This window comes from Caproiciproducens galactitolivorans (assembly GCF_026672255.1).
Lineage (GTDB): Bacteria > Bacillota > Clostridia > Oscillospirales > Acutalibacteraceae > Caproiciproducens > Caproiciproducens galactitolivorans_A.
This window is the reverse complement of the sequence record NZ_JAPOHA010000007.1, coordinates 1-57,671: the sequence shown is the minus strand read 5'-3', so window position 1 is coordinate 57,671 and position 57,671 is coordinate 1. Positions and strand designations below refer to the sequence as shown.

General features: G+C 44.4%; 50 protein-coding genes and 1 tRNA gene (1 of these 51 running past the window's edge). 23 read left to right on the top strand and 28 right to left on the bottom strand.

Features of this window, described 5'->3' with window-relative positions; genetic code table 11:
- The 9 genes from rpoC to OUY18_RS07975 form a co-directional block, all read right to left on the bottom strand.
- A protein-coding gene (rpoC, locus tag OUY18_RS08015; protein WP_268058246.1) for a DNA-directed RNA polymerase subunit beta' crosses the window boundary here: on the bottom strand, positions 1-2,030 show its 5' portion. It extends 1,513 nt beyond the left edge of the window; 2,030 of the gene's 3,543 nt are visible here — the first part of the coding sequence; it begins with the start codon at positions 2,028-2,030; the stop codon falls past the left edge of the window.
- A gap of 18 nt (positions 2,031-2,048) precedes the next feature.
- The gene (rpoB, locus tag OUY18_RS08010; RefSeq protein ID WP_268058385.1) at positions 2,049-5,798 is read right to left on the bottom strand and encodes a DNA-directed RNA polymerase subunit beta; all 3,750 of its coding nucleotides are present in this window, start codon (positions 5,796-5,798) and stop codon (positions 2,049-2,051) included.
- 280 nt (positions 5,799-6,078) lie between these two features.
- Positions 6,079-6,489 carry an RrF2 family transcriptional regulator gene (locus tag OUY18_RS08005; protein ID WP_268058245.1) on the bottom strand — a complete coding sequence of 137 codons (411 nt, stop codon included), beginning with the start codon at positions 6,487-6,489 and terminating at the stop codon, positions 6,079-6,081.
- 12 nt (positions 6,490-6,501) lie between these two features.
- A complete protein-coding gene (gene rpoD / locus OUY18_RS08000) occupies positions 6,502-7,596 on the bottom strand; it encodes an RNA polymerase sigma factor RpoD (protein ID WP_268058244.1) in 1,095 nt (364 codons plus the stop codon).
- A gap of 11 nt (positions 7,597-7,607) precedes the next feature.
- Positions 7,608-9,353 carry a DNA primase gene (gene dnaG, locus OUY18_RS07995; RefSeq protein WP_268058243.1) on the bottom strand — a complete coding sequence of 582 codons (1,746 nt, stop codon included), beginning with the start codon at positions 9,351-9,353 and terminating at the stop codon, positions 7,608-7,610.
- Between the two features lie 45 nt (positions 9,354-9,398).
- A complete protein-coding gene (locus OUY18_RS07990) occupies positions 9,399-10,394 on the bottom strand; it encodes a deoxyguanosinetriphosphate triphosphohydrolase (protein ID WP_268058242.1) in 996 nt (331 codons plus the stop codon).
- Positions 10,395-10,461: 67 nt separating this feature from the next.
- Complete coding sequence (locus OUY18_RS07985; RefSeq protein WP_268058241.1) at positions 10,462-11,085, bottom strand: YigZ family protein; 624 nt, start codon at positions 11,083-11,085, stop codon at positions 10,462-10,464.
- A gap of 76 nt (positions 11,086-11,161) precedes the next feature.
- Positions 11,162-11,365: a 50S ribosomal protein L31 gene (gene rpmE, locus OUY18_RS07980; protein ID WP_268058240.1), complete on the bottom strand. Its 204-nt coding sequence runs from the start codon at positions 11,363-11,365 to the stop codon at positions 11,162-11,164.
- 103 nt (positions 11,366-11,468) lie between these two features.
- Positions 11,469-12,281 (bottom strand): M15 family metallopeptidase, encoded by an 813-nt coding sequence (locus tag OUY18_RS07975; protein WP_268058239.1) that lies wholly within the window; start codon positions 12,279-12,281, stop codon positions 11,469-11,471.
- 230 nt (positions 12,282-12,511) lie between these two features.
- Here OUY18_RS07975 and pyk point away from each other — a divergent pair, with 230 nt between their 5' ends.
- The gene (gene pyk, locus OUY18_RS07970) at positions 12,512-14,269 is read left to right on the top strand and encodes a pyruvate kinase (protein ID WP_268058238.1); all 1,758 of its coding nucleotides are present in this window, start codon (positions 12,512-12,514) and stop codon (positions 14,267-14,269) included.
- A 56-nt stretch (positions 14,270-14,325) separates the two neighbouring features.
- Here pyk and OUY18_RS07965 read toward each other — a convergent pair whose 3' ends face one another.
- The 7 genes from OUY18_RS07965 to OUY18_RS07935 are packed head-to-tail and all read right to left on the bottom strand — an operon-like array spanning position 14,326 to position 20,335.
- The gene (locus tag OUY18_RS07965; RefSeq protein ID WP_268058237.1) at positions 14,326-15,324 is read right to left on the bottom strand and encodes a hypothetical protein; all 999 of its coding nucleotides are present in this window, start codon (positions 15,322-15,324) and stop codon (positions 14,326-14,328) included.
- A gap of 55 nt (positions 15,325-15,379) precedes the next feature.
- Positions 15,380-16,789: an aminopeptidase gene (locus OUY18_RS07960; RefSeq protein ID WP_419196133.1), complete on the bottom strand. Its 1,410-nt coding sequence runs from the start codon at positions 16,787-16,789 to the stop codon at positions 15,380-15,382.
- Complete coding sequence (locus OUY18_RS07955) at positions 16,746-17,384, bottom strand: lytic transglycosylase domain-containing protein (protein WP_268058235.1); 639 nt, start codon at positions 17,382-17,384, stop codon at positions 16,746-16,748. Before OUY18_RS07955 ends, OUY18_RS07960 begins: the two co-directional genes overlap by 44 nt.
- Positions 17,381-17,983, bottom strand: a complete 603-nt coding sequence (coaE, locus tag OUY18_RS07950) for a dephospho-CoA kinase (protein WP_268058234.1) — start codon at positions 17,981-17,983, stop codon at positions 17,381-17,383. The genes OUY18_RS07955 and coaE overlap by 4 nt, the downstream gene beginning before the upstream one ends.
- Positions 17,976-18,998, bottom strand: a complete 1,023-nt coding sequence (locus OUY18_RS07945) for an L-threonylcarbamoyladenylate synthase (RefSeq protein ID WP_268058233.1) — start codon at positions 18,996-18,998, stop codon at positions 17,976-17,978. The genes coaE and OUY18_RS07945 overlap by 8 nt, the downstream gene beginning before the upstream one ends.
- 1 nt (position 18,999) lies before the next feature.
- The gene (prfA, locus tag OUY18_RS07940) at positions 19,000-20,097 is read right to left on the bottom strand and encodes a peptide chain release factor 1 (protein WP_268058232.1); all 1,098 of its coding nucleotides are present in this window, start codon (positions 20,095-20,097) and stop codon (positions 19,000-19,002) included.
- Positions 20,098-20,137: 40 nt separating this feature from the next.
- Positions 20,138-20,335 (bottom strand): DUF951 domain-containing protein, encoded by a 198-nt coding sequence (locus tag OUY18_RS07935; RefSeq protein WP_268058231.1) that lies wholly within the window; start codon positions 20,333-20,335, stop codon positions 20,138-20,140.
- Positions 20,336-20,498: 163 nt separating this feature from the next.
- Here OUY18_RS07935 and OUY18_RS07930 point away from each other — a divergent pair, with 163 nt between their 5' ends.
- Positions 20,499-21,476 (top strand): biotin--[acetyl-CoA-carboxylase] ligase, encoded by a 978-nt coding sequence (locus OUY18_RS07930; RefSeq protein ID WP_268058230.1) that lies wholly within the window; start codon positions 20,499-20,501, stop codon positions 21,474-21,476.
- Positions 21,477-21,524: 48 nt separating this feature from the next.
- On the opposite strand, the gene OUY18_RS07925 is transcribed toward OUY18_RS07930, so the two are convergent.
- From OUY18_RS07925 to OUY18_RS07910, 4 genes are all read right to left on the bottom strand, one after another.
- Positions 21,525-23,207, bottom strand: coding sequence for a glutamine--tRNA ligase/YqeY domain fusion protein (locus tag OUY18_RS07925; RefSeq protein ID WP_268058229.1), 1,683 nt, complete (start codon positions 23,205-23,207; stop codon positions 21,525-21,527).
- A gap of 12 nt (positions 23,208-23,219) precedes the next feature.
- Positions 23,220-24,686: a glutamate--tRNA ligase gene (gene gltX, locus OUY18_RS07920; protein ID WP_268058228.1), complete on the bottom strand. Its 1,467-nt coding sequence runs from the start codon at positions 24,684-24,686 to the stop codon at positions 23,220-23,222.
- Between the two features lie 164 nt (positions 24,687-24,850).
- On the bottom strand, positions 24,851-25,438 hold the full coding sequence (locus OUY18_RS07915; RefSeq protein WP_419196132.1) for a M15 family metallopeptidase: 588 nt from the start codon (positions 25,436-25,438) through the stop codon (positions 24,851-24,853).
- A 407-nt stretch (positions 25,439-25,845) separates the two neighbouring features.
- Positions 25,846-27,018 (bottom strand): AI-2E family transporter, encoded by a 1,173-nt coding sequence (locus OUY18_RS07910; RefSeq protein WP_268058226.1) that lies wholly within the window; start codon positions 27,016-27,018, stop codon positions 25,846-25,848.
- A gap of 546 nt (positions 27,019-27,564) precedes the next feature.
- Between OUY18_RS07910 and iorA the strand changes: the two genes are divergently transcribed.
- The 3 genes from iorA to OUY18_RS07895 are packed head-to-tail and all read left to right on the top strand — an operon-like array spanning position 27,565 to position 31,195.
- Entirely contained in the window at positions 27,565-29,340 is a 1,776-nt protein-coding gene (gene iorA, locus OUY18_RS07905) for an indolepyruvate ferredoxin oxidoreductase subunit alpha (RefSeq protein ID WP_268058225.1), read from the top strand.
- 1 nt (position 29,341) lies between these two features.
- Complete coding sequence (locus OUY18_RS07900) at positions 29,342-29,947, top strand: indolepyruvate oxidoreductase subunit beta (RefSeq protein WP_268058224.1); 606 nt, start codon at positions 29,342-29,344, stop codon at positions 29,945-29,947.
- Between the two features lie 15 nt (positions 29,948-29,962).
- Positions 29,963-31,195 carry a phenylacetate--CoA ligase family protein gene (locus tag OUY18_RS07895; RefSeq protein WP_268058223.1) on the top strand — a complete coding sequence of 411 codons (1,233 nt, stop codon included), beginning with the start codon at positions 29,963-29,965 and terminating at the stop codon, positions 31,193-31,195.
- Between the two features lie 162 nt (positions 31,196-31,357).
- Here the strand turns inward: OUY18_RS07895 and OUY18_RS07890 are convergent, their stop codons facing one another.
- Complete coding sequence (locus tag OUY18_RS07890; RefSeq protein WP_268058222.1) at positions 31,358-32,221, bottom strand: AraC family transcriptional regulator; 864 nt, start codon at positions 32,219-32,221, stop codon at positions 31,358-31,360.
- 467 nt (positions 32,222-32,688) lie between these two features.
- Between OUY18_RS07890 and OUY18_RS07885 the strand changes: the two genes are divergently transcribed.
- From OUY18_RS07885 to OUY18_RS07800, 18 genes are all read left to right on the top strand, one after another.
- Complete coding sequence (locus OUY18_RS07885) at positions 32,689-33,225, top strand: stage V sporulation T C-terminal domain-containing protein (protein WP_268058221.1); 537 nt, start codon at positions 32,689-32,691, stop codon at positions 33,223-33,225.
- 632 nt (positions 33,226-33,857) lie between these two features.
- Positions 33,858-34,535: a lipase family protein gene (locus OUY18_RS07880; RefSeq protein ID WP_268058220.1), complete on the top strand. Its 678-nt coding sequence runs from the start codon at positions 33,858-33,860 to the stop codon at positions 34,533-34,535.
- A gap of 509 nt (positions 34,536-35,044) precedes the next feature.
- The gene (locus tag OUY18_RS07875; protein ID WP_268058219.1) at positions 35,045-35,422 is read left to right on the top strand and encodes a S24 family peptidase; all 378 of its coding nucleotides are present in this window, start codon (positions 35,045-35,047) and stop codon (positions 35,420-35,422) included.
- A 415-nt stretch (positions 35,423-35,837) separates the two neighbouring features.
- The gene (locus tag OUY18_RS07870; protein WP_268058218.1) at positions 35,838-36,788 is read left to right on the top strand and encodes a tyrosine-type recombinase/integrase; all 951 of its coding nucleotides are present in this window, start codon (positions 35,838-35,840) and stop codon (positions 36,786-36,788) included.
- A gap of 1,127 nt (positions 36,789-37,915) precedes the next feature.
- Complete coding sequence (locus OUY18_RS07865; protein ID WP_268058217.1) at positions 37,916-38,131, top strand: hypothetical protein; 216 nt, start codon at positions 37,916-37,918, stop codon at positions 38,129-38,131.
- 128 nt (positions 38,132-38,259) lie between these two features.
- On the top strand, positions 38,260-38,604 hold the full coding sequence (locus OUY18_RS07860) for a hypothetical protein (protein WP_268058216.1): 345 nt from the start codon (positions 38,260-38,262) through the stop codon (positions 38,602-38,604).
- Between the two features lie 11 nt (positions 38,605-38,615).
- Positions 38,616-40,031 (top strand): Ig-like domain-containing protein, encoded by a 1,416-nt coding sequence (locus tag OUY18_RS07855; RefSeq protein WP_268058215.1) that lies wholly within the window; start codon positions 38,616-38,618, stop codon positions 40,029-40,031.
- Between the two features lie 789 nt (positions 40,032-40,820).
- Positions 40,821-41,084 (top strand): hypothetical protein, encoded by a 264-nt coding sequence (locus tag OUY18_RS07850; protein ID WP_268058214.1) that lies wholly within the window; start codon positions 40,821-40,823, stop codon positions 41,082-41,084.
- Between the two features lie 480 nt (positions 41,085-41,564).
- Positions 41,565-42,056: a hypothetical protein gene (locus OUY18_RS07845; protein ID WP_268058213.1), complete on the top strand. Its 492-nt coding sequence runs from the start codon at positions 41,565-41,567 to the stop codon at positions 42,054-42,056.
- 72 nt (positions 42,057-42,128) lie between these two features.
- The gene (locus tag OUY18_RS07840; RefSeq protein WP_268058212.1) at positions 42,129-42,965 is read left to right on the top strand and encodes a hypothetical protein; all 837 of its coding nucleotides are present in this window, start codon (positions 42,129-42,131) and stop codon (positions 42,963-42,965) included.
- A gap of 147 nt (positions 42,966-43,112) precedes the next feature.
- Complete coding sequence (locus OUY18_RS07835) at positions 43,113-43,349, top strand: helix-turn-helix domain-containing protein (protein WP_268058211.1); 237 nt, start codon at positions 43,113-43,115, stop codon at positions 43,347-43,349.
- A 140-nt stretch (positions 43,350-43,489) separates the two neighbouring features.
- Positions 43,490-44,266: a hypothetical protein gene (locus OUY18_RS07830; protein WP_268058210.1), complete on the top strand. Its 777-nt coding sequence runs from the start codon at positions 43,490-43,492 to the stop codon at positions 44,264-44,266.
- Positions 44,267-44,540: 274 nt separating this feature from the next.
- Positions 44,541-46,406: a hypothetical protein gene (locus tag OUY18_RS07825; protein ID WP_268058209.1), complete on the top strand. Its 1,866-nt coding sequence runs from the start codon at positions 44,541-44,543 to the stop codon at positions 46,404-46,406.
- 93 nt (positions 46,407-46,499) lie between these two features.
- Complete coding sequence (locus OUY18_RS07820; RefSeq protein ID WP_268058208.1) at positions 46,500-46,664, top strand: hypothetical protein; 165 nt, start codon at positions 46,500-46,502, stop codon at positions 46,662-46,664.
- Complete coding sequence (locus tag OUY18_RS07815) at positions 46,664-47,128, top strand: hypothetical protein (RefSeq protein ID WP_268058207.1); 465 nt, start codon at positions 46,664-46,666, stop codon at positions 47,126-47,128. Before OUY18_RS07820 ends, OUY18_RS07815 begins: the two co-directional genes overlap by 1 nt.
- Before the next feature lie 116 nt (positions 47,129-47,244).
- Positions 47,245-48,783, top strand: coding sequence for a terminase large subunit domain-containing protein (locus OUY18_RS07810; protein WP_268058206.1), 1,539 nt, complete (start codon positions 47,245-47,247; stop codon positions 48,781-48,783).
- A gap of 15 nt (positions 48,784-48,798) precedes the next feature.
- Positions 48,799-50,088 carry a phage portal protein gene (locus OUY18_RS07805; protein WP_268058205.1) on the top strand — a complete coding sequence of 430 codons (1,290 nt, stop codon included), beginning with the start codon at positions 48,799-48,801 and terminating at the stop codon, positions 50,086-50,088.
- Between the two features lie 219 nt (positions 50,089-50,307).
- Positions 50,308-50,383, top strand: a tRNA-Pro gene (locus OUY18_RS07800).
- Positions 50,384-50,665: 282 nt separating this feature from the next.
- Here the strand turns inward: OUY18_RS07800 and OUY18_RS07795 are convergent.
- The 7 genes from OUY18_RS07795 to istA all read right to left on the bottom strand — a co-directional run bounded on the left by OUY18_RS07795 (position 50,666) and on the right by istA (position 57,522).
- On the bottom strand, positions 50,666-52,249 hold the full coding sequence (locus OUY18_RS07795) for a recombinase family protein (RefSeq protein ID WP_141826559.1): 1,584 nt from the start codon (positions 52,247-52,249) through the stop codon (positions 50,666-50,668).
- Positions 52,234-53,538, bottom strand: a complete 1,305-nt coding sequence (locus OUY18_RS07790; protein ID WP_268058204.1) for a recombinase family protein — start codon at positions 53,536-53,538, stop codon at positions 52,234-52,236. Before OUY18_RS07790 ends, OUY18_RS07795 begins: the two co-directional genes overlap by 16 nt.
- A complete protein-coding gene (locus tag OUY18_RS13820; RefSeq protein ID WP_141826557.1) occupies positions 53,523-53,747 on the bottom strand; it encodes an SHOCT domain-containing protein in 225 nt (74 codons plus the stop codon). The genes OUY18_RS07790 and OUY18_RS13820 overlap by 16 nt, the downstream gene beginning before the upstream one ends.
- The gene (locus OUY18_RS07785) at positions 53,740-54,135 is read right to left on the bottom strand and encodes an RNA polymerase subunit sigma-70 (RefSeq protein WP_141826556.1); all 396 of its coding nucleotides are present in this window, start codon (positions 54,133-54,135) and stop codon (positions 53,740-53,742) included. The genes OUY18_RS13820 and OUY18_RS07785 overlap by 8 nt, the downstream gene beginning before the upstream one ends.
- Positions 54,136-54,452: 317 nt before the next feature.
- Positions 54,453-54,983: a hypothetical protein gene (locus tag OUY18_RS07780; RefSeq protein ID WP_268058203.1), complete on the bottom strand. Its 531-nt coding sequence runs from the start codon at positions 54,981-54,983 to the stop codon at positions 54,453-54,455.
- 324 nt (positions 54,984-55,307) lie between these two features.
- Positions 55,308-56,039, bottom strand: a complete 732-nt coding sequence (gene istB, locus OUY18_RS07775) for an IS21-like element helper ATPase IstB (RefSeq protein WP_268058202.1) — start codon at positions 56,037-56,039, stop codon at positions 55,308-55,310.
- On the bottom strand, positions 56,032-57,522 hold the full coding sequence (gene istA, locus OUY18_RS07770; RefSeq protein ID WP_268058201.1) for an IS21 family transposase: 1,491 nt from the start codon (positions 57,520-57,522) through the stop codon (positions 56,032-56,034). The genes istB and istA overlap by 8 nt, the downstream gene beginning before the upstream one ends.
- Between the last annotated feature and the right edge of the window lie 149 nt (positions 57,523-57,671).

Here is a 57,671-nt window from a genome sequence, read left to right as displayed (position 1 = left end):
ACCGCGTTGTAGCGCTCGCCGTCGGAAAGCAAGCCGTTCTTAAACTGATCGTAAACAACGTCGATCTGTTTTTCGGCAGCATCAATAATATCCTTTTTCTCCGGCGGAATGGTTGCATCGCAAACCGCAACCGTAATGGCGCTCAAAGTGGAATATTTATAGCCCTGTGACTTGATGCTGTCCAGAACGTCCGCCGTCTGCGCCGTTCCGTGCGTTTTAATGCATTTGTCGATAATCTGGCCGAGCTGCTTTTTGCCAACCAGGAAATCGATCTCAAATTTAAACAGGTTATCCGGATTCGAGCGGTCGATGTAACCCAGATCCTGCGGAATCGGCCGGTTGAAGATCATGCGGCCAACGGTAGTATCAACCAGGCGGGAAACCTGCTCCCCGTTAATTTCAAGCGTTCTACGAACCTTGATTTTCGCGTGAAGCCCAACGACTTTGGCGTCATACGCCATAATAGCTTCGTCGTAATTCCTGAAAATTTTTCCTTCGCCGGGTTCACCATCCTTATCCAGGGTAAGGTAGTAAGAACCCAAAACCATGTCCTGGGTCGGTACGGTAACCGGGCGTCCGTCGGAAGGCTTCAGCAGGTTGCCGGCGGCCAGCATCAGGAAGCGGGCCTCGGCCTGCGCTTCTGCGGAAAGCGGCACGTGAACAGCCATCTGGTCGCCGTCAAAGTCCGCGTTGTAAGCCGTACAGGCCAGCGGATGAAGCTTTAATGCGCGGCCTTCCACCAGCACGGGCTCAAATGCCTGAATACCCAGTCTGTGCAGTGTAGGCGCACGGTTTAACAGAACAGGATGGTTCTTAATTACAATTTCAAGCGCGTCCCAAACCTCCGGCTTTGCGCGCTCAACTGCTTTTCTTGCCGCTTTAATGTTTCCTGCCGCGCCGGTTTCGACCAGACGCTTCATAACAAACGGTTTAAACAGTTCCAGCGCCATTTCCTTCGGAAGGCCGCACTGGTACATTTTCAGTTCAGGGCCGACAACGATAACGGAACGGCCGGAATAGTCAACACGTTTCCCCAAAAGGTTCTGGCGGAAACGCCCCTGCTTGCCTTTCAGCATATCGGAAAGGGATTTCAAAGGACGGTTGTTCGGGCCGGTTACCGGTCTGCCGCGGCGGCCGTTGTCGATTAACGCGTCGACGGCTTCCTGGAGCATACGCTTTTCATTCCGGACAATGATATCCGGAGCGCCTAATTCCAAAAGTCTTTTCAGACGGTTGTTACGGTTGATGACACGGCGATAAAGGTCGTTTAAGTCGGAAGTCGCAAAGCGGCCGCCGTCGAGCTGTACCATCGGGCGGATATCCGGCGGAATAACCGGAACAACATCGAGGATCATCCATTCCGGACGGTTTCCGGAAAGACGGAACGCCTCAATCACTTCCAGACGCTTCAAAATGCGCACGCGTTTTTGGCCGGAAGCATTCAGAAGTTCACCCTTCAATTCCTCGGAAACCTGATCGAGGTCAATCTCCGTCAGAAGCTTTTTAATTGCTTCCGCGCCCATGCCGGCTTCAAAATCGTCCTCGTATTTTTCGCGCATGTCGCGGTATTCTTTTTCATTAAGAAGCTGTTTTTTCTGCAATTCACGCACATTGCCGGGATCGGTTACGATATACAGCGCAAAATACAGTACTTTTTCCAGCATACGGGGGGAAATATCCAATATTAAACCCATTCTGGAGGGGATGCCTTTAAAATACCAGATGTGGGAAACCGGAGCGGCAAGCTCAATATGGCCCATACGCTCGCGGCGAACCTTCGCCCTGGTAACTTCAACGCCGCAGCGTTCACAAATCTTGCCCTTATAGCGAATTCTCTTATACTTTCCGCAATGGCATTCCCAGTCCTTCTGAGGCCCAAAAATACGTTCGCAGAAAAGTCCGTCGCGTTCCGGCTTCAGGGTACGATAATTTATTGTTTCCGGTTTTTTTACCTCGCCATGAGACCATTCTCTGATTTTTTCCGGTGAAGCAAGTCCGATCTTGATCGATTCAAATACATTAAATTCCATATTGCAACCCCATTCTATTTATATTTCATCGCTGCTGTCAGAATTAAGGTCAAAGGGTTCATCCTTTTCAAATTCATCATTATCACTGTCTTCTTCTTCGGCAAATTCATCTTCCGTGTCCTCAAACAGGCTTTCTTCCTCATCCGATTCTTCAACGGAGTAGCCCTCGAGGTCATCCGCGACATTGGGTTCATCGAAGTTTTCCTCCGTAGGATTAAAGCCGATATCGTCTTCGTCGTCAAAGTTCTGTTTCAGGTCGATTTCCTCATTGTTCTTATTGAGCACCTTCACGTCAAGGCCAAGGGACTGGAGTTCCTTAATCAGGACCTTAAAGGATTCCGGAACACCCGGTTTCGGAATATTCTGGCCCTTTACAATGGACTCATACGTCTTGACACGGCCCACGACATCGTCGGACTTCACCGTAAGAATTTCCTGCAAAGTATAGGCGGCACCGTAAGCTTCCAGCGCCCAAACTTCCATTTCTCCGAAACGCTGGCCGCCGAACTGCGCTTTGCCGCCCAGAGGCTGCTGCGTAACCAGGGAGTACGGACCGGTTGAACGGGCATGGATTTTATCGTCAACAAGATGATGCAGTTTCAGGTAATACATAATACCGACGGTAACCGGATGGTCGAAGAATTCTCCGGTGCGGCCATCCCGCAGAATGGTTTTGCCGTCTTCGCTGAGACCGGCTTTCTTAAAGCATTCAACGATATCGTCTTCATGGGCGCCGTCGAATACCGGAGTCATAATCTTCCAGCCCAGCGCCTTTGCGGCATAGCCCAGATGAACTTCCAGCACCTGGCCGATGTTCATACGGGAAGGAACGCCCAGCGGATTCAAAACGATATCAAGCGGGGTGCCGTCCGGCAGATACGGCATATCCTCCACAGGAAGAATACGGGAAACAACGCCCTTGTTGCCGTGGCGGCCGGCCATTTTATCGCCGACGGAAATCTTACGCTTCTGGGCAATATAGCAGCGAACAACCTTATTTACGCCCGGGCTTAACTCGTCGTGGCTGTTCTCGCGGGTAAATACCTTTACGTCAACGACAATACCGTATTCGCCGTGCGGTACACGAAGGGAAGTATCTCTTACTTCTCTGGCTTTTTCACCAAAGATGGCGCGCAGCAGGCGCTCCTCCGCGGTCAGCTCCGTTTCGCCCTTCGGCGTTACCTTACCGACAAGGATATCACCGGCACGCACTTCCGCGCCGATGCGGATAATGCCGCTTTCATCCAGATCGTGAAGCAAATCTTCATTGACGTTCGGAATATCGCGTGTGATTTCCTCCGGCCCGAGCTTTGTATCTCTGGATTCAATCTCATATTCCTCAATATGAATGGAGGTATAAACATCGTCGCGTACAATTTTTTCGCTGATCAGGACGGCGTCTTCGTAGTTGTAGCCTTCCCAGGTCATAAATCCGATCAAAGCGTTCTTGCCAAGGCTGATTTCGCCGTCCTTGGTGGCCGGGCCGTCCGCAATAACGGAACCGGCTTCCACTCTTTGGTTTACGTCTACGATCGGAACCTGATTAATACATGTTCCTTGATTGGAACGCATAAATTTAATAACATGGTAAACGTCGACGCTGCCGTCGTCGCAGGTAATCCGGATTTCATCCGCACTTACGCCGGAGACAACGCCGGAACGCTTTGCGATAACGCATACGCCCGAGTCCACACCGGCCTTATATTCCATTCCGGTACCGACAATCGGCGACTCCGTCTTAAGAAGCGGAACCGCCTGCCGCTGCATGTTGGAACCCATCAGAGCACGGTTTGCGTCATCGTTTTCAAGGAACGGAATCATTGCCGTAGCAACCGAAACAACCATTCGGGGCGATACGTCCATGTAGTCCGCTTTTTCGCGCTCAATTTCAAGGAATTCATCGCGGTAACGGGCGTTAACCTTGGAATTCTTAAAGCGGCCTTCCTCATCAAGGGGTTCGTTCGCCTGTGCAACAATGAAATCATCCTCAATATCCGCCGTCATATAAACAACTTCGGAGGTTACGCGGCCGGTCTTTCTATCGACACGGCGGAACGGCGCTTCAATAAAGCCGTATTCATTAATTCTTGCAAAGGTAGCAAGATAGGAAATCAATCCGATATTCGGACCTTCCGGCGTTTCAATCGGGCACATACGGCCGTAGTGGCTGTAGTGAACGTCACGGACTTCGAATCCGGCGCGGTCTCTGGACAAACCGCCGGGGCCCAGAGCGGAAAGACGGCGCTTGTGCGTAAGCTCTGCAAGCGGATTCGTCTGATCCATGAACTGCGACAGCGGTGAAGAACCGAAGAATTCTTTAATTGCCGCAACGACAGGGCGGATATTGATTAAGGAATGAGGAGTCAAAACCTCAAGATCCTGCGCCTGCAGGGTCATTCTTTCCCGAATAACACGCTCCAAACGGGAGAAACCAATACGGAACTGGTTCTGGAGCAGTTCGCCGACGGAACGGATACGGCGGTTGCCCAAATGGTCGATATCGTCGATATTGCCGAGGCCCATCGCCAGGCAGTTCATATAGTTAATCGATGAAAAGATATCATCAATAATGATATGCTTCGGAATGAGTTCGTCGATTCTGGTTTTAATTGCTTCCTTCCGCTCCTCGTCCGTGGAGCTTGAATTCAGAATTTCGGCAAGAACGCTGAAGCGGACTCTTTCCTTAATATTGCATTCTGTTTTTGCATCAAATCCAACAAAATCGTTGATGTCAACCATTCCGTTGGAGATAACCTTAACCTCGCGTTCATTCACATTGACGTAAGCAATGGAAACACCCGCGTTGTCTATTTCCTGCGCCTTTTCGTGGGTAATGATTTCATCCGCTTCGGCCATAAGCTCGCCTGTAAGCGGATTGACGATCGGGCGGGAAAGTTTCTGGCCGGTAATACGGCCTGCCAAATTCAGTTTCTTATTGTATTTATAACGTCCGACGCGGGAAAGGTCATAGCGCCGGGCATCAAAAAACAGACCGTTGATATGCGACTGGGCGCTTTCAATGGTCGGCGGTTCGCTCGGCCTTAATTTCCGGTAGACTTCAAAAAGAGCTTCCTCCGTATTTTTACAGGGGTCCTTTTCAATGGTCGCATTAATGCGGTCGTCGTCCCCGAAGTATTCACGAATCTCTTCATCGGTTCCAAGGCCAAGTGCGCGGATAAATACCGTTACCGGTATTTTCCTGTTTTTATCGATACGGACATAAAAAACATCGTTTGCATCGTTTTCGTATTCGAGCCATGCTCCGCGGTTCGGAATAACGGTTGAACTGAAAAGTTCCTTTCCGGTTTTATCGTATTCCATTTTATAATAAACGCCCGGTGAACGAACCAGCTGGGAAACAATGACGCGTTCCGCGCCGTTAATAACAAATGTGCCGCTGTCCGTCATAAGCGGAAAATCGCCCATAAAAACTTCGGATTCTTTTATTTCGCCGCTTTCCTTATTGAGCAGGCGGGCGGTGACCCTCAGAGCCGCAGCATAAGTGGCATCACGCTCTTTACACTCTTCCACGCTGTAATTCGGTTTATCGTCGTCCAGTTTGTAATTCACAAAGTCCAACACGAGATTGCCGGTATAGTCTGTAATTCCGGAAACATCCTTAAAAACCTCTTTGAGGCCTTCATCAAGAAACCATTTATAGGAATTCTTCTGTACCTCGATTAGATTTGGCATGTCCAAAACTTCATCAATACGTGCGAAGCTCATGCGAACATTTTTGCCTACTTGCACCGGTTTGACATTCACCATTGGCTCAATCACTCCATTCATATATTTACCATCCGCGGCATAAATTAAGCACAAAAAAAATTGCATACATCACTGCTTTTTGAAGCTTTTATGATATACCCTTGCGTTTTTCCATCGTTTGTGATATTATAGTCCAAGATAGATATGAGTATATGTTTCCATGATGATGCAGTATATTATTTTATTACAATATATTGTGTTTGTCAAGCTATATTTGCTAAAATTTCTATAAATTTCTATAAATTTAAAAAGCCGACGGGTTCGTCGGCTTTTTTTATGTTCATTTCTCTTTTTCAGCTTCGCCGCTAAGGGAATCAAATGTATAGGATTCGAGCTTTGTCCTTACAACATTGGAAATTTCGTCATAAATCTGATGAAAACGACAGCTCGTTGTATGCGTACACGCATATTCATCCTGCTGGCAGCGGCTGATCATGTAAGGCCCCTCAACGGATTCAATCACCTCGCGAAGGGTGATTTTCCCGGGCTCGCGGGCCAGCATGTAACCGCCGTGCGCCCCCTTGTAGGAAACGATCAGATTATCCGCCACCATCTTGCGCAGGATTTTCAGCGCAAACCGAAGCGGTACATGGGCCTGATCGGAAATTGTCTTTGCGTCTATTTTTTGGCTGGAAGCCGCCAGCAGTTCCACAATCCGCACCGCGTAGTCGGCTTCAAGTGTCATGACCATTTACGTCATCCCCTAATCCAAGAAATCTTTAAGCTTTTTGCTGCGGCTCGGATGACGAAGCTTGCGCAAAGCTTTCGCTTCGATCTGGCGGATTCGCTCACGGGTAACATTGAATTCTTTGCCAACCTCTTCCAATGTGCGGGAACGGCCGTCCTCAAGACCAAAGCGGAGACGAAGAACTTTCTCCTCACGCGGGGTAAGCGTATCGAGTACATCCGCAAGCTGTTCCTTTAAAAGCGTATGGGAAGCGGCGTCCGCCGGTGCCGGAGCGTCGTCGTCCGGAATAAAGTCGCCAAGGTGGCTGTCTTCTTCCTCGCCGATCGGTGTTTCGAGGGAAACCGGTTCCTGCGCCACACGCATAATTTCCCGTACTTTATCGACAGGCATGTCCAACTCGGCGGAAATCTCGTCCGCAGTCGGCTCATGGCCGTTGGTGTGTAAAAGCTGGCTCGAAACCTTTTTCACCTTATTAATGGTTTCAACCATATGCACCGGAATACGGATTGTCCTTGCCTGGTCCGCGATGGCGCGGGTGATGGCCTGGCGAATCCACCACGTGGCATAGGTGGAAAATTTGAAGCCTTTGGAGTAATCAAATTTTTCGACCGCCTTAATCAAACCGAGGTTTCCTTCCTGAATCAAATCAAGAAACTGCATGCCGCGGCCGAGATAACGCTTGGCGATGCTGACCACCAGACGGAGGTTCGCCTCGGATAAACGTTTTTTCGCGGATTCGTCCCCGTCGGAAATCCGGATTGCCAGATCGATTTCCTCTTCCGGCGAAAGAAGCGGAACGCGTCCGATTTCCTTTAAATAAACCTTAACCGGGTCGTCAATCGCGATTCCCTCTGTGCTGAGTGCAGATTCGAGATCTTCATTGTCATCAATCTGGGAATTAAAGTCAATGTCGTCAAGAGACGTATCTGCAAAATCCTCGATAATCTCTACGCCCTGCGCTTCAAGGGTATCGTAAAATTTTTCAATCTGTTCCGGTTCAAAGTCCAGTTCGCCGATTGTGTCCAATATTTCCTTGGTGGAAAGCTGGCCCTTGCTTTTCCCCTGCTCGATCAATTCCCTGATTGCTGTTTTCTTGTCCGGTGCTCCCATATTGAATCCCCCTATTTTTTCTGTGACCTCAGCTTCTGCAGATATTCCTGTATGTCCTGCGGTTGTGCTGTTTTTGCTTTTTCTATCCTTATTTTTTCATATTCTTGTTCAATCACGCCAATATATTCCTGTGCATCCGCTTTTGTGACGGAAACGTCGTGAAATTTGGCGAGAATCTTCGAAACGGAGGCGATTTCCTCGACAGAAAAGCCTTCCGATATATCTGTAAGGCTAATTGCCTTTTCCTGTTCCACTCTTTCCATTATTGTCCGATATACACGACGGTTAAACGCTGTAATGAATTTTTCGGCAGGTAATCTTTCCATAATATTCTTAGCGTTCTCCGGGTATTGAACAATATACGCGATTAATGCCTCTTCCGCGCTTGCAGCCCGTAAGTTCTGTGCTTTTTCGGGATTGATGCTGTCATGGATACCCGCGGACTCCTGCTGAAAAGCCCGGAACTCCTTTTGTTTGCGGTTCTTTTTGAGCTTTTCGCTGTCCTTTTCCACCAGCTGCATGATCGCGGACCGCTCAACCCCGGTTTCCTCCGCCAGCTTTCCCGCATAGATTTCCTGCTCGACCTTGCTTTCCAAAGTCGCGAGAACCGCGGAGGCTCCCGTCAGATAGGCAACACGCCCCTGCGCGCTCTGCGGATTGCTGCTTTGCTTTATTTTTTGCAGCCGGTACTCCACATCGTTGCCGCTGGTCTCTATCAGCTGTTTGAATTTCACGCGCCCGTTTTCACCGTTTGCGCGAAGGTATTCGTCCGGGTCCTTGCCGCCCGCAATGGTAAGAACCTTCACAAGAAGGCCCGCGTCCCGCAGGATGGGAATCGCGCGGTTGGTTGCCTTCTGCCCGGCTTCATCCGCGTCATAAGAAATAACCACTTCCGTGGCATAACGCGCCATCAGTCTTGCCTGCGAGGGCGTCAAAGCGGTTCCAAGCGTTGCAATGGCATTTTCGAACCCCGCCTGATGCATCGAAATGACATCCATATAACCTTCGCACAGGATCAACTGCCCGTTTGCGTGATTTTTTGCAAAATTCAGAGCGAATAAAAAATTCCCCTTATTAAACACCGGCGTATCCGATGTATTCAGGTATTTCGGTTTTTCGTCCGTTAAAATACGGCCGCCGAAGGCGATCACATTTCCCCGTAAATCAATGATCGGAAACATTACCCGGGAAGCAAAGCGGTCGATGGTTTTTCCGCTTCTCCCTTTAAAGGCAACATTCGCCAGCACCATTTCATTTTGTGTAAAACCCTTTTTTTCAAGAAACCCGGTAAGCGAATAGCGGGAAGCGGGAGCCCATCCAAGCCCAAAATGCCGGATTGTGTGCGGCGTTAAAGCGCGCCGCCGCAGATAGTCCATTCCTTCCGCACCCTCTTTTGAATTCAGGGCTGCGTAATAAAACCGGGCGGTTTCGCGGTTAATTTCCAGAATTCGCGCTTTCAGCCTGCTCATCCCGTCATCCGCGTTATTTTCCGGTACCGGAATTCCGGCGCGCTGCGCAAGGAAACGAATCGACTCCATGTAATCCAAATTTTCAATGCGGCGGATAAACGTAATAACGTCGCCGCCCGCGCCGCAGCCGAAACAGTAAAAGGAACCGTTATCAGGATAAACGTAAAAAGAAGGCGTCTTTTCATTATGAAAAGGACAAAGTCCGACGAGTGTTCTTCCGCTGTGCCTCAGATTTACATAGGAAGCGACTGCCTCCGCAATTTCATTGCGCGCTTTTAGTTCCTGCATAAAAGCTTCCGGCAATGGCATGTCGTCACCCCATTTTTATAAATATTAAATGTTCCACGATTTCGGCACATAAATGTCCTGGAACAACTGAAGTGCAAAATGATCGGTCATGCCTGCAATATAATCACAGGCGGCCCGTTCCAGTCCGTCCCTTTCGGCGATCCGAATCATATCATCGGGAAGATTTTCGGGCTGCCGCAGATAATCAAACAGCGCGCCGATCAGGTTGGGAACCTTTTTCTCCTCCGCTTTCGCGTAGGGATTTAAGTATACATATTCAAACATAAAATCATAGAGCCCGTCAAAGGCTTTTTGTATTTCCGGGTCCATTTGTATTTTGCCGTCGCGGCTGTTTTCCGCAACGGAATGAACCAGTGTATCAATCCTTTCCGACCTGCGCCCGCCCAATACGGACGTGATTTCCCTTGGGATATCATTTTCCAGCAGCACTCCGGCCCGCTCCGCATCGTCAATATCATGATTGATGTAGGCGATTCGGTCGGCCAGACGAACGACCCTTCCTTCCAGCGTCATTGCCTCGGTACCCTTTGTGTGGCAGAGAATCCCGTCGCGCACCTCCTTTGTCAGGTTCAGCCCGGCTCCGTATTTTTCCAGTTTTTCAACGATCCGCACGCTTTGTTCATAATGGCGGAAACCGCCGTCCATTAAATCGTTCAGCGCGCGCTCGCCGGCATGTCCAAAAGGAGTATGCCCCAAATCGTGCCCGAGGGAAATCGCTTCGGTTAAATCTTCATTCAGCAGAAGCGCCCTTGAAATGGTGCGCGCGATCTGGGAAACCTCAAGCGTATGCGTCAAACGCGTACGGTAATGGTCGCCCTCCGGCGAAAGGAAAACCTGCGTTTTATGTTTTAAGCGCCGAAAGGATTTGCAATGAAGGATTCTGTCCCTGTCACGCTGATAAGGAGTTCTTAACGCGCATTCTTCCTCCGGAACATCCCTGCCCTGTGTATTCTTCGAAAGAGCCGCATGGGGCGACAAAATCTGTTCCTCTATCTTTTGCGTCCGCTCACGAACTGTCATAAATATCACCACCTGTTTCCATGTTTCAATTAGATATACGCGGAATAATACAAATTCCCTGCATTTTTCATGAAATTTCAAAAAACTTTTCTCCGGTGATGATGATTTTACTTTGTCCGCAGGTTGCGTCGGCAAGCTTTTGTTCAAAAGCGGGCAGAATATTATCGCTCATATGGAAATAAATTTTCACTTCATCAGTAAAATCCGTATCGTCAATTGTACCGCCGCACTCCGGAATCAGCGCGCTTAGCCGACCGTACCGGCTGTAATCACAGTTCACTTCCGCAGTCAGGCAGGTGCGCATGGTAACGATTTTTGCCTGCTCCAGCGCAATGGATGCGCCGTGCGAATACGCGCGGACCAAACCGCCCGCGCCAAGCAGTATTCCTCCGAAATAACGGGTAACAACAACCGCCGTATCCGTTACTCCGGATTTCTGAATCACATCGAGCACCGGGATGCCCGCCGTGCCCTGCGGTTCCCCGTCGTCCGAATATCTTCGGATCTGACCGGTCCGCACGGAATAGGCGTATACATTGTGCGCTGCGTCCCAATGCTTCGATTTTACGGAGCGAAGAAAAGAAACGGCTTCCTCTTCACTTTGTACGGGTTTGGCGTAACCGATAAAGCGGGAACGCCGCTCCGTAAATTCCGCGCAGGCTTCGCCCGCAACGGTTTGATATTCTATCATGGCCCCACCCTCTGCAATAAAAATAAGCGGCGCAGAAAACTGCACCGCCTAAAATCCAACGAGAGCAAAAGATCAATTACTTGTCCATACCGTAACGTTTCTTAAACATATCAACACGTCCACTTGTATCAACAAGCTTTTGCTTACCTGTAAAGAACGGGTGGCACTTGGAGCATATTTCAACGCGGATATTCTCCTTCGTGGATTTTGTGTTAATAACATTTCCGCAGGCACAAGTGATTGTTGTCTCTTTATACTTTGGATGTATATTTTCCTTCATTCCTGTCACCTCTTTCAGTAATACTGCAACTTAACATTAGAATTTTACCATAGCAATCGGTAAATTGCAAGTAAAATCTCCGAATTCAGGAATAATTCATCAATTATCTGGGAGACTGCTTAATCATGTATGTCGCATATTCTTCCAGACACATCGAATATTCCCGCATCTTCACCGCGTTTGCACTGCCCACGTAACGAAAATGACGGGGATTAAAGAACATGCCGGTCATGGCGGCCTTGTTGTCCGGATAGCGAAGGATAAATCCATACTGCACGCTGTTTTTCAACAGCCATTTGTATTCCTTCGTCGCCGTAAAATCGCCGTTTGCGGGCAGGCTCTCCGAAGTAAATTCAACCGCCATACCCGTCTGGTTTTCATTAAATCCGCCGCGCCCTACGGTGCTCTGCACCTCATTTTGTGCCCGCACCTGCGAATAGCCCTGTTTTTTGATAAGATTCTGCACTGCGGCATTATACAGGCTGTCCTGTTCTTTCGCGTCAACATAGCCCTTTGTAAGCTTTAAAGCATAGCCGTCCTCTTTGGCGTCCTCGACCATCTTCCGCAGGGCGGGAAGAATCCGGGCGTCCACTTCCACACCGTTATACCCTGCAAGCTGGACGCTGAAATCGGATTTCAGGCCGTTGGACGAATTTACAATCAATAAATTGTAGGAATTATCGTAAACAGGCAATGCCCCGTTGGAAGACGCACTTTTCGAACTTGCCGCGGCACTGGCGGCAGCGGGCTTGCTGAACGGCTGTTTCACCTCGACCCAAAACAGAACCGCCCCCGCCGCAACCGAAACGCACAGCGTTACGGCAATAATCGTCATCATAACCCGAATTCTTCGGACTTCATTTGCTTTATGCCAGCCGGCACGGCCCTTAACGATTTTTTCTCCGCGTTTACGCACGTCTGGTTTTCCTCCTGATTATTCTATATTTACAGCAAACGGCGGCCTATTCATCCCCGTTCGACTTATAATTCTTAATTCATTGTATATCTTTCATTAAATAAATTCAACTGGTTTCTTCTTTTCAGTTTTTTATACAATATCTCTCAATTCATTTGATTTATATAACCAAGTGTAATATCATATAAACTGGGTTAAATTTCAGATTTCAATAGATTGGGGTGTGCCCTTTGAGAAAAACAAAAATTATATGTACGCTTGGTCCTGCAACAGACAGCGGCGATGTTCTCCGACAGCTGATGCTTGCCGGAATGGACGTTGCGCGCTTGAATTTTTCACATCAGACTGCCGCCGAGCAAAAAGTGCGGGCAGATGCCGTTAAAAAGCTGCGCAGTGAACTCGGGCTTCCTGTCGCAATTTTACTTGATACGAAAGGCCCGGAAATTCGGGTCAAAGATTTTAACAAGCCGAAAATCACCTTGAAAGCCGGCGATAAATTCACGCTTACAAACAGGGACATCGTAGGCGACGAAACCATTGCCTCCGTTACCTTTGAACGGCTTCCGCAGGAGGTTTCCGCCGGTGCGAAAATCCTGATTGACGACGGGCTGATCGAGCTGAAAGTGGAATCCTGCACCGATACCGATATTCACTGCGCCGTAATCAACGGCGGCGATATTTCCGCCCACAAGGGTATCAATGTACCGGGAATCAAATTATCCCTGCCGTTTATCAGCGAAAAAGACAAGGAAGATATCGCCTTCGCCGTAAAAGAAGATTTTGACTTTATCGCCGCTTCCTTTACGCGCAGCGCGCAGGATATCCTCGACTTGCGCACGGAACTGGAAAAACATAACTGCCATAAAATCCGCGTCATTGCAAAAATAGAGAATTCCGACGGCGTGGAAAATATCGACGAAATTATCCGCGTATCCGACGGGATCATGGTGGCCCGCGGTGACCTCGGCGTTGAGATTCCGCTGGAGGAAGTACCGGTTATTCAAAAGAAATTGATTAAAAAGGGTTATAACGCCGGAAAACAGGTCATTACCGCAACGCAGATGCTGGATTCCATGATAAAAAACCCGCGTCCTACCCGTGCGGAAACTTCCGATGTTGCAAATGCTATTTATGATGGAACAAGCGCCATTATGCTTTCCGGAGAAACCGCCGCGGGCTCCTATCCGATCGCCGCGCTGAAAATGATGGCTACGATTGCGGAGCGCACGGAGCGGGATATCGATTACAAATCCCGTTTTCAGAAGCGTGATTTTACCGAACAGCCGAACGTTACCTCCGCTATTTCCCACGCAACCTGCACCACCGCGCAGGATTTGGGAGCCGTAGCAATCATTACGGTATCCAAATCGGGAAGAACCGCCCGAATGATTTCCAAATACCGCCCGGAATGCCCGATCATCAGCGGGACAACCGACGAAACCGTTCGGCGCCAGATGAACCTTTCCTGGGGCGTTGTTCCGATTATGGTGGATGAAAAAGATAATACCGACGAGCTGTTCGACCATGTGGTAAACGTTGCGCGCAGCCGGGGACTTGTGAAAAACGGCGATCTGGTTGTCATTACCGCCGGCGTTCCGCTGGGCATTTCGGGAACCACCAATCTGCTGAAGGTACAGTTGGTGGGCGACGTGCTCGTTTCCGGAACGGGTGTAACCAAGGGCGCCGTCTGCGGAAACCTCTGTGTCTGCAAAGATGAAGACGCAGCCTTAAAAACCTTTAAGGACGGCGATATCCTTGTCATCCCGCAGACAAGCAATAAAATCCTCCAGATCATTAAGAAAGCTTCGGGAATCATTGCGGAAAACGGCGGCATGAACTCCCACGCCGCAATCGTCGGCCTGGCTTTGGATAAGCCGGTGATCGTCGCTTCCGAACATGCTACCCAGATTTTAAAGAGCGGCACAACCGTTACGCTTGACGCCTCCCGCGGAATTGTATTCAGCGGCAAAGAAAGATGCGAAGGCTGACAAAGAATTTAGAATTGACAGGGCCGGATACCGATAAGTGGTATCCGGCCCTTATTTTATTTACGGAGATAATCCGCAAAAGTCATCTTCTCGACGGTATTGCTGTAATATTTCGGACTGATATTGACGTCCTTCAAATATGTCTGCAAATTCTTCTTCAAAAGCTCTTGATATTTTTCTTTTGAATAACGTGAAATCATTTTTTCGGCAATATCTTTATGCGTTCCGCAAAATTCACGGATAGAAGGAGCAAAATAGCTGCCATCCTTCGCCTGTGTAATATCCGTGCATTTCATTGTGCCGCCGCTTTCTGTAGCAGTGATTGCGACCGGAAGAACCGCTCCGCCCGTTTCAAAAATCGTGTCGCCAAGCACCTGAAAGTCCTGCATGAATACCGTTGCAAACAGCTTTGTTGTCTCTCCTTTTCTGTCACTGCCGTAAAGAACAGGAGCGAAGATGGTAACAGTATCCTTCTCATTTTGAGAAGCAAACCATTCAATGGAAGAAGCATACACGAAATCAAGATCCGGGTCGTCCGTTTCCCAGTAGACGGCTTTCGGCAGCGGAAGCGGATTCAGCGGCTCCAGTTTTGCGTACCACTCCTGTGCCGTGTGATAACTGCCCTCGGGAACATTGTTTTTGGTACCCAGCATTTCTATACAGATTGCTTTCATCACTTCGCCGCGCAGGCCTTCTGCTCTTCCAGTCTTAAATTCATTAAGCATATAGTACAGCGCGGAGTCGCCCACCTTGATGATATTCTCATATTCCTTCCTGTGCGCGTTAATATAATCATTCGGATTTGAACTTTCCTTAGGGGACGATAAAATGATCTTTAAATCGGCCTCTACATTCTCATCTTCCGAAGACTGAAAATAGATTGGATTACTCGAACGACCCACCGCCGAAATGCCGGAAGAGGCCGATTCGGATTGCTCCTTCGGATGATTGGGAGCGGAATTACAGGCGGATAAGAAGAGCATACACAGGAATAAAAAAAGTGCCGTACACTTTTTGCCCAACCCTTTTATGCTGAATAACCTTGGAAAACACATCGTTGTTCCTCCTCAATTCAACGGGCCGGGCATTGCGCCGGCACGATCTTATTTTTTATTCCGCCTCATAGAACGCCCGGATGCCAAGGTAGGTCATGTAGACATCCAGCTTCGATACAATTTCAAAGGGAGCATGCATCGACAGAACCGGAACACCGACATCCAGAACATCCACGTTCAGGTTTGCGATATACAAAGCAACGGTTCCGCCGCCGCCGCCGTCGACCTTGCCCAGCTCGCCGATCTGCCAGAGAACGTCGTTCGCTTCAAACAGTCTGCGGATTTCCGATACGAATTCCGCTCTTGCTTCGCTGGAACCGCTCTTGCCTCTTGAACCAGTGTATTTGGCCATGCCGACGCCGTTATTGATGTAGCAGGAGTTGTTCGGTTCATACGCGCTGGGATACGTTGGGTCGTACGCCGCCGTCACATCGGCGGAAAGGCATTTTGACTTGCTTAAAACATGCTGCGGCTCCAGACCTTCCGCTCTTGCCAGGTCAGCAATAAAATAATGCATGAACTGGGAATTGAGGCCGGTATTTCCTTCGCTTCCGATTTCCTCTTTATCGGCCAGTACCGTAAGAACCGTACTTTCGGGAACTTTTGAATCCAGCACAGCCATGATCGCCGGATAAGCGCAGACCCTGTCGTCATGACCGTAGGAACCGATCATGCTGCGGTCAATGCCGATATCCCTTGCTTTAAACGCCGGTACGAATTCAATATCGGCGGAAACAAAGTCTTCCTCCGTCATGCCGTACTTTTCATGAATCAGCTTCATGACGTTCAGCTTGAATAAATTGTCGCCTTCGTCGGCTCTGACCGGACGGCTGCCCACAACGATATTCAGGTTTTCACCCTCAAACGCTTTGGAAAGCGTCTTTTCATATTGTTCGGAGCTTAAATGCGGAAGAAGATCGGTGACGCAGAACTGAGGATCGTCGTCCTCTTCGCCAATGCAGATTTCAACCGGCGTACCGTCCTTACGTACCGCGATTCCGTGCATGGAAAGCGGAATCGCCGTCCACTGATATTTCTTTATACCGCCGTAATAATGGGTTTTGAAAAGAGCAATTTCGTCTTTTTCATACAGCGGATGCGGTTTCAAATCCAGACGGGGAGAATCGATGTGCGCCGCGGCAATGCGAACGCCGTTTTTGCACCCGTTTTTACCGATAACCGCAAGAATCAGGGCTTTTCCGCGATTATTATAATAGACCTTGTCCCCTGCTCTGTATTTTTTCTCTGCGTCAAACGGAACAAAACCGGCGGCTTCAGCCGTTTTAACAGCAGAGCAGACTGCTTCCCGTTCCGTTTTGGACGCATCCAAAAACTTCTTGTAGCCTTTGCAAAATTCATCCGCTTTCTGAACTTTTTCATCCTCAACCTTAAAATAGCCGTTTTTGCGGTCAAGCAAAAGCTCATCCGACATTTTTTTGACTTCTTCCTTGCCAAGTTTCGTCATCATTCATGTTTTCTCCTTTACTGTTGAACTGATAGGTTTTTTTATAATTCTCGTAATTCTTCAGGACTACATCGACATAACTCCTTGTCTCTTCAAAAGGAATATTGTCCAGCACGACGCCGTCCTTAGAAATATCGGGATTTTTCAGCCATGAGTTTACCGTACCGATTCCTGCGTTGTAAGCGCTCAGCGCGGTTGCCTGTTTACTGTATTTATCGAATAAAATAGAAAGAAGTTTACAGCCGTAGCGGATATTGATTTCCGGCGTATATAAATCCTCTTCGGTGTATTTTTCGCTGCTCTTCAATTTCGTCTGCACCCAGTCGAACGTATCCGGGGTAAGCTGCATCAGGCCGATGGCTCCCGCACGGGATTTCGCGTCCGGATTAAAATTGCTTTCCGCTTTCATAACGGAATACACCATGGCCGGGTCAAGATGGTTTGCCGTAGCCTCCTTTGCAACAATATCCGTATATTTCAGCGGATATGCGCTTCGCATAAAATACTTGTATTCGCGATTTAAAAAATACCAGCCAAGCAGAAGTAAAACTGCCGCTATGGCGCAGACTAGTAAGACTTTTTTGTATTTTTTCATGAATAATCTCCGATGATCTGCTCTAAAAGCTGATTTACCGCAGCCTGTATGTTGTCCCGGTTCATTGTGCCGTCCAGCCGATACCGCGCGCGTTCGTTATAGTACGAATTCTCCTTCTGCGCGCCGATTCGGGCTTCGGCAAGTTCTTTTGAAATGCCGTCCCGGCTCATAATGCGGTTCAGCCGGATTTCCACCGGCGCGGTAACCGCAACGGTCGTATTGCACAGCGAATCCGCACCGCTTTCAAACAGCAGGGCCGCGTCAAGAAGGATCGCCTTTGCGCCGCTCGCTTGGAATTGCGCAATCCTCTTTTTTACCTCATTCATAATGACCGGATGCGTAATGGCATTTAATTTTGCAGCGCCCTTTTCACTCGAAAAAGCCCGCTGCGCCAGCAGCCGACGGTTTAAAGTCCCGTTTTTTTCAATATCATTCCCGAATGCGGCTTTCAAATCCGCAAGGCATTTTTCATCCGTCACCGCCGTGCGTGCAACCAGATCTGCGTCAATGATTTTGCAGCCCGCTTTTTCGAACGCCCCCGCAACGGTTGATTTTCCGGCGCCGGTCGGCCCGGTAAGGCCGATCACCAGTTTATTCAAGATGGAGCACCTCAAATCCTGCCGCGCGGATGAGCCGGTTGTAGACCGCCAATCCCACGCCTTTTGGTTCGGGACACCGCGCGTATACGGTTTTGGCGTTGATTTCATCCAGCTTGCGGAGCGCGTCGAAAAGCTCGCGCGCCTGCTCACCGTAATTCTCTTCTCCGCCGTAGCAAACCGTCGGAACGTTCAGCTCCGAAGCTTCTTCGCTGTAGCAAAGCGCGGCCGTACCGGCTTCCTTATGATCGTTTACATATTGTTTATATGCTTGAAAACTGCCGTCAATGATGATTACGTTCGCTTTCGGCGAATAATGCTTGTACTTCATTCCGGGGGAAGCCGCCTTTACGCCTTTGGCAAGCGGTTTTAAAACCGCATTGTCCATATCCACCTCGCCGAGAACGGCACGAAGCTGTTCCAGCGTGATTCCGCCCGGCCTTAAAAGCCTCGGCGGCTTTGTGGCAAGCGTAACCACGGTTGATTCAACGCCGACCCCGCAGGCTCCGCCGTCCAAAACGGCCTCGATTTTCCCGTCCATGTCGTGCAGAACATGTTCCGCGGTGGTGGGGCTGGGTCTGCCGGAAAGATTCGCCGACGGTGCGGCAATCGGCAGACCGGATTCGCTGATCAGCGCCTGCGCGGCCGGATGCGACGGGAACCGGACGGCGACCGTTTGAAGCCCCGCGCTCACCTCGTCCGGGATGCAGTCGGCCTTCGGCAGCACCATGGTCATGGGGCCTGGCCAGTACGCTTTTGCAAGTTTTTCCGCTTCGGGCGGAACTTCCTTTACCAGCTTTCGAATCTGATCAAATTCGGAAATATGTACGATCAGCGGATTATCCATCGGTCTTCCCTTTGCGGCAAAAATCTTTGCAACGGCTTTTCCGTCCAGCGCGTTCGCCGCCAAACCGTATACCGTTTCCGTAGGCATACCGACTAAGCCGCCCTCTCGGATGATCTGGGCGGCTTTTCGAATGTCTTCCGGGTTATTTGCATTTAAACGTAGGGTCTGCATTTTATGAATCTCTCTCTTCTGATTGGTTATCAATTGTATTTTGCAGTTTTGCGGCCCTGTCCGCGGTAATCAGGGCGTCAATAATTTCATCAAGGCTGCCGTTTAAAATATCGTCCAGACGGTAAATCGTCAAGCCGATGCGATGGTCGGTCATGCGCCCCTGCGGATAGTTATACGTCCGGATACGCTCCGAACGGTCGCCGGTACCAACCTGGCTTCTGCGCTCGGAAGCGATCGCTTCATCATGTTCCCGCAGTTTTGCCTCATACAGCCGTGAACGCAGAACGCGCATCGCCTTGTCCTTATTTTTATACTGGCTCCGCTCATCCTGGCATTCGACCACCGTTCCGGTGGGCAAGTGCGTAATACGGATTGCGGAGGAGGTTTTGTTAATGTGCTGTCCTCCCGCGCCGCTGGAGCGGTAGGTGTCGATCTGTAAATCCTTCGGATTGATTTCAAGCTCCACTTCTTCCGCTTCCGGCAAAACAGCGACCGTAGAAGTCGAAGTATGGACGCGACCCTGCGTTTCCGTTTCCGGCACACGCTGAACACGGTGGACGCCGCTCTCATATTTTAACCGGGAATATGCGCCGTCGCCGGTAATCATAAAGCTGATTTCCTTAAATCCGCCAAGCTCCGTTTCGTTGGCGTTCAGGATTTCCGTCTTCCAGCCTCTCGCTTCGGCATACATGCTGTACATACGGAACAAAACGGTGGAAAACAAAGCGGCTTCTTCCCCGCCCGCTCCTCCGCGGATTTCAACAATGACATTTCGCTCGTCGTTCGGGTCCCGGGGCAGGAGCAGGATTTTCAGTTCCTCAGAAAACCGCTCAATATCGGCCTTTGCTGTTTGAAGGTCCTCTTCGGCCATATCCTTTAGTTCCCTGTCCAGTCCGCCCTCGTTCAGAAGTTCCCTGGAATCTTCTACGGTTTGGACGGCTTTCAGATATTCGCGGTATTTCTCTACAATCGGAGTAATATTTTTAAACTCCTTCATTAAATCCGTATACATCGCCTGATCCGCTAAAACGGACGGGTCATATAATTTTTGGCTTAATTCTTCATACCGCTTCTCAAACACTTCCAAATTTTCAAACATTGTTATTCTCCTTAATTTTTATTGATTTATGATTAAGGAGCTACAATTCGTGCTGGGTGTCCTCGCGGATGATTTTTTTAATATTCTTTTCGCATTTCAGCCTTGGCACCATGACTTCATGGCCGCAGCCGGTACAGCGGATTTTAAAATCCATGCCGGAACGGAGCACCAGGAAAGTCTTGCTCCCGCACGGATGCGCTTTTTTCATCTGTAAAATGTCGCCGGGTCGGACATCCATGGCATGCACCCCGCTTTCTAAATCAAAGATTCTCTTTTGAACATATATGCTATAGTATATCACGAAATCAGCAGCTCGGACAATATATTTTTTAATTTCCTTGCCCTTTCGCCGAATGGAAAGGTATAATAAAAGAACAACTAGAATAAAGGGCTGTGGATCTATGAATACAAAAGAAGAAATTCTCAATATCTTAATTCGGAACAACGGCTATGTTTCCGGCGAGGAAATCAGCGAGAGCCTGCACATTTCCCGTACCGCCGTATGGAAAGTAATCAACACTTTAAGAAACGGCGGATATGCCATTGAGTCGGTAACGAACCGCGGTTATAAACTGGTTTCCTGCCCCGACAGAATCACGCCGGAAGAAATCGCTCTCGGTCTCAAAACGAAGCTTCTGGCGAACGAAATATACTGCTATGACCTTATCGACTCCACAAACGAAGAGGCAAAGCGAAAGGCGCTTGCAGGCGCTCCGGACGGGAGCCTGTTTGTCACGGAACAGCAGTCAGGTGGAAAGGGTCGGCTCGGCCGCTCATGGACTTCACCCGCAGGGCAGGGACTTTGGTTTACTATTTTATTGCGGTCAAGCTTATTGCCTTCCCAGGTGGCAAGCATTACCCTGCTGGCCGGTCTCGCGGTGTGCCGGGCAGTGCGAAAGGCAACCGGATGCGCCGCCATGATCAAATGGCCGAACGATATTGTCATCGGGAGTAAAAAAATCTGCGGAATCCTCACGGAAATGGCCGCCGAAATGGATCGGATTGAATATGTGGCGGTCGGCATCGGCGTAAACGTAAACAATGAGAATTTTCCGGAGGAATTATCCGCAAAGGCAACGTCCCTGCGGCTGGAAAGCGGAAGCTTCGTCCGGCGCGTGCCGCTCTTACAAGAAATTCTGCTTGAATTTGAAACCGTGCTAAACGATTATCCGCTCCATCCGGAAAGCTTGCTGAACGAATATAAAACCCAATGCGTTTCCTTAAACCGAAGGGTCGGATTTACAAGGGCGAATCAGAAAATGACCGGCGTTGCGGAGGATATTTCACCAAGCGGAGAACTCATCGTCCGCAGCGACGACGGGGTATTGTATCCGGTTTATTCCGGAGAAGTGACCGTACAGGGGATTTACGGGGAATAAAAAGCAGCCCGCTGTTTTTAACCGGCAGCGGGCTTTGTGTATTTATCCTTATTTCTTTTTAAAGCTGTCCTTTAAGGATACGGAACGGTTAAACACCGGATGCTCCGGCGTGCTGTCATTATCGATGCAGAAATAGCCCTGACGCATAAACTGGAACGATTTCGGCGCTTTCTCCTGAGCCAGCGAAGGTTCCACCTTACAGTTCTGTAAAACCTTGAGCGAATCCGGATTTAAAAGCTCCAGAAAATCGCCGGCTTCCGGGTCCGGAACGGTGAACAGACTGTCGTACAGGCGTACTTCCGCGTCGGCGGCGGTTTTGGCGTCCACCCAGTGGATGGTTCCCTTTACCTTTCTGCCGTCCGGCGTGTTTCCGCCGCGCGTCTGCGGGTCGTATTCCGCATACACTTCCACAACATTTCCGTTTTCGTCCTTTTTGCAGCCTGTACAGCGGACAACATACGCCGTTTTCAGGCGAACCTCATTGCCCGGGAAAAGGCGGAAATAGCCTTTTACAGGCTCTTCCATGAAGTCTTCCTTCTCAATCCAAAGCGTGCGGGAGAACGAAACCTTCCGTGTCCCGTCCTGCGGCTTTTCCGGGTTGTTCTCCACCTCAAATTCCTCGGTCTGATTTTCCGGGTAATTTGTCAGAATCAGTTTCACCGGCTGCAAAACCGCCATGGTGCGCTGCGCGTTCAAATTCAAATCTTCCCGCAGGCAATGCTCCAAAAAGCTGTATTCCACGGTGCTGTTGACTTTCGCCACGCCGATTCGGTCACAGAAATTGCGGATGGACGCCGGGGTGTATCCCCTGCGGCGCAGTCCGCAAAGCGTCGGCATGCGCGGGTCGTCCCACCCGCTGACATAATGGTTTTCCACCAGTTGGCGGAGCTTGCGCTTGCTCATGACCGTATTGTTGATGCCAAGGCGGGCAAATTCGATCTGCCTCGGTTTGTCCGGCAGGCCGATATGATGAATCACCCAGTCGTAAAGCGGCCTGTGATCTTCAAATTCCAAAGAGCAGAGCGAATGGGTGATTCCCTCAAGTGCGTCCTCGATCGGATGGGCAAAATCATACATGGGATAAATGCACCATTCGGTTCCCGTGCGGTGATGCGCCATATGGTTAATGCGGTAAATAACCGGGTCGCGCATATTGAAATTGCCGGAAGCCAGATCAATTTTCGCGCGCAGGGTCATTTCCCCGTCCTGAAACTCGCCTTTTTTCATCCGTTCAAACAGGTCAAGGCTCTCTTCCGCCGGGCGGTCACGATAGGGGCTTACGGCAGGATGGGTCAGATCGCCCCTGTTTTCCCGCATTTGCTCCGGCGTAAGCTGGCAGACATAGGCAAGCCCTTCCCGAATCAATTTGACAGCCATTTCATACATTTTCGGGAAATAATCGGAAGCATAATGAAAACGGTCGTCCCAGGTGAAACCAAGCCAGCGGATATCGTTTTGAATGGCGTCAACGTATTCGGTATCCTCTTTTGTGGGGTTCGTGTCGTCCATGCGCAGATTGCAGATACCGCTGAATTTTTCAGCCGTACCAAAGTCAATGCAAATTGCTTTTGCATGACCGATATGAAGATAGCCGTTTGGTTCCGGCGGAAAACGGGTATGTACCTTTTTCCCCGCAAACCTTCCTTCCGGAGCAATATCCTCCTCTACGAAGGTATGGATAAAATTGCCCGAAATTTCGGCTTCTTCCGTATTGCTTTTCTTTTCACTCATCGTTTTCGCTCCTTATGCTCCCAATTTTTCGAGTCCGAAACGGAGACGGCGGATGGATTCTTCTTTGCCGAGGATTGCAAGAATCTCCATTGCCCCGCCCGGTGTTACCAGCATACCGGCCGCCGCAATGCGAACCGGCCAGAGCAGGGTTCCGTTTTTTACTTCCAGCTTTTGCGCAAGTTCGATCAGCGCATCGTGGAGAACCTCCACCGTCCAATCGCCGACGCCTTCCAGTACGGGCAAGGCTTCTTTCAGCATCTGCGCCGAATTTTCCAAATTTGTCTTGCTCTTTTTATTGACAAAAAAGTCAGTCGTATAATCCGGCAGTTCCTTTAAAAACGCAATCATTTCCGGAATCTGCGTAAACTTCGTTACACGCGGCTGTAAAATGGAAGCAAGAACCTGCCAATTGCATTCTTTATCGGGAAATACTTCCTTAAAATACGGCATAGCGTTGCTGATAAATTCTTCTTCGGACATGGCGCGGATATATTCTCCGTTAAACCAGGTCAGTTTATCGTAATCAAAAACGGCCGGGGATTTGCTGATTCCGTCGATTGAGAAATTCTCCACCAGTTCCGGCAGCGTGAAAAGCTCCCGGTTTTCCTTCGGACACCAGCCTAAAAGCGCTATGTAGTTTACAATGGTCTGCGGAAGATAGCCTTCCTTGATTAAGTCCTCAAAGCCGGTCGAACCATGTCGTTTGGAAAGCTTCGAAACGCTGCCGTCTTCGTTTTTACCCATGATTAACGGCAGGTGAACATACGTCGGGACATCCCAGCCGAAAGCCTGATACAGCAAATTGTACTTCGGCGTGGAGGTAAGATATTCGCAGCCCCGCACGACATGGGTAATCTGCATCAGATGGTCGTCAATTACGTTCGCAAAATTGTAGGTCGGATAACCGTCGGACTTGATCAAAATCTGGTCCTCGAGTTCCTTGTTTTCGATGGTAATGGAACCGTACACGACATCGTCGAAGGTGGTTGACCCTTCAATCGGCATACGCTGACGGATAACATACGGCGCGCCGGACGCTAAAAGCCGGCCGACTTCCTCTTTCGGCAGATCGCGGCAGTGACGGTCGTAACCGCCGGCGAATTCCCCTTCCCTGCTCTCATGCAGCGCGTCAAGGCGCTCCTTGGTGCAGAAGCAGTAATACGCTTTTCCCTCCCGCACAAGCTGCTCCGCGTACGGTTTGTAAAGATCCTTGCGTTCGCTTTGAATGTAGGGGCCGAATTTGCCTCCGTTATCCGGTCCTTCGTCATGTTTCAGCCCCACCTTTTCAAGGGTGTTGTAAATAACATCGACCGCGCCCGGAACGAGCCTTTCCTGATCGGTATCCTCTATGCGCAGCACAAAGGTGCCGCCAAGCGATTTCGCGATCAAATATTCATACAAGGCCGTACGCAGATTCCCGACGTGCATAAAACCCGTCGGGCTTGGCGCAAACCTTGTTCGAACTGTTTTTTGCTGCATGAATAGACCCCTCTCATCTGATTAAAAAATTCTCGGCCTTGTTTGCAAATAAGAACTTTTTCAACTGTGCGGTATGATTCTAACCGAAATAAAAAAGTTCTTTTCTCTGTGAAACAAGACCTGATAAACTAATTTTATAATTATAGCAAATTACAGGCTGTTGTTCAATGCGACGCAGCCTGATTTTTATTTAAATAGTCAATATATTCCTCTAAACACAGGTTCATCGCTTTCATCTTTTGAGCGTTTTCAACGCCGACGTACCGATAATGCCATGGTTCGTACTTGATTTTCGTTATATTCTGCTTATCCTTCGGATACCGCAAGACAAAGCCGTAATCCTGCGCATGCTTCTGAAGCCAGTCGGATTCTTTGGTTTGATCAAAATTTTCCAGAACGCCGTTCAAATCAACGGCAAGCCCGGTTATGTGCTCGCTGCAACCGGGGCGGGCAACCGACCGGGATGCTTTGCTGACTGCTTCCTCGCGGCTGACCCCGTTTTTATAAAATGTCTGAATTTCCTCCGCAAAAAGCTGCTGCTGCTTTTCATAGCTTCTGTAGCCTGAGGATATCCAGATCTTGCTATTATCCTTTAAGGCGGCGTCGTGCATTTTCTGATAGGAATCGGTGATTCTTGAATCGATATCCACGTTAAACTGATGCACAATGCTTTGTTTATACGTTGCCGGCAATTCATGATCCAAATTCACCAAAACGAGTTTCCAATCGTCCGGTTGTTTGAATTCCTGCATCGGTTCATTTTCGGAGCCCGCAGAAGACGCGCCCTCGTTCAGGCTCTCCTGCGCAACGGTGGCGGAACTGCTGTTTTTCGCAGCCGCGGCAGCGGCTTCTGTCCGCATGGTGTCCACACGTTCAAAAACCAATACAAATACGGCTGTCGTTGCCGCCATAAGCGCAAGCTCCACGAAAATAACGGCAAATGCCGAAAGCGTTTTTTTAAATCTGTGCTTCTCTTGATACATCCTGTCACCACCTGGGTAAATCGGTTGAATTTATTATAATACAAATATCCCCAAAAATGCATCTTCTTTTTTTCCAACAAGAATACAGCCGCATCAAAATCGCTGATGCGGCCCCTTTTTCTGTACAGGAAAGCCCTGTTTGACAATTCTTCCTTATAGAACGAAATCATGTGGTATTATTCCCCGGTATCCTGAACCGGCTTGTCCTGCTTCTTCTTGCTTTTCAATCGCTTCCCGACATCTTCCTTCAGCAGAACATAGAGAATCGAGCAGATCGGAATATTGATGACCATTCCCAGAACGCCGAATACATTGCCGCCAATGGTAATCGCCGCAAGTACCCAAAGGACGGGAAGCCCGACTTTTGAGCCGACTACGCGCGGATAAATCAGGTTGCCCTCCAATTGCTGCAGGACAACAAAAAACACGACATACCAAACTGCCTTAATCGGGCTGACAATCAGAATCAGCAGAGCGCCGATGACCGTGCTTAAAAAAGAACCGATAATCGGAATCAGCGCCATAAATACGACGAACACCGAGATCAGCAGGGCGTACGGGAACTGGAAAATATTCATTCCGATAAAGCAGAGCGTTCCAAGGATGCATGCTTCGGTACACTGTCCGGCAATAAAATTGGAAAAAGTTTTATTTGAAAGCCTGCAAAGCCAAACGATTTTTTGGGCTTTTGGATTCGGCAGGTAGGCATACAGCACACGCTTCGCCTGACCTTGCAGCTTTTCTTTCTGCGCAAGGATATTCAAAGCAATCACAAAGCTTAAAACAAGCGTGATTGCCCCGTGGAAAATATTTGTTGTAACCGTTACTGTAGAACCTACCAGGGAACTGGCAAGTTTTTGACCGTTTACCGCAAGCATCTGGCTGATACTGTTCCAGTCAATGTTTATTTTCCGGAAGGATTCTCCGATATCCGGGTATTGATTGCTGATTCGGGTCAGATAATTTTGTATTTCATTAAAGAAGTTCGGAATATTGTTGGTAAGATTCACAATGGTTTTAATCAATTCCGGCACAACAATCAGCAAAATCAGGGCAATAATGCCGAGCACAATCAGCAGGGACAGAAAGATACTCAGCGGACGGCGTATCTTTGGCCACTTTTGGGTATAACGCCTGTTCAGCGGAGCAAAAAAACGCGTTTCAATATGACGCATCAATATATTTAAAATAAAAGCGAAAGCCATGCCAAGAAGGAACGGTTCGAAAATACTGCCGATAAATCCGGCAAGGTCGGAAAAACGGTAAAGGTTTTTCAGCCCCAGGTAAAAGGCAATACCAAAGGCAATGAGCAGCATTATCTTTTTCATGTTGCTTTTATTGAGTTCCATTTTGAATTCCTTTCTCTTCGTTTTCCAATCAAATTAATTGTATTATACCATGATATGGATTTATATTAAACAGTGAATCCCGTGAAATTGAAAGGATTTATAGTATCAAAATGAATGATCCTCTCGGAAATGAAAAAGCGGATCCTATGAAAGATTGCTTTTTATGCCTTGGAAAAATAAATTGAAAATGCAGTTTTGGAACCTTGACAAACCGTCTTTCCTGTGTTAGGATTTTAAATTAATAAAACAAACCTTTGAGGTGAAGATAAAACCGTAACGGGCGCCTGCAGAGAGCGGACGGTGCTGGGAGTTCCGCGGAATGCCGTATGGTAAATGGATCACTGAGGGTGAGGGGAAAAGCTTTTGCCGAGTATCTGAAACGTAATCCGGCGTTAACGGAAGAAAATGTGTTGGCATTTTCGTTTGAGAGGATTTGCTGAAAGCAAATCAATTAAGGTGGTACCGCAGATTTCAAATCTGTCCTTTTTGCGAAGGGCAGATTTTTTTTATTTTCCAGCAGATTTTCATGAGATTGTGAGGTATGACATGAAAAAGTTTTTAATGGGCAACGAAGCAATCGCGATGGGCGCAATTCACGCCGGAGTTAATCTGGTATGCGGTTATCCCGGCACACCGTCCACCGAAATTCTGGAAACCGTCGCGAAAAACAATGACGGCAGTATTTATGTGGAATGGTCCGTGAACGAAAAAGCGGCGATGGAGGTTGCGGCGGGCGCATCCTATTCGGGCGCAAGAACGCTGGTCACCATGAAACAGGTCGGCTTGAACGTGGCATCCGACCCTTTGATGAGCCTTGCCTATGTCGGCGTAAAAGGCGGCATGGTGATTGTATCTGCCGACGACCCCGGCCCGATCTCCTCGCAGACGGAGCAGGATACCCGCCATTTTGCGCAGTTTTCAAAACTCCCTGTTTTTGACCCGTCCTCACCGGAGGAAGCCTATGCCATGATCGGGGATGCTTTCGCCCTTTCGGAAGAATACGGCACCCCGGTTTTGTTCCGGCCGACCACCCGCGTATGCCACGGCTGCGCCTCCATGGAAATAGCCGATACAAAAACGGTCAACAAGCCGGAAGGATTCATAAAGGATGCAAAATGGACGATCTTCCCCCGTCTTTCCTATCAGAATCATCTCAAAATTGAAGAAAGAAACCCCGCAATGGGCGAAAAGCTTTCTTCCTATCGGTTCAACACGATTACCGGCGGCGGTACGAAAGGAATTGCAACCGGCGGAATCAGCTATGAATACACAAAGGAAGCTCTGGGGGACTGCAACGCAAAGCTTCTGAAAGTTTCCACGCCGCATCCTTTCCCGGAAAAACTCGCTTTGGCGTTTTTGAACGGATTAACCGAAGTAATGGTGATTGAGGAGCTTGACCCGGTGATTGAACGGGAATTGATTTTCCTCTGCGGCAAACACCATTTGAATGTTGCCATCCGCGGCAAGCTGAGCGGCGATGTACAGCAGGCCGGGGAAAATACGGTCGAATCGGTAAAAGCCGTACTGCACAACTACCTGGGACTGCCCGCGCCGGAAAAAGACGAGCCCCTCCCCCCGCTGCCGGTACGTCCGCCCGTATTGTGCGCGGGCTGTCCGCACCGCGCTTCCTTCTATGCGGTAAAGCAGGCTATGAAAGGACAAAAGGCCGTTTTTGCCGGGGATATCGGCTGCTACACCCTTGGAAACGCCATGCCGCTGGATATGGTCGACACCTGCCTGTGCATGGGCGCGGACATCACAATTGCGCAGGGCATGCAGCATATCGAACCGGATGTCAAGCATTTTTCCTTTATCGGGGATTCCACCTTTTTTGCTTCCGGAATTACGGGAGTTGTAAACGCAGTCTATAATGAAAGCGATATCACGCTGATTGTGCTGGACAATTCAACGACCGCTATGACCGGGCACCAGCCGCACCCGGGAACCGGAAGGACCATGATGGGGAACATCACCGAAAAAGTCAGCATTCCCGCCATCTTGACCGCTGTGGGCGTGAAAGAAGTCTCCGTGGTAAATCCGTTTCATCTCGCCGAAGCCGTTGAGGCAGTGAAAAAGGCCGCCACTCACAAGGGCGTTTCCGCTGTCATTTTCCAGTCTCCGTGCATTGCGGTGTCCAAGCCTTCTTCCGCTTATTGGGTGGACAGCGAACAATGCGCCGGCTGTAAAAAATGCATAAATGAAATTGGATGTCCCGCAGTTTCCATGGACGGCGGAAAAGCGTTTATCGAACCTTCCCTTTGCTTCGGCTGTTCTCTCTGCGCGCAGGTTTGCCCCTGCGGCGCCATGAAAGGGGTGCAGTGATATGACCGTAAATTGTATTTTGTCCGGCGTGGGCGGGCAGGGAACCGTCCTCGCTTCCAAACTGATTGCCCAGGCCGCCATGGATAAAGGGCAGAACGCCCGTACTGCCGAAACCATCGGAATGGCACAGCGCGGCGGATGCGTCGTCAGCCATGTGCGTATCGGGGACGAAATTCATTCCCCCATGATTCCGAAGCACTCCGCCGACGTCATCATCGGTTTTGAACCCGCGGAGGCCGTACGCTGTCTGCCCTACCTGAAGAAAGGCGGCGTCGCGGTCGTAAGCCGCAAAGCAATCCGTCCGGTTACCGCTTCGCTCGGCAATTCCGCCTATAACGGTTCCGAGATGATGCCGTACCTTCAAAAAGAAGCGGCGAAGCTGATTGTCGTTGACGGGGACAAAATCTGTAAAGCGTGCGGTTCGGCAAAAGTATTGAACGTGGCCCTGCTGGGCGCGGCCTGTGCATCCGGAATGCTCGGCCTTTCCATGGAGGAATTGAAAACCGCGATTTCCAAACGGGTAAAACCTCAGTTTATTGAATTAAATACAAAAGCGCTTGAAGAAGGCGCAAAAGCGGCAGAAATCATGCAGCAATGCGAGGAATAAAAGGAGGCTGTCAAAATGCAAATGAAACAATCGCAGTTCGATTTGATGAAAGCGCAGTTAAAGCATTTAACGTCCGTCGACGGGTTTTACAAAAGAAAGCTGGATGGTGTCGACGTCGGCGCCATTCAAACCCAGTCCGATTTTGAAAAGCTTCCTTTTACGTGGAAAGGCGACCTGCGCGAAGCGTATCCCCTTGGACTGCAGGCCGTTCCGGATGAGGAAATCGTGCGGATTCATTCCTCCTCCGGTACCACCGGAACACCCGTGATTATCCCTTACACCAAACAGGATGTGGACGACTGGGCGCTTCTTTTCGCCCGCTGCTACGAAACCGCGGGTTTAACGAATCTCGACCGCGTACAGATTACCCCGGGCTACGGCCTGTGGACGGCCGGAATCGGCTTTCAGGCCGGCGCGGAACGTCTGGGGGCGATGGTCATTCCGATGGGCCCCGGTAACACGGATAAACAGCTTCGCATGATGCAGGATATGAAGAGCACCGTCCTGTGCGCAACCTCCTCCTATGCCCTGCTGCTGGCGGAAGAAATCGCCAAACGGGGAATCGGTGAAAACATTCACCTGAAAAAGGGCATCATTGGTTCGGAACGCTGGGGCGAGAAAATGCGCCGCCGTATTGCCGCGGAACTCGGCGTGAAGCTTTACGATATCTACGGCTTAACCGAAGTTTACGGCCCGGGAATCGGAATAAGCTGTGACTATGAATGCGGAATGCACTACTGGGACGATTATGTTTATTTTGAGATTGTCAATCCCAAAACCGGGGAGCCTGTCCCCGACGGCCAAATCGGCGAGCTGGTCATCACTACCCTGAAAAAGCAGGGCGCTCCGCTGATTCGTTACCGTACACACGACCTGACCCGCTTTATCCCCGGCGACTGCCCATGCGGTTCCCCCTATCCCCGCATTGATACGATTCAGGGCCGCACCGACGACATGATTAAGGTAAAGGGTGTCAACATCTTCCCCAGCCAGATTGAAGAACTGCTGAAAGGGGTTAAGGGCGCCTCCAGCGAGTATCAGGTAATGATCGACCATCTGAACGGAAAGGATATCCTTACCCTGTTTGTGGAAAAGGAAGCGGAAGCCGACAAAGCCCAGCTGATAAATGAAATCGGTTTCCTCTTTAAAACCAAAATCGGGATTACCGCCGCAATCAAGCCGGTGGAACTGGGCGACCTTCCCCGCAGTGAAAAGAAATCGACCCGCATATTCGACAACCGCTATTAACATAGGAAAAAGGAAGTACTTCCGTTCGGAAATACTTCCTTTTTTATTACCGTATCCGTCATGCCGTCTTTGTAAGGTTTGTATAATCATCCCTTAGCTTAGTCCTTAATTCCTTACAGCGTAAGCGCACGCCCAAATTGGAGATGTGCTTTTCTATTTTAATTATTGTACTTTCCTCGTTACCGGAATCCATACATAGCTTTTATAATCCGGTTTGGACATGTCGCCTTTTTCATATACTTCAATTTCCGGGCCGACCGCGTGTTCATATTGATTCGACGGGAACCATTCCGAGAAAATCCGTTTCCAAACATCCTGAATCGCTTCCGGAATCGGACCAACCGATTCAAACACCGCCCAGGTTGATTTCGGTATTTCCAGTGTTTCCATTCCCTCCGGAATTTTCCCGCCTTGATACGTTACCGCCATGTAGTAGTCAAACGCATCATTTTTCATGGTGCCGCAGATACCCATCACACCCATTTCGTCCGTACATAATCCTTCCAATAAATCGCATATTCCGTCTTCATCGCATTGCCTGCAAAAATCAGCGACAATTTTGAAATTTTCCCCGTTTACGCAGGTAACCGGCGTCTTTTTGCCTACTACCGTAAAAGCTTCTTTTTCAATCAGTTTATAATTCAACGTTTTATCCCCTTTCAAAGTCACTTGAATTGAGAGTTTGCCGATGGATTTCAGATTTGCCTCCGGCTTGCGCGCAGCCGACGGTGAAATACCGTGGAATTGACGAAACGCCTTTGTAAAAGATTCATGGGTCTCGTAGCCGTATTTGAATGCGATATCCACCACTTTTGCATCGGAGAGAGACAATTCCTGGCCGGCCAGTGTCAGCCTCCGGTTGCGGATATACTCACCGACCGTAAAGCCTGTAAGCATATTAAACATCCGCATAAAATGAAAAGTGGAAGAACCCGCCGCTTTTGCAATTTCATCGAAATTGAACGGCTCCAAAAGATGAAGCTCCATATAATTGATAGCATTCTGCATTCCCTGTATCCAATCCAATCTGTTCCCTCCCAACAATAAAATGATAACACGCCGAATTGATATTTTCTTGTTTTCTTTTGCTAACATAGGACAAGGATACTACAAAACCATTACGAAAATCAATCGGATTCTTAATAAGATGAATGATTCGGCTAAAACACTTGGCTAAGTAAGAAAAAATCCTTGCTATAACCTGAAAAATGGCTAGCAGGGATTTTTTCAATTTTGAATAATTATTCCTCTATTTTATGGGTATTAAGGCTTTCAAGAAAGTTTCTTATAAATTAGAAATATTTTAAAAAGCAAGTCTAATATTGGCATAATTTGTATATAGTATTATTATAATCAAGGATTTAAAACCATTTATTAGTTAATCAGAGTACTATTTGGAAATTATCATTAGATTTTAATGTTAATTTCATGCAATGGTAATATATGAGGATTACCATTTAACAAAATCACTTTAAATGAAAGGATGTTTACGAATGAAATCAGCTGGAATGGTACGGAGAATCGATAATTTGGGCCGCGTTGTCATCCCTAAGGAAATTCGATACACACTGCACATCCATAATGGAGATCCTCTTGAAATATATACGGATTCACAGGGCGGTGTCATTTTCAAAAAATATTCGCCGGTGGGCGAGCTCTCCACTTTCGCGCAGCAATACGGGGAGGTGCTTTCCAAATATGTTAATTTACCCATGCTTGTCTGTGACCGCGACCGTATTATATCGGCGGCCGGCATATCGCGTAAAGAATATCTTGAGCGCAGGATTACCCCGAAATTAGATGAACTTATGCAGTTTCATAAAAGCTTTGTCAGCACCGGAAGATCACAGTTTATACCGGTGGAGGGAATCGACCGGTCTGCCGCAATCGTCTATCCGATCGTTGCTTCCGGAGATGTAGTCGGCGCGGTTATTCTGCTGCAAAATGAAAACGGAACGGCACCCGACCAGACGGAAATCACCATGGTACAGGTTGCCGCAACGTTCCTCGGCAAGCAAATGGAGGAATAATAAATCTGTTATTCGAATACTGATTAAGGAAGGAGAAGCAATGCCCGATTCATGCGAAGTTGATCCATTTGTTTCCCCATTATGTTGCACATCGGACAGACCGCTTATATATTTGGACAAACGCGCATAGAAATTTATGTTGACATTTGGAATAAAGCAGGATTATACTATAATTAGAAAAAACAAAGGGCGTCCTGATTTTACTCAGGAAGCCCTCGGATTACGGATAACCGCCTTTCCTTAGCTCGGGGGCGGTTATTTCTTTGCTTGCTGCGCTACAACGAGTATGTACCCGGTGGCAACAACCAAAAAAATGGCTGCACAGAGTATTTCCGTACAAATCACCTCCTACTCGGGGATTGCCCCGTGCGCTGGCAGAGCATCACCTTTCGGAAGGAACCTAAAACCCACACGCCCTTTGTTTATTTCATTATAGCCTCTATTGAAATTTTTTCAAGAGAAATTTAAAGGTCGCACCGGTTTATCGGATGCGGCCAGATTTTTTACCCGAAAGTTCCGGACGGAACACCAAAACTTCTTACAGGTACCACCATTTTAACGCAGACAATTTTACATTTTGTCTCTGTTTTAAATCTTTGCGGCCGTCAATATAATGTTACGAGGTGATTTCTATGCAGGCATCAGATGTAATAAACGCGATGGAGCTTTCGGCCGCCGCATACCGCGAAATTCAACCAATCTTTCCCGGCGGCTCTTTTTTCGTGATCGACGATCCAAAAACCGACGTGCAATGCTATTTACGCAAGAAAAACGGATGCCTAACGATCACATTCAGGGGATCAAACTCTTGTCAGGACTGGAAAACGAACCTGACTTTCCGAAGAAAAGTGATTCCTTACGGAAATAACGAATCAAAAATAAGAGTACATACCGGATTTCTTGAGGCATATAAATCCCCGGCCGTAAGAAACAACATACACAGCGTGATTTCCAATGACATTTATCAGGTAAAGATATCCGGACATTCGCAGGGTGCGGCGCTGGCTATTTTGTGCGCTGTGGATTTGGAATATAACTACCCTGAAATAGACTATGAGGTGATCCTGTTCGGTGCGCCGCGTGTGGGAAACCGCGCTTTTCAGAAATCCTATGACAAAAGAGTGTTCAAAACCCTTCGTATCGAAAACGGAAATGATATCGTAACCAAGATTCCATTTGTTTTTATGGGATATCGTCATGTCGGCATTGAAATACATATTGGCACCCCAAAAATTCCGGGCCTTTTTTCGTTTAAGAGTCACTATCCCCAAGCGTATTACAAGAACCTTTTTAAGCTTCTTCGAGGGTGAAGAAAGCGGAATAATACCATTTTTCGGGTACGGCCACCTTTGCGTAAATGCGATATGCTGCCCCTTAAACCGCTTTATAATTTAAATTTATTGCCAATTATTACCATTCACCGAAATTTCTATTTTCCCAACATATTAAGTCGTTCGCTATTTATAATAAATCCATTCCATTTGCACCTAGTCCGTAGTGTCAGCACATAGGCGCTGCGGGCAGGCTCTTGCTTACAAGGCTTTTGAGATATACTTTTCCTACGAAGAAGCCGCCCAACCGGGCGGCTTCTTCATTTTCAAAATCGACACATTGCGGCTCTCGCTTTACGGCGGGAGCCGCTGTTTTCGTTTTTTTCTTCCACCTGTAATGAAAATATTTGCGTTTATTTTGATTATGTATTATGCTTAATTAGTTAAGTTCACGAGCAAGCTGCTCCATGCTAAAGTGTGAGCGAAAAAATATTGTAATAGAAACGAAAAAAATTCTTGGGCATAAGAGAGTGAAAAGGATTAATAACATGCTGCTAAATACCGAAACATATGAATTTCTCTTAATTAAAAACGACTATGACTGCGCGTATTCCGACTTTGCCGCTACTGCGGAAAGCGATAATGATAAACCACTGTTATCCGAGGGTGATATCATACTGGTAAAAAAGCAAGACTCCGTCAACCACGATGAAATCGGCGTATTTCTGGTTGACGGAATACGTATGGTAAAAAGAATGTATTTCAAAAACGGCGATATCGGATTAAGATCGTTAGACAGCAATTGCGATGATGTTAATATTGAAAAAGTTCATGATCTTACATGCGAAGGGAAAGTTGTAAAAGTGCTGCATCCCGGCGAATGCAAATTTGAGAAAATAGAAAACCCCACACCCTACGGTTCATAACAATGCCGGAAAGCGGGTAAAGTATTCAATCGAAATGACCTGAAATTTGTGAAGCAGAGAGGATTTACGAGGTCTATAGGACACGTAAGCCTTCATAATAGTAAGCAAAAAGAACAGTGAAATGCTAATAGAAGAACCACCCAATATTGCGCCGCCAAAAAATGGACTTCTGTATGATTAATACTTGCATTTTCCCCTAAGTTGTGATAAAATATTTTTTGTTGTCAAATCCGGGTGTGGCGCAGTTGGTAGCGCGCTTGACTGGGGGACGAACAAAGAAAAATCAACATTCAAATCCTTGATAAATGGCTTTAGATTGCCATTTTTGAGGATTTATTTTTTTGTAAAAAGGTATTTAGTTAAGCATACAATTTTAAGGATTCATTTTGTACACTTGACCAAAGGAGTGTATATCATGAATAAACTTACAAGAGCGGAACTTCAAAAAGATGTCAATTCATGTTTTGAGGAATTTCAACGATTCAATCAACTCAAGAATCTATCCGAAGCCAGTATCAGGTCTTATAAATACAATATGGTAAGATTCTTTGAATTCCTAAAAAGTGTTGATATTACTTTTATTAATCAGGTTACTAAAAATGTAGTTCAAGAATTTACTTTGTACTTAAGAAGCAAGCACATAAAAAGTGTTACTATCAATACCCATTTGAAAGCAGTTAGAGCATTTCTTTATTTTTGCATGGAAAAAGAGTATTTACAGCCATTTAAGATTAATCTTATCAAGCAGGAAGAAGAAATTATTGAAACCTATACTGATGATGATATTCAAAAACTCATAGCAAAACCGAACTTGAAAAAATGCAGTTTTGTAGAATATAGAGATTGGGTAATGATAAATTACTTCATTGAAACTGGAAACCGTTTGCGTAGCGTAGTTAATATTAAGGTATCAGATGTTAGTTTTACAGAGCGTAGGATTATTGTGCGTGTAACAAAAAATAGAGAACAACTTATTACTCCGCTTACAAAAACTCTAATGAACATTTTACCACCCTATATTGAATTGTGGGGATTATCAGATGATTCATATCTCTTTCCCGCCTTTACAGGTGAGAAGATAAATGAGAACTCGGTTAAGCAATCCATAGCAAGATACAATAGAAAACGTGGTGTATCCATTACTTCTATTCATGCTTTCCGGCATACGTTTGCTAGGAACTATATTATTACAGGCGGTTCAGCATTTAAGTTACAATCATTGTTAGGGCATAAGGACTTAGAAATGACAAGGCATTATGTACACTTATTCGGTGAAGATTTAGCCAGTGACATTGATGAACATTCTATTATTGAACGAATTAAGCCAACATCAAGTAGATTAACCAAAAGCAAAAGATGCTTGTAATGCGCTAGAATCGTTTGTGAGCGGATATTGACGATATTGGATAAACTATCAACAATATACCCTATTGTGCCTTACAAGGGCATACAAGGCAGATATAAAAATGAAATGAATAATACTCATTGTGCAGGTAATAAAAGTATTCTTGTATGGTGAGTATTATTATTTTTTTCAACAATGCATACCATTTTAGTATAGATTAATCGCGATAAGTTATACCAATATAGTATGCTTTAATACATATATAAATTATATGTAAACTATGTTATGAATATATTGTGATATTTGACTTGTAAAATAAGGTATGTTCGCGATTATCAACATAACAGCAAGTCAGTGACAATATATCGCCGACATAAAAAATAGGCATACCCTGAAACAGGGTACACCTACAATGATTTTGAGTATTCAATTATACAACAATATACATATTTTATACAATATGCTATATCTTCTCTACTTTGTGCTGATATAGGCTTATAATCAGTGGTTAGCAATAGGTAATTATACAAAATAAGAGTTTTGACTAATTAGTTATGTGGATAATAACTAATAATTAGTGTTATGAATAGCATTATACTTGTCAATATTGACTAATAATAATGACATATACCATATATAGTGATTAGAACAGGAGATAGACCGATAAAACAAGCCAATTCCATAGGAAATTAGGCATTTTAACCAGTGGAAGTTAGAACCAAATAAAAGTTTTATTACAATATCAGAATGAGGATTATACATTTAATATACATAAATTATGTATAGAATAGCATGAAAAAATGTAGTGGAGAACCCCCTTTTCCGAAAATGCCGCCATAGCTAACCTATTTTTTTTCTGCCAACAAAATTTCACCCCTATCAATTAAGGTAGGGGTATTCTTATGTCAAATTTATGTAAATAAATAATAAAATCTACCTTAAACTCTTTCCCTATGAAATTATACCCCTAACCACTCATATGTCAAAATCTATAATACTAAATAAAGAAATACAACCCTAGAATCGTTTTTATAGTAAGGGTATGAAATTATACTGCCGGAACATGAAATCGTCTATTTACTTCAAAAACTATATAACTACATTATGTTTTAAGACAACGTGGAGATATTTCAAGTAGTAGTTTAAAGATGGGACGTATCATTTGCGAACTTGAAAGAATTTATGGGATTAAAAATGGTGGAGACAGATTGCACAATGTTCAATCTGCTACACAAAGTGATTTAGCAAACAAACTCGGTGTTGATGAACGTTCATATGCCAATTATAAAAAACTTACCACTCTTATTCCAGAACTTCAAGAAATGGTTGATAATTTTCAACTAGTAAACTCTTTACCACGTTGAAGATGGGATTTCCCAATTTTCAATGGAACTTCATTTGAGTGTGTGTCAAATTTAACCTCTCTCAAATTACAAGCAGGGTGTTCCATTTCGTACACCCCTATATACATTACATAGAAAGGACTGATACAATGGCAATAACAACACTTAATCGTTTAAAGATGGAATTGAACAATAAAGATTATTATCCTGATGATACTCTATCAATCTATCTGACTGAAAATTCCCTTGATGGTACTGAAACCTATGACAAGGCAACCATGCAGAAAAATTTATATCAAACCGTATATGATGTATTGGATTCCCTTGCAAATAACCTTGATTTATTCAGATCAGTAGAAACAGAATTTGCGACTACAGGGCAAGCCTATACATATCTGCAAAAACGGCTTGATACACTTCAAAGCAAAATACTTTCAATACCTGATGCAGCAGGTACAACCGATTCACAATTCAATTTTATGTATCATGATTGAGAGGTGATAGAATGTATGATACAGTTAATTCTACCTTTTCTGATGCCCTAAAGCGTGAAGGTAAAGTAATTACTGCCTATTCAGATAACACTCCCTACAATGTCATATTTAGGCGCAATAGTGATACGAATAAATTACAGAATACAGTAACAATATTTTATAGTGCCGATTCTACTGTCCATGCCGGACAACTCTTGAAATACAAAGATAAAATATATCTTTCCATCAATCAAGAATCCGCTGAAAATGATACATACCTAAAATCGGACTTGCGACAAACAAATGCAGTTATGAATTATATCAGTGGGAGCACGGAATTTAATGTTCCTGCCTATGCCTATGATGTGAATGATGCTTTAGCAGTTAGCAGCAATACTATTTCAATTGTCGGAGGTAATATTAAACTCATAGCGGAAAATTCGGCTATCACAAGAGCATTAAAAATTAATGATTGCTTTTATGCTTTGGGCGGTTATTGGAAGATTGATAATCTGATTTATAAGGACAACGTAATTTATATTTACGTTGAACGAGAATCAACCAGTATAGTTTATACAGTAACCATTACTTCAAATGATTCTTATGATAGAGGAACAACTGCACAATTTACGGCTACTGCAAAAGCAGATAATACAGTAGTTACCAATGCCAATGTTATATGGAGTTCTTCTGATACAAGCAAAGCAACAGTAGATTCAAGCGGTAATGTCACATTCCTTGCAAATGGTAGTGTTGATATATCCGCTGCATGGCAAGAACATAGCGTAAGTTCTACAAAATCAATCACAATAACAGAACCGCCAGTATATGGACTTACTATTGCAGGTAATGATTCTTATACAACTTCTGATACACCGACATTAACCGCAACGGCTACAATAAATGGTACGGCAGATACAACGGCAACTATCACATGGGATTCTTCAGATACTTCTATTGCTACAATTGACAGCACAGGCAAAATTACATTCCTTAAAGCAGGAAGTGTTATATTTACCGCAACATGGGTAGAACACAATAAAACGGCTACAAAAGCAATTACTGTTACAGTTCCAGTTCCAACTACACAATACACTTGTAAGATTACAAATACAGCGGCTACATGGACAGAATATAATGATACTACTAATATAGCTACAGTTAAAGTAGGCGGCACTTTAAAACCGTTTATGTGTCATTTCTATGATTCTACGGGAACAGAGGTTACGACTTTAACTCCTGCATGGTCAATAGATGTAAGTGGATTAACAACGGCGCAACAGGCAAAAATACATCTAACATATCAAACTGCTTATCCTTTGAGATGTTATTTGAATGTGGATGCAGATAATGCACTGATTGGTTTACAATTTACTTTGTCTTTGACAAATAGCACAGGTACTTGTGAAGTAAAAACAGTACCAATTCAAATTACAAGTCTTACGTAAATATTTTAATTGTATATGGATAAGAAAATGTATTGTGTTTTATTATACCGTTTTATTATACCATAATTTTTATTGTGGAGAACGATTTATTAGATGTATAGATTGTGGTAAAATGTTTTTTGCTAATTCTAAAGACAATCAAACCACACGTTGTAAAGAATGTTATGATAAACATTATAAGGAAATGAAACAGCAAATTAATAAACGATATTATAATAAGATTAAGACAAGCACAAATTAAATAAAAATGCTTAAAAAATTCAGTATTCATGCGGGCTACGGGGATTTTTATTTTTTATACTCAAATTTGTAAAGTGTATAGATAAAGGATAAGTTTTTTAATATTGCAAAAAATTTGGAATACGCAACAAATTGAATAAAAATGCTTAAAAAATTCAGTATTCATGCGGTTTTTTGGACTTTTTATTTTTTTCTAACTTATGGATAGTAATTAAATAATAATATCCCATTTAATACTATAACACATCGCAAATGATATTGCAGAAAAGGAATGATTAATAGAAATATAGAAAAATAGGAGTTTTTCATTAGGTTTTTCCGATAGGCAATCTGAAAATTCCTACTGGAATATGAATACTAATGATATGTATAATTTTGTTGTATATTTTTATTGTATATGAATACTATAAATATGCATAATTTTATTGCATAAAAGCATTGCATACTTTGAATAAAATATGTAAGTTATCAAAAACTCTTGTAAACCGCATGAACACTATGTTTGTGCGGCTTTTTGTTTTTTATATAATATGATAGGAGAGTGAAAAAATGGATATGCAAGCAATAACCAACTTAATCACAACTGTAGGATTCCCTATTGTGTGTTGTTTGGGTTTAGGTTGGTTTATGGTCAAATACATAAATCAGCAAAGAGAAGATAATGTCAACAGAGAAAATAAATTACTAGAACAGATTGACAAGCAGAATGAAGTTCTTGTCAACATTAATTCTAATATGGATAAAATGTCAACTACCCTAGAGAATATGAATCAGCGGCTTGATGTGCTGGAGCAAAAGGTTGAAAGCAAGTAGAAATAAACTATAAAAGTTAAAATGTTACGGTTAACAAATTGAATAAAAATGCTTAAAAAATTCAGTATTCATGCGGAAAAATAGAATTTTGAAAAATCTCTAACTTATGGATAGAGAATTTTATACAGCACAAATTGAATAAAAATGCTTAAAAAATTCAGTATTCATGCGGGTTTTGCGGATTTTTTATGTACAGTTATATATACAGTATAGGATAACGATATATAAATTACAATAACCATAAACCTAACGCTCACAAATTAAATAAAAATGCTTAAAAAGTCCAGTAATCATGCGGAAAATTGGCATTTTCATTTTTTTCTAACTTAGGGTAGAAGAACAAAATTAATATTCAGATTGATTGAACCTTGCTCTTTTTTGAGCAGGGTTTTTTCTATATACAAATTTTTAAACAAATGGGACAAGTCACAGTAACCAGTTTGGGGATTGTGGCAACGTAACAGGAAAGAGGTTTAATTTATGGAAGAAAATACAAATGTAGAACAACAGGATCAGGACACTATTACCATTAGCAAGAGTGATTATGCAAAGGCAATTCAATCAGCAGAGGATAAGTTAAGGACAAAGTATTCAGCAGATATTAAAGCATTGAAGGACAAGATTGCTGAACTTACTCCAAAACAAAAATCTGATGCAGAGATTGATTTTGAAAATCGCTTGAAAGCACTTGAAGCAAAGGAAAAGAAAATTGCTTTGCTTGAAAAATTGAACACAAAAAATATTGATGGTTCAATTGCCGATTTTTTGAAAGATGATGTGGACGTTGATAGTTTTAATACTGTAATTGAAAATCTTGTTAATTCAAGAATTGAAAAAGCAGGATATAAACCAACTGGACACATGAATAGTGAATCTATTTCAAAAGAAAAATGGGCAAGTATGAACATCTCACAAAGAACGGAATTTTATAATTCCAACCCTGAACTTGCTAAAAAGTTGATGGGTATGTAAATCAGAGGTGCAGAGTCACTGAAACGGTGACACAGAAATCAAAATTTTAATGAAAGAAAGAGGTAATTTATTATGGCTATATTTATTCCTGAAATTTTCGCAAATGCAGTTAATGAGAAACTCGGTACTACTCTCCGCTTTGGTTCTGTAGCGTTTGATGCTACTTCCCTTGTATCCGATATTAAGTCCGCAGGTGACACAATGCACTTCCCCAAACTGAAAAGAACCGCAACAGTAGAAACAGTTGTTAAGGGTACTCCCCTCACTCCTGCTACTATTGATATGACAGATAGCACAGCAGTTATCAAATACATTGGTTCTGCTTTCCGTGTGTACGATTCAGAATTGTCACAGATTAAAGGTACTGTACTCGATAAGATTGTTGAGCAGGTAAGTACCGCTATGGCAAAACAAATTGATACAGACCTTGCAGCAGCCGCAGATACAGCAGTATTTAAGAGTGCAACCGCAGCAGCCGATAAAATCACTTCTGCTGAATTACAGAGTGGTATTGATAATTTCGGTGACAATGTGGATACTGATTCCTTTGCTGCTATCGTTATCAATCCTAAACTCCGTTCCTCTTTTGTTGGTATGGACGAATTTGTAAATACCGCAAAAACCTATCAGACCGCAGGTAACGCAATTGTTCAGAATGGTATTATCGGTCATTATTTCGGTATTCCTGTAATTGTAACTTCCAACGGTACATGGGATACTACTAAATTAGAAGCCAAAACTTACATTATCAAGAAAGATGCTCTCGGTTATGTATTCCAAAAGAATATTACTCTTGAAGAAGATCGTCAGGCACTTCTGCTTGCAACTGATGTTGTTGCATCTAGCCTTTACAGCACGAAATTGTTAGACGATTCTGGCATTGTAGTTTGCAGAAAAACAGTAGCATAATCAATTAATCAAAACTGAATAAGACTTATAAAGGTCAGAGTAGCAATAGTTACTCTGGCTTTTTCTATATCTACTGTAAATCAATAGGTATAGAAAAGGTAACAAATTTGTTACCTTTATATTTCTATGAAAGAGGTGAAATCAAACGTGATAACAGGAAAAGAATTCAAAGAAATCAGAGAGTACAAAGGTTTGTCCTTGCGTGATGTAGCAAAATTTTGTGATGTATCACCGCAACTGATCGGACAAATTGAGCAAGGCAAAAAGTATTTTACAGAAAATAACTATCAGCAAATTATTGATGCTATGAACCTTGCAACAGTAGCAAAGGCAAATGGAAAACTTGAAAAACACAAAGGAATCAAATTAACAACAAATAAATGAAAATCAAAGGAGGAATTAAACAATGATGTGTTTTATGGCATTACAGGTAGGAAGGAGATGTGATGATAAGCATTAAATCCTATGGGAGATAGACTAAATATCGTTTGAACCAACTGTAAAACTCTTGTGAAAACAAGAAAATGAAACAACAATTATTAAATAAATTTCCAACATGGTATGAGGACTTAACACCTGAAAAGAATTATCTTGTCTTATCAAATGACTATGACAGTTACTATTCATGTTGTTTACTAAGAAATAAATTCGGAATAGAAATAGGCGGCTTTTACTCTCTCAAAGATGGTTTATATCTTAATGCAGAACATACAAAGGGTAAAGAACCTATATTTGTAGATTTGAGTGTTACCAGACGCAAGACATTTGATAACCACTTTACATTTATTAATAATCCTGAATCTATCAATCCAAATATCATTACAGATGTTTATTATAGGAAATATAACGGTGGTACATTACCTTTGTTATGTTCCTTATACAATAGAGATTTATCAAAATACAGTGAAAAAGCATTAACAATATTACTTTGCATTGATGGTTGGTATATTGGTTATTACAATAAAGGCGGCAGATATAAGGATGTCAATATCTATTGGATGGAAATGCTCGATATGGACAAATATCTATTGCCAATATTAGAATCGCATGACGAACAATATTTTACCGACTTCATAAAGGAACATCATTTAAAAACAACTATCACAATGGAGAATAATCACTTGTATTGTGAAAGAAATATTAATATTCCAGATTATGAATTTGAATTAGTGCAACCAGTAACAAGAGAAAATATGAGTGATTCTGAATTGAGATTACTCTATAAAATGAATCCTGATGAAATCATAACAGCAGCGGCTTGTTATAAGGATTCCTATTCAATATGCAGAAAGGCAGGATAAAAATGACACAGGAAGAAATTCAGAAATCAATTAGTGATCGGTTTATTATCGTATATAGTTGCCGGAAGATGTTATATCTGAAAGACAACGGATTTAGATACTTATTCAAATGCTTCAATGAGGGAAGTAGATGTAACTTTTGGGTATTTGATGCCACACCTGAAATTAGACAGGCATTGAGCGAATATAAAAGACCAGACCAAGAATAAAAAATAAAGAATTAGGGGTACGGTGAATAGCCGTATCCCTTTTATATTGTAAAGGAGAAAATCAAATGAACGTAAAATGTATGTATTACAGTAAACAATTTCAGAATAAGCCAAAAGGTTATGAAGTAGCAGAGGTACAAAAGAATTTATCTCAAACTGAAATCACGATTGAGCAATTAGCAGATGGGTTATCTCATGGAGCAACATTCAAACCTGCTTTACTCAATGGTACTCATTCAAGCGATTGGATAAGTCAACAATTATTCGCTTTGGATTTTGACCATGATACAACAATACAGGAACAACTTGAAAAATGCTCTCAATTAAATATATACCCTTGCTTTGGCTATACGAGTTTTAGCCATACAGAGCAGGAACATCATTTCAGATTAGTGTTTTGTACAGATAAGGTTATTACTGATGTTGAAACTAGAAACAAATTGCAAAATACTCTTATTTCTATTTTTGATAAATCAGATAATGTTACTAAGGATTGTACTAGAATCTTCTTCGGTGGGAAGTCACTAATTTGTGATTCTTATAATAAAAGGATTAATGCACAGCAAATTATAAAAAAATATTATAAGGCATTGCCCTTGTTAAAATGTGATAAGTCGATTGAACCTAAATCATGTAAAAAAAAACTAGATTTATATTCTAATATAGAATCAAACGAGAATATGGCACTTAAACTTGAAGCAATTAGAGCGTTAAATGTAGATGTAATGAAAGAGTTACTAAAAAGGGTACCTAATAAAGAAGATATATTACCTTCTTCTATTAGGTACCCCTTTAAGCAAACATCATTTGAGAATGAGAAAGATTTGTATAAATATATTAATTCTATTGATTTATCGGAATATTTAGGCATTGATGGATATGTAAATTGTATTTTGCCTGAACATGAAGATGATTCACCTTCTGCACATATTTATACTACTGATGATGGAACACAAGTATATAAGTGTTTTGGCTGCAATAAGTGCTATACCATTATAGGAATTACAGAGAAGTTAGCACAATGCAAGAAAAGTCAAGCAATCGAATTTATAAAATCCGTTTATAATCTGAAACTTGAAAAGTCCGATTGGGTGAAACAACAACAGCAGATGTTAATTGACAATGCTAATTATCTTGATTCAGAAGAATTTGATTTACAGTTTCCAACATTATCAAAATTAATTAGAACCCGTAAAGTACATATTCAAAAAATGTTATTGCACTTCACACAGTATGTAAATGATAATATGCAAAATATGGAAAGACCAATTTTCTTTGATAGTTATAAGAATTTAATGAATGTATGTGGAATTAATCCAAACAAAAGAATAAATTTGTCACAGTCATTGACATTATTTGCTTTACTTAATATGATTGAAAAACTTCCAGTAGAATCTATTCCAGAAAAAGAATTAACGAAAGCAAAGCATATTGCCGCTAAATATGGATTCAAGAAAATTACTAATTTTTATAGTTTTCCTGAATATGGAGTTTTACAGTTTGAAAACAGTGAAGAAATTGCAAAGACATTGAAAGCAAATAACTACTCACTTAAAGGGTTAAGCAGAGAATATATATTAAGAACCTTCGGTGTGGATTTAGCAAATAAATGTTTCCCACAATACAAGTATGAAAATGCAAAAGGTACAACGAAAGAATCTGATAAGCGCACTTCACAAATAGTGGAGTGCCTTTTTTATTGTATAGAGCAAAAAGGATATGCAACAGAAAAAGATGTGGTTTATTTGTTAGGTGACAAATACAAGTATCAAACTACAGAAATTCAGATTAAGAAAAGCCTACAAGAAATACTTGTATCCTATGGGTTGGTTAGAGTTAAAGCCAGTAAGGACAATAAATTGAAATATAGCATTAGTGATGATGTAAGTTATCAAACATATGTCATATGCAAAAATTGTGTTGACGAGTGAAGAATTGAAACTGCGTTAAAGGGTGTCACAGAAATGTAATGCCCTTTTATGTTGTACAGAATGAAGATCAAATTTTGAAAGGAAGTATTTACTATGAAAAATACAGAAAAAGAAATTAAGACATTAGAGGATGTAATTTCCACTATGCAAGAAATTAAAGATAATATGCTATGGGATAAAGTTTGTGAAAACAATAGAAAAATTAATCTACTGAATGAAAAGTTAGATATGATTATTGAAAAGTTAGGTGGTAAGTAATGGCAGGAGGAAGAAAAAAGTCAGATCATTTAGACGGATATGCACAAGGCAAAAGTGTATCACAGGAGGTTAGTATTCAACAAAAATTATTTTCACTTGTAAAGACTTATCCCAAAGTATATTTTATCATGTGGAAATATGCTCCACAACTTTTACCCAATTCAGATATTAAAACATTTGATGATTTAAAAAATACTTATAAATCTTTTACAGCAGGTATGACAGAAGTTAGTTGTAATAATTGGCTGATGGAAGAGAATGTACAGACGGCGGTTAAATGGCTGCTGAAAAGAGAACATCAAGCCAAATTAATTGAATTGTACAATACATATTATGATAAGGCAAAAGATGATACAAATGCTTTCAAGGCATTTACTGATTTTTCAGATAAGTTCTTCGCAGAGGAAAAGGACAGTGAATTGTTAGGAATATTGAACGGCATTAAAGATGATGAATTAGAATAGTGTATAAGCGTTTCTAGGGGTTATAGGGCGGCTTTTATAGGTAGGTAGTGTAATTTGCTTACTGAAATAAAAGTGCCTTATATCCCCTTATTTATTAACGTAGAAAGGGGGGTAACATGACAGTACAAGATAAGCTAAAAAAGATAGTAAATAATCCGGTTCTATATATGGAAAAGTTCATGAATGTGGTTGATAAAAACGGTAAATTAGTACCGTTCAAATTGAATCCACAGCAGAAAGAACTTTTACAGGGCATGGATAAATATAATATTGTACTTAAAAGCCGTCAGTTAGGAATTACAACGCTTTCATGCGCTTATTCCATATATCTTGCTATGACAAACAGTAATATTACTTGCTTATTGGTGTCCTATTCTATTGATTCCGCTACTGCAATATTTGAGAAATTAAAGCAGTTATATAATGATTTACCAAATGCATTAAGAGTTGAATTGATAGCCAATAACAAAAAGGAATTGAAATTTGTAAATGGTTCAAGAATTATTTGTGCCACTTGTGGGAGCAAGGATTGTGCCAGAGGTTTAACACTTAGGTTTTGTCATGTTAGTGAAGTAGCGTTTTGTAAAGATAACATAGACAAACAATTACTTGCTATTGAACAGGCATTAACACCGAATGGGAAAATCATTCTTGAATCAACTGCTAATGGTTTAAATTATTTTTCAGAATTATGGAATAAGGCAGAACGCAAAGAAAATATGTACAAGCCGTTTTTCTTCAGTTGGATAAATGACAAGGTAATGTTTGCTGATGAATACAAAGAATTTTGTGATAAATATATTGCCATACATGGTTCATTACCAAAAGATGAAGAATTAACAGATATTGAAAAAGCGTTAAGGTCGCAAAATGCTACTTTAGAACAATTAGTATGGAGAAGATTAAAGGTCGCTAACAGTAGTGAAGAATCATTTGCACAAGAATTTCCTGCTAACCCCCTTGAAGCATTTATCAGTACAGGCAGCAATATCTTCTCCCCTAAATTAATTCATGATAGATTGCAGTATATTGATGAAGTCAAACCAATAAAAAACAAGCCTATTGGATTGCCAGTTAGCTTAGTTCCGTGGTTAGGGCATGAATTGACATTATGGGTTCTCCCCAAAAAAGGGGAAAAGTATTATATTGGTGTCGATACTGGTGAGGGTATGGGACAAGATTATTCTGCTTTTCATGTATTATCACAGGATGGAATACAGGTGGCAGAGTTTAAGAGTAATAAAATAAAACCGTTCCAGTATGCGGAAATAGTAAATGATATAGGTATCTATTACAATAAGGCATTACTTTGTGTTGAAAAAGCGAGTGCCGGACATACAGTTGTGGATAAACTCAAAAATGACTACAGATATTCCAACATGTACAAATACAAGGATTATGATGCAAGGGGTATCCCTATGAAAAAAGTAGGTTTCGTAACGAATCCAAAAACTAAACCTCTTATGATTAATGACTTTGTAGAACTGTTTGAAACAAATCAGATTGTTATTAACAGTAAGGATTTATTATCAGAAATGAAAATGTTCCAGTTCAAAGATGGAAAAATGGAAGCCACAATAGGCTTTCATGACGATTTAGTAATGTCGTTCGCAATGGCTATCGTTGCGCTAAAATCAGGTGTCAATTACATATAAAGAAAGGGTGATATAATGGATATAAAAAGTGAATTTTGGTTTCAAGATGAAATAAATAAAACTGAGCATATGAAACGCATTTCCAATGTTGTTGATATAAAACAGTATCTATTACGCTTACATAAGGTATTGCAACGTAAAGATTTTAAGTTTAAGGAAGAAACATATACAACCGCTAAAATCGTTCTGAATACATTGAAATCTATTATAAATTTCCATACTTCCTATGTTGTTGGTAATCCTATAAGCATTACAGGAGAGCAGGAAATTGTAAAGAAATACAATAGCATTTACAAGAAAGGTATGTACACAAAGACCGATTATGAAATTGCAGAGGATTTATATACCTATGGCAATGCCTTTGAATATGTATATTCCGATAATGGGGTGATAAAAAGCAAGGTCATAGCAAATGAAGATTCATACCCTGTATATGATGAACATGAAAATTATGTAGCGTTTATTGAGCATTGGGAAGATATGGAGAATGGACATAAAAACTATGTCGTATATACTCCGGCTATGGTTCAGGTGTATCAGGACAATACACTTGTTGATGAATATGCAAATTTGAGCGGCTTACCAATTTGCTATGCTAGTTTGGACAAGTCCGAATACAATTTCTTTGGTGATAGTCCTTTAAATGACCTTATGCCAATTATGAATCAGATTGAAACTTTGTTAAGTAAATTAGATGATGCAATTAATACCTTGTCTATGAATCCTTTAGGGGTATCTATGGGACAGAGAATCACAGACAGTATTCCTAAAGATATTTGCGGTGCCACATTGAATCTTGAAGATGGCGGTGATTTTAAGTATGTAACTGCTCAAATGGATTATCAGAATATTAAATTGCTATTGGATAGCCTTACACAACAGTTATATGCCGTTGCCAGTGTACCAGCCAGTGTGATCGGACAAGGTAATATTGCAAATGTGTCTGAAATCAGTTTGAAGTTGCTTTTCAGCCAGACAGATAACAAGGCAAAACAAATGATTCAGGTGCTTAAAGAGGGTATATACAAAAGGTTTGAATATATCCGTAAATTGCTTAAAATTCAGGGTGTAACATTCTCTGATGATATGTATGATAGTTTGGATATTACTTTCAGTGTCAATCGTCCAGTGGATACACAAAGCATGATGAATGAATTGAAAACCCAATATGATATGGGTGCTATCAGTAAACAGACAGTGATTGATAAATCGCCTTATACTACTGATACTGCCCTTGAATTACAGAGGATTGCAGATGAACAAGGGGAACGAAATACCGTTCAGCCGACAACAGATGCAGAGTGATATTGTTGACTTGACTAGGTTATTGTGATATACTCAAAATAAAATATGGGTCAAGCATACAAAATGGCAAGTTTGATTTTGTAGACTTGACTAGATACCGTAAAATATCAAAGAATTTGAATATTGAGGATTTTATTTTATCGCATGGATACTGGATTTCTAAAAAAATATCTTGCATTTTCAGTTCGCATATGATAGAATAACTTCTGTTGTTGTTGTCCGGGTGTGGCGCAGTTGGTAGCGCGCTTGACTGGGGGTCAAGAGGCCGTGAGTTCAAGTCTCGCCACTCGGACCATATAAGAACGCTAATATTGATACTTACCGTATCAATATTAGCGTTCTTATTTTATGCCCGAAAAGCCTGTGCTTACGGGCTTTTTTGTGTTTTGTGGGGTTCTAAACGCAGACAGTCTACCTTTGAAAAACTGCGTTTTCGACCGAATCAAAGCCATCACCCGCACCGATGCTTTCGATTGCTCGAAATAGTTTCACTTTTTTCGTGGGGTTTCATTTCCGCTCAAAAATAGTTTCATGCCCGCGCTTACGCTTAGTTATCCCGATAAAAAGAGGCTGAGCCTTACAACCCAACCTCAATCTCTGTTCCGTTTTTGAACTCGAATACCATCCTGCCGTCGTGGAAAACCGTAGCCTTATTGAGCAGTGCAATCCACAGCCTTTCGTCCCATTCATCGAGGACGAGTGGCTGTTTCTTTAGTGCCTCGATGAACAACCGGAGCTCTCGGTCTTGGTCATACTTTCGATTTTTCTCGGCGGTCACCTCAGCAAAACGTGCTGTCGCTTTCTCGTAGCGGCTAAGGAGCCCGTTGTACTTCTTAGCGTATTCTTTCTGCGATTGTACCGTAGAGGCGTTTTCCCTGACACAGGCTTTGACCAGCTCCGCCACAACCGTAATTTCCTCGTTTAGGCTTTCCAGTTCTACGTCCAGCGCTGTAGTGTCGGAAAGCACCCGCCGCATGGAAGCACAGTCCGAAATAACGTTTTCTCGGTCTCCCATCAGGCGATTGTAGGCAATCAGGAACTTCCGCTGGATGGTTTCCGTGTCCAGATGCGGCGTTGCGCATTTCATCTCGCCCTTGAACTTGCTATTGCACCGCCATACCATCTTGCGGTATGGGTCGTTGGAGTGCCACACTTTTTGACCGAAGAATCCTCCGCAATCACCGCATACCAGCTTCGATGAGAACACGCTGTTGCCGCTGTACGCTCTACCGAGTGACCTGCGCCGCGCAATCTCTGTCTGCACCATGTCCCATTCAAATGGCTCAATAATAGCGTCATGGCTGTGTTCCACATAATACTGTGGAACCTCGCCCTCGTTGACCTTCATCTTTTTGGTGAGGAAGTCAGTCGTGAATTTCTTCTGCAGGAGTGCATCGCCTTTGTACTTTTCGTTTGAGAGAATGCTATTTACTGTGGTTTGGCTCCATTTCTGCTTGCCGGACGGTGTCGGAATGCCCTGTTGCTCTAAGTATCGGCAGATGCCAGCGGGCGTTTTGCCCTCAAGAAATAGCCTATAGATGAGCCGAACAATTGCGGCTTCTTCTTCGTTTATCACAGGTATACCGTTCTCTCCTTTTTCGTAGCCGAGAAACTGTTTATACGGCATACTGACCTTGCCGTCTGCAAAGCGCTTTCGCTGCCCCCAAGTTACATTTTCCGAAATGCTCCGACTTTCCTCCTGAGCTAACGAACTCATTATCGTGATGAGTAGCTCGCCCTTGCTGTCGAAGGTGAAAATGTTCTCCTTTTCAAAATAGATTTCCGTGCCATGCTCCTTCAGCTTCCGGACGGTAGTGAGGCTGTCCACGGTATTGCGGGCGAATCGGCTGACCGATTTCGTGACGATAAGGTCAATCTTACCGGCGAGAGCGTCCTTGACCATCTGCTTGAAGCCATCACGGTGCTTGGTGTTTGTCGCCGAGATACCTTCATCCGTATAGACCCCGACGAACTCCCAATCCTCACGGGATTGAATGTAATGCGTGTAGTAATCCACCTGTGCCTCGTAGCTGGTTTGCTGTTCCTCGCTGTCTGTGGACACGCGGGCATAGCCAGCCACCTTGCGCTTCGCCACCAAAGTCGTCGGCAGAGCCGTGAAGCGATTTTTGGTGGCAGGTATTGTTGTTACTGATTTTGGCATGGTTTTTTACTCCTTTTCCTCATTTTCTCTGCTGCTGCCTGCCGCATTTCTGCTGTCCAACTCTCGGAACGTGAGCGGTCTTGCCATGTAGCTTTTTCCGTATGCCCATCCGTAAATATAAACTCCAGATTGTTGTTCGGCAGTGCGGTTATAAAGGCAATGCGCTCAGCAAATATGTTCTCGTTAAAGGAGTTGCAGCCGAGCACATCGGCGGTAACGGCTTTGAGCGTGTTCTCTGGTATCTGCTTAGAAGCACAGTGTTTTTTGCCTTTAGTGTTATAAGTGGAACAGACCCAAGTAATACAGGTGGGCGTGGTCTTGCGGCGGTAGTTTTTTCCGCAGAGACCGCAACGTATCTTGCCAGTGAAGGCTGTGGTCGTGCCGGGTTTAATCTTAACGCTGTCCGCCCGTCTGATAAGCTCCTGCTGTACTGCATTAAAGGTCACACGGTCGATGATAGGCTCGTGGGCATCCTGAACGTGGTACATGGGAAGCTCTCCGCGGTTAATCCGTGTTTGCTTTGTTAGATGGTCGGTGCGGAAGGTCTTCTGTAAAAGCAGGTCTCCAGCGTATTTTTCATTTCGCAGCATCTTGCTGATGGTATCTTGGTGCCATGTTCTTTCAAAACGCGTGGGAACGCCCAACTCATTGAGCCTGTTGGCGATTGCCTGTCTGCCGAGCCCTTGGAGATACCATTTGAATACCAACCGTACCGTTTCGGCTTCTTCGGGCACTATCTCAAAAACGCCGTCCTTTGCCCGGTATCCGAGTATCGTGCAATCCCACGGCTTTCCAGCTTCGAAGTTACGCTTGATACGCCATTTTTGATTTTCGCTTGCTGATAGACTTTCTTCTTGCGCATAGGATGCCAGAATGGTCATCATCAGTTCCCCCTCGGCACCCATCGTGTGTATGTTCTGTTCTTCGAAAAAAACGTCCACTTCCAGCATTTTCAGCTCTCGCACGGTTTCCAGTAGAGTAATCGTGTTTCGAGCAAAGCGGGAAATGGACTTGGTAAGTATCAGATCAATGCACCTTGCGCGGCAGTCGGTAAGCAGCCTTTGAAACTCGTCACGGCATTCCTTGGTGCCGGTAATCGCCTCGTCAGCATATACACCGGCATATTCCCAATCGCCGTGCTCCTGTATCAGCGAACTGTAATACGTGACCTGCGATGAGAGCGAGTGCAGCATTGCGTCTTTGCCGCTGGATACGCGGGCATAGGCAGCGACGCGCTTTTTTCGCTCCAGCTTCGGTGGATAGTATACCTTTTTTATTGTTTTAGGCATATTTTCACCCCCTCGTAGTGTGACATATTACCTCTGATACTACTATATAGCAAGTCGTTATCCCGGAATAAACTACACGAAGATAAGCCATATTTCTCAGCCATCATTGTATCAATTATGACGTACTCAGCCTCGGTGATAATACCCTCCGACAGCATCCGACGCGCCTGTGCCATAGCGGATTTGTAGCCAAGAATACGATCATTCACGGCTGACACCTCCGAACCGTGCGGCGATATAGCACTGGTGGGAGCAATATTTTCGCGCCTTGTTCCCTATGCTCACAAAGGACTGACCGCAGTTCGCACATGTCAGGTGGTATTTTGTTCGGGACTTACTGCCACGGTTGGCATACCACCACGCCGCGCGGCACTTGTCAGAACAGAATTGCCGTGCTCTGTGCTTGTCCTTTACCTTGATGGGCTTGCCGCACTGCCTACAGACCGGCGCGGTGGATACGGTTTCTTCACTGAGCCGGGTCCGGCGGCAGTAAGTCTTTATCGTGTTTTCCGAAATTGACAGCATCTCCGCAATGCTCGCGTAGGTACAGCCGCGCTGCCGCATTTCATGAATCTGGTTTTTCTGGTCGGTCGTCATAACCTTGTCCTCCGTTCTGAGGAGCCTTCCTCAAAACTCGCTGGACATGAAAAGGCCGCTTTGACGAAAAAAAAGAAGCCCGCTGAAGAAAAATTCCTCGGCGGGCTGTAACTGTAGATCAACGTCTTAACCTTTGGTTTATGAATTTGTGGCGGGAAACGGACTATTCTTTATTCGCTGTACTTAACAAAGGCGTCAGAGAAACCAGCTGCCTTGATCTTTTTGAGCATAGCATCGGCATTCGACNTTCCCACCGCTATTTTGAACCAATTTTCTTGATACCATTCTTTTTTAGCCCAGCCTAAATGCTCCTCACATTAATAGGCTAATGATAGCTTTTCCCATTCACCTGCATCCATATTTAATTTAAAACTCCAATCATTTCTTCCATATTTATCTCTTGTATTTTCGTTTCCTTGACAGATAACATTCACTTCATTTCCAACCTGTCCAAAACGATAAAACGTATACCCACTAGGTGGTAGATATTCATTTATTTTTTCACCTTGACAGGTATAAGCTAATAATCTACCATTAAAATTTTCTCCCGCCAGAACGAAAAAACGTTTATTACACCCCAGAGCCACATCATGTAAAAAAGGTATATGAATTATTTTTTTATTGTTATTTTCATTCATAATTGTAATATTTTCAGTATTTTCACAATAAGAGAGAATTAATTTCCCCTGTAAACTTACATAATGATATTCATATACATTTTCATAATTTACTTCTATATAGATTGCATTCATGTTATAAGTTGCAAACTCTATTCCATTTGTATAATATTCAATATTAGATCCATTATAACACCATCTAACTTTTGAATTATCATATTCTATTTCCATGAATTAATCTCCTCACTTTAATTTTTTAACACTACCAGGTACTTGTGTTCGTCAAGTAAAAATGTTAGCAAAAGGTCCCCAAAAAGGTTAGCACCTTGGAGCACCTAATTTGTTGTTCGTGCATGTAGCNTGTGTTCGTCAAGTAAAAATGTTAGCAAAAGGTCCCCAAAAAGGTTAGCACCTTGGAGCACCTAATTTGTTGTTCGTGCATGTAGCATCGAGGCCTTTTTCGGGGCAAAACAGGGCGAGACCCAACGCTCACATTTTGGAGACCCACGGGGCCAAACAGGTCGGGGCCCAATGCTCACTTTTTGGAGCGCTTTTTCAGTGGGTACGCTGGCGTTGCATGGACTGGGTCAGCCGGTAGCTCTCGCCGGAGAAGATTACAATGTGGGAATGGTGGATCAGCCGGTCAACCAGCGCTGCCGTCAGGCGGTTGTCGCCAAAGACAGTGTTCCACTGCGAGAACTCCAGATTGGATGTAATAATGAGGCTCTTTCGCTCGTAGCAGTCGGAGATTACCTGAAACAGTAGCTCGGCGGCATCCTTGTGCAGCGGCACGAAACCAATTTCGTCAATCACAATGAGCTCCACTTTTTTCAGTGTGCTGAGATAGTTGTTCAGCGTACCTTTGTTGTTTTTCTCCAGCAGGATATTGGCAAGGGACGCCGCCGTATAAAAGCGGACACGCCGCCCTTCCTGGCAAGCTTTCAAGGCAATGGCTGTGGCAAGATGTGTTTTGCCGGTACCAACAGTGCCCATAAAAATGAGATTCTCCTTGGGCGTAAGAAATTGCAGTTCCTCCATGTACTCGGCAGTCAAGCCGCTGGGCAGCTCAATGGCGGGAGTCCACACAAAGTCATCCAGCGTTTTCAGAACACGGAAACCGGCGGTTTTCACCATGCGGTTAATCCTGTTGGCTTCACGCTCTTTCATCTCCAGCTTCAGCAGGTCGGTCACATATTGCTCTGTACTTTCAAACTGGACGGAGCGCCATTCCTTGGCCATGCCGCCCAACTTCACCTGTCGCATCATCAGCTCAATTTCCTCATACATTTGCGTCACCTCCCATCAGCCCGTCGTAGGCGGAAAGATTGGGATTGTAATGCAGTGCCGGGGAACCGAGCAGCTTGAGTGGATCAGGACGGTATTCCTTCTTTGCAATCATGTAATAGCACTGCCGGAGGCTGTCCGCATCCGTGCGGCCATTTTCCCCGGCAAGCTCCAGCGCATCGTTGCACAGAGTAGCATTGCCGTCGGAGACAATTTCGCTGAGCAGTTGGAGAGCGTTCTTGCGTTCCCTGCCGCTGGTCTGTTCCAGGAAAGCCTGCCACTGCTGGGGCATCTGCCGGAAGAAGCGAGTGTGTTCAATCGCACCAGGCTTTTTGCAGAGCACAGACACATACTGCGTCCAGTCAAACACCTCATCATTGGCTTTGTAGCTCCTGCGGTAGTGTCCAACCGGGTGGTGGTCATGGAAAAACTCCACATGGTCAAAGAAAATCTTTGCCTGTACCGTTTCACCGGAAAGCATGGGAGAAAGGCCGTACTTGTTTGTCTCAATGGTTACAAAGCCGTTTTTGTTTACCGTCAGCGAAGCATAGCGAAACACCGAGAACGGGTATTCCGGAAGCCGCAGCAGGCTTGCCTCATCCTCTTTCCAAAGCTCTTCAATCAGAAGCTTCTTCTTGTAGTGCGGGCGCTGTGCATCTTTCTCGCACCAATCCCACAGGGACTCATTAAAATCGTCAAAGGACGTAATGGTCGGAACCGGCACAAAGGCATTTCTGCGGCTGTAACCCACCTTGTTTTCCACGTTGCCTTTTTCGTTGCCGGATGCTGGATTGCAGAATTCTGCACGGAAACGGTAATGCATCATGAAGCGGGTAAAGCCGTCTGTGAGAATTCGGTCTGTACCCTTGAGTACCTGCACAACGGCGGTGGACATATTGTCAAAGCGCAGCACCGGCGGAACGCCGCCAATATGCTCAAAGATACGTTTCATACCGGTAAGCAGGCATTCCTGGTTCTGAGAGGGGAAAGTTTGGGTGTACCCTTTGTTGGAATTCGGGAAGGAAATGGTTAGTGCATAGCCGTCCTGCTCCTGCCCTGCACCATCGTAGTAGAGATGCTTTCCGAAATCTACTTGCCCACTGCCCAGCGTATGCTCCAGAGGCAAATAACCACTGTTCTTGGAATTCATCACAAACCGCTTTTTGCGGACGTACTTTTTTACGCTGGAATAGCTGCCACCGAAACCGTGCTCATCCCGCAAACGGCAGAAAATCCTCCAAACGGTGTGCCTCTGCTTGCGCGGGATCTTATGGTCGGCTTCCAGCCATTCATCAATTACGGGAATGAAATCTCCCAACACCGGATAGCTCGTTGGCTCGGTATCCGGCAGATTGTCCTCGCTCCAGTCGAGCTGGTAGGCGTACTTTTGGACGGTCTTGAAGCTGTGACCTGTTTGACGGGAAATTTCTCGCAAACTCAGGTCTTCATTTTCGTACAGATCCTTGATATTATTTACTTGAGCCATTCTTAACACCTTTCTGCTACCTCCTTAGTCTCTTGACAATTCTAAGGGTAGCTGTTATTTCAGGTGCTGACAATGGCTCACTTTTTATGCCATTTGGGGTGCTAACTTTTTCGAGACCTTTTGCGATACTTTCATTTTACCGAAAACAC

Bases quoted from the DNA above. Each gene is read 5' to 3' on its own strand.
- rpoB (WP_268058385.1), bottom strand. From the start codon at position 5,798: ATGGTGAATGTCAAACCGGTGCAAGTAGGCAAAAATGTTCGCATGAGC.
- OUY18_RS08005 (WP_268058245.1), bottom strand. From the start codon at position 6,489: ATGGTCATGACACTTGAAGCCGACTACGCGGTGCGGATTGTGGAACTG.
- rpoD (WP_268058244.1), bottom strand. From the start codon at position 7,596: ATGGGAGCACCGGACAAGAAAACAGCAATCAGGGAATTGATCGAGCAG.
- dnaG (WP_268058243.1), bottom strand. From the start codon at position 9,353: ATGCAGGAACTAAAAGCGCGCAATGAAATTGCGGAGGCAGTCGCTTCC.
- OUY18_RS07990 (WP_268058242.1), bottom strand. From the start codon at position 10,394: ATGACAGTTCGTGAGCGGACGCAAAAGATAGAGGAACAGATTTTGTCG.
- OUY18_RS07985 (WP_268058241.1), bottom strand. From the start codon at position 11,085: ATGATAGAATATCAAACCGTTGCGGGCGAAGCCTGCGCGGAATTTACG.
- rpmE (WP_268058240.1), bottom strand. From the start codon at position 11,365: ATGAAGGAAAATATACATCCAAAGTATAAAGAGACAACAATCACTTGT.
- OUY18_RS07965 (WP_268058237.1), bottom strand. From the start codon at position 15,324: ATGTGTTTTCCAAGGTTATTCAGCATAAAAGGGTTGGGCAAAAAGTGT.
- OUY18_RS07960 (WP_419196133.1), bottom strand. From the start codon at position 16,789: ATGACGAAACTTGGCAAGGAAGAAGTCAAAAAAATGTCGGATGAGCTT.
- OUY18_RS07955 (WP_268058235.1), bottom strand. From the start codon at position 17,384: ATGAAAAAATACAAAAAAGTCTTACTAGTCTGCGCCATAGCGGCAGTT.
- OUY18_RS07945 (WP_268058233.1), bottom strand. From the start codon at position 18,998: ATGCAGACCCTACGTTTAAATGCAAATAACCCGGAAGACATTCGAAAA.
- prfA (WP_268058232.1), bottom strand. From the start codon at position 20,097: ATGTTTGAAAATTTGGAAGTGTTTGAGAAGCGGTATGAAGAATTAAGC.
- OUY18_RS07935 (WP_268058231.1), bottom strand. From the start codon at position 20,335: ATGGATGTCCGACCCGGCGACATTTTACAGATGAAAAAAGCGCATCCG.
- OUY18_RS07930 (WP_268058230.1), top strand. From the start codon at position 20,499: ATGAATACAAAAGAAGAAATTCTCAATATCTTAATTCGGAACAACGGC.
- OUY18_RS07925 (WP_268058229.1), bottom strand. From the start codon at position 23,207: ATGAGTGAAAAGAAAAGCAATACGGAAGAAGCCGAAATTTCGGGCAAT.
- gltX (WP_268058228.1), bottom strand. From the start codon at position 24,686: ATGCAGCAAAAAACAGTTCGAACAAGGTTTGCGCCAAGCCCGACGGGT.
- OUY18_RS07915 (WP_419196132.1), bottom strand. From the start codon at position 25,438: ATGCAGGAATTCAAACAACCGGACGATTGGAAACTCGTTTTGGTGAAT.
- OUY18_RS07910 (WP_268058226.1), bottom strand. From the start codon at position 27,018: ATGGAACTCAATAAAAGCAACATGAAAAAGATAATGCTGCTCATTGCC.
- iorA (WP_268058225.1), top strand. From the start codon at position 27,565: ATGAAAAAGTTTTTAATGGGCAACGAAGCAATCGCGATGGGCGCAATT.
- OUY18_RS07900 (WP_268058224.1), top strand. From the start codon at position 29,342: ATGACCGTAAATTGTATTTTGTCCGGCGTGGGCGGGCAGGGAACCGTC.
- OUY18_RS07895 (WP_268058223.1), top strand. From the start codon at position 29,963: ATGCAAATGAAACAATCGCAGTTCGATTTGATGAAAGCGCAGTTAAAG.
- OUY18_RS07885 (WP_268058221.1), top strand. From the start codon at position 32,689: ATGAAATCAGCTGGAATGGTACGGAGAATCGATAATTTGGGCCGCGTT.
- OUY18_RS07880 (WP_268058220.1), top strand. From the start codon at position 33,858: ATGCAGGCATCAGATGTAATAAACGCGATGGAGCTTTCGGCCGCCGCA.
- OUY18_RS07875 (WP_268058219.1), top strand. From the start codon at position 35,045: ATGCTGCTAAATACCGAAACATATGAATTTCTCTTAATTAAAAACGAC.
- OUY18_RS07870 (WP_268058218.1), top strand. From the start codon at position 35,838: ATGAATAAACTTACAAGAGCGGAACTTCAAAAAGATGTCAATTCATGT.
- OUY18_RS07865 (WP_268058217.1), top strand. From the start codon at position 37,916: ATGGGACGTATCATTTGCGAACTTGAAAGAATTTATGGGATTAAAAAT.
- OUY18_RS07860 (WP_268058216.1), top strand. From the start codon at position 38,260: ATGGCAATAACAACACTTAATCGTTTAAAGATGGAATTGAACAATAAA.
- OUY18_RS07855 (WP_268058215.1), top strand. From the start codon at position 38,616: ATGTATGATACAGTTAATTCTACCTTTTCTGATGCCCTAAAGCGTGAA.
- OUY18_RS07850 (WP_268058214.1), top strand. From the start codon at position 40,821: ATGGATATGCAAGCAATAACCAACTTAATCACAACTGTAGGATTCCCT.
- OUY18_RS07845 (WP_268058213.1), top strand. From the start codon at position 41,565: ATGGAAGAAAATACAAATGTAGAACAACAGGATCAGGACACTATTACC.
- OUY18_RS07840 (WP_268058212.1), top strand. From the start codon at position 42,129: ATGGCTATATTTATTCCTGAAATTTTCGCAAATGCAGTTAATGAGAAA.
- OUY18_RS07830 (WP_268058210.1), top strand. From the start codon at position 43,490: ATGAAACAACAATTATTAAATAAATTTCCAACATGGTATGAGGACTTA.
- OUY18_RS07825 (WP_268058209.1), top strand. From the start codon at position 44,541: ATGAACGTAAAATGTATGTATTACAGTAAACAATTTCAGAATAAGCCA.
- OUY18_RS07820 (WP_268058208.1), top strand. From the start codon at position 46,500: ATGAAAAATACAGAAAAAGAAATTAAGACATTAGAGGATGTAATTTCC.
- OUY18_RS07815 (WP_268058207.1), top strand. From the start codon at position 46,664: ATGGCAGGAGGAAGAAAAAAGTCAGATCATTTAGACGGATATGCACAA.
- OUY18_RS07810 (WP_268058206.1), top strand. From the start codon at position 47,245: ATGACAGTACAAGATAAGCTAAAAAAGATAGTAAATAATCCGGTTCTA.
- OUY18_RS07805 (WP_268058205.1), top strand. From the start codon at position 48,799: ATGGATATAAAAAGTGAATTTTGGTTTCAAGATGAAATAAATAAAACT.
- OUY18_RS07795 (WP_141826559.1), bottom strand. From the start codon at position 52,249: ATGCCAAAATCAGTAACAACAATACCTGCCACCAAAAATCGCTTCACG.
- OUY18_RS07790 (WP_268058204.1), bottom strand. From the start codon at position 53,538: ATGCCTAAAACAATAAAAAAGGTATACTATCCACCGAAGCTGGAGCGA.
- OUY18_RS07785 (WP_141826556.1), bottom strand. From the start codon at position 54,135: ATGACGACCGACCAGAAAAACCAGATTCATGAAATGCGGCAGCGCGGC.
- OUY18_RS07780 (WP_268058203.1), bottom strand. From the start codon at position 54,983: ATGGAAATAGAATATGATAATTCAAAAGTTAGATGGTGTTATAATGGA.
- istB (WP_268058202.1), bottom strand. From the start codon at position 56,039: ATGTATGAGGAAATTGAGCTGATGATGCGACAGGTGAAGTTGGGCGGC.
- istA (WP_268058201.1), bottom strand. From the start codon at position 57,522: ATGGCTCAAGTAAATAATATCAAGGATCTGTACGAAAATGAAGACCTG.